54 protein-coding genes and 1 pseudogene (1 of these 55 only partly in view) are annotated in these 55,167 nt (G+C 72.2%); 33 read left to right on the top strand and 22 right to left on the bottom strand.

Annotated features, from left to right (window positions below; translation table 11 throughout):
- The 3 genes from argG to ACLQ2S_RS12320 form a co-directional block, all read left to right on the top strand.
- Positions 1-999, top strand: the 3' portion of a protein-coding gene (argG, locus tag ACLQ2S_RS12330; RefSeq protein WP_309223050.1) for an argininosuccinate synthase. Its footprint begins 450 nt before the window's first position; only the last 999 of its 1,449 coding nucleotides appear in the window; its start codon lies beyond the left edge, outside the window; its stop codon occupies positions 997-999.
- Between the two features lie 39 nt (positions 1,000-1,038).
- The gene (locus ACLQ2S_RS12325) at positions 1,039-1,386 is read left to right on the top strand and encodes a hypothetical protein (RefSeq protein WP_155216794.1); all 348 of its coding nucleotides are present in this window, start codon (positions 1,039-1,041) and stop codon (positions 1,384-1,386) included.
- A 169-nt stretch (positions 1,387-1,555) separates the two neighbouring features.
- Complete coding sequence (locus tag ACLQ2S_RS12320) at positions 1,556-2,857, top strand: S8 family peptidase (protein WP_425701702.1); 1,302 nt, start codon at positions 1,556-1,558, stop codon at positions 2,855-2,857.
- Positions 2,858-2,918: 61 nt separating this feature from the next.
- On the opposite strand, the gene ACLQ2S_RS12315 is transcribed toward ACLQ2S_RS12320, so the two are convergent.
- The 3 genes from ACLQ2S_RS12315 to ACLQ2S_RS12305 are packed head-to-tail and all read right to left on the bottom strand — an operon-like array spanning position 2,919 to position 4,584.
- Positions 2,919-3,908 (bottom strand): NAD(P)-dependent alcohol dehydrogenase, encoded by a 990-nt coding sequence (locus ACLQ2S_RS12315; protein ID WP_309223048.1) that lies wholly within the window; start codon positions 3,906-3,908, stop codon positions 2,919-2,921.
- Positions 3,905-4,129, bottom strand: a complete 225-nt coding sequence (locus ACLQ2S_RS12310) for a helix-turn-helix transcriptional regulator (protein WP_375335320.1) — start codon at positions 4,127-4,129, stop codon at positions 3,905-3,907. Before ACLQ2S_RS12310 ends, ACLQ2S_RS12315 begins: the two co-directional genes overlap by 4 nt.
- The gene (locus ACLQ2S_RS12305) at positions 4,123-4,584 is read right to left on the bottom strand and encodes a hypothetical protein (protein WP_230462443.1); all 462 of its coding nucleotides are present in this window, start codon (positions 4,582-4,584) and stop codon (positions 4,123-4,125) included. The genes ACLQ2S_RS12310 and ACLQ2S_RS12305 overlap by 7 nt, the downstream gene beginning before the upstream one ends.
- Positions 4,585-4,610: 26 nt before the next feature.
- Between ACLQ2S_RS12305 and bla the strand changes: the two genes are divergently transcribed.
- Positions 4,611-5,573, top strand: coding sequence for a class A beta-lactamase (gene bla / locus ACLQ2S_RS12300; protein ID WP_155216790.1), 963 nt, complete (start codon positions 4,611-4,613; stop codon positions 5,571-5,573).
- Between the two features lie 43 nt (positions 5,574-5,616).
- On the opposite strand, the gene ACLQ2S_RS12295 is transcribed toward bla, so the two are convergent.
- The 3 genes from ACLQ2S_RS12295 to ACLQ2S_RS12285 all read right to left on the bottom strand — a co-directional run bounded on the left by ACLQ2S_RS12295 (position 5,617) and on the right by ACLQ2S_RS12285 (position 8,931).
- The gene (locus tag ACLQ2S_RS12295) at positions 5,617-6,702 is read right to left on the bottom strand and encodes a hypothetical protein (protein WP_155216788.1); all 1,086 of its coding nucleotides are present in this window, start codon (positions 6,700-6,702) and stop codon (positions 5,617-5,619) included.
- Positions 6,703-6,787: 85 nt separating this feature from the next.
- Positions 6,788-8,266 (bottom strand): glutamate-cysteine ligase family protein, encoded by a 1,479-nt coding sequence (locus ACLQ2S_RS12290; RefSeq protein ID WP_155216786.1) that lies wholly within the window; start codon positions 8,264-8,266, stop codon positions 6,788-6,790.
- A 125-nt stretch (positions 8,267-8,391) separates the two neighbouring features.
- The gene (locus ACLQ2S_RS12285; RefSeq protein WP_155216785.1) at positions 8,392-8,931 is read right to left on the bottom strand and encodes a hypothetical protein; all 540 of its coding nucleotides are present in this window, start codon (positions 8,929-8,931) and stop codon (positions 8,392-8,394) included.
- Between the two features lie 147 nt (positions 8,932-9,078).
- Here ACLQ2S_RS12285 and ACLQ2S_RS12280 point away from each other — a divergent pair, with 147 nt between their 5' ends.
- From ACLQ2S_RS12280 to ACLQ2S_RS12265, 4 genes are all read left to right on the top strand, one after another.
- Positions 9,079-10,197: a Vms1/Ankzf1 family peptidyl-tRNA hydrolase gene (locus ACLQ2S_RS12280; protein WP_155216783.1), complete on the top strand. Its 1,119-nt coding sequence runs from the start codon at positions 9,079-9,081 to the stop codon at positions 10,195-10,197.
- Complete coding sequence (locus ACLQ2S_RS12275; protein WP_155216781.1) at positions 10,190-11,344, top strand: thiamine pyrophosphate-binding protein; 1,155 nt, start codon at positions 10,190-10,192, stop codon at positions 11,342-11,344. The genes ACLQ2S_RS12280 and ACLQ2S_RS12275 overlap by 8 nt, the downstream gene beginning before the upstream one ends.
- Before the next feature lie 134 nt (positions 11,345-11,478).
- Positions 11,479-12,849, top strand: coding sequence for a hypothetical protein (locus tag ACLQ2S_RS12270; protein ID WP_155216779.1), 1,371 nt, complete (start codon positions 11,479-11,481; stop codon positions 12,847-12,849).
- Positions 12,850-13,067: 218 nt separating this feature from the next.
- Positions 13,068-13,943, top strand: coding sequence for a SigB/SigF/SigG family RNA polymerase sigma factor (locus tag ACLQ2S_RS12265; protein ID WP_155216777.1), 876 nt, complete (start codon positions 13,068-13,070; stop codon positions 13,941-13,943).
- Positions 13,944-13,995: 52 nt separating this feature from the next.
- Here ACLQ2S_RS12265 and ctaD read toward each other — a convergent pair whose 3' ends face one another.
- From ctaD to ACLQ2S_RS12250, 3 genes are all read right to left on the bottom strand, one after another.
- On the bottom strand, positions 13,996-15,996 hold the full coding sequence (ctaD, locus tag ACLQ2S_RS12260; protein WP_155216775.1) for an aa3-type cytochrome oxidase subunit I: 2,001 nt from the start codon (positions 15,994-15,996) through the stop codon (positions 13,996-13,998).
- An 87-nt stretch (positions 15,997-16,083) separates the two neighbouring features.
- Positions 16,084-16,809 carry an ATP-binding protein gene (locus ACLQ2S_RS12255; RefSeq protein WP_155216773.1) on the bottom strand — a complete coding sequence of 242 codons (726 nt, stop codon included), beginning with the start codon at positions 16,807-16,809 and terminating at the stop codon, positions 16,084-16,086.
- An 87-nt stretch (positions 16,810-16,896) separates the two neighbouring features.
- Positions 16,897-17,880: a glucosyl-3-phosphoglycerate synthase gene (locus tag ACLQ2S_RS12250; protein WP_309223058.1), complete on the bottom strand. Its 984-nt coding sequence runs from the start codon at positions 17,878-17,880 to the stop codon at positions 16,897-16,899.
- Positions 17,881-18,121: 241 nt separating this feature from the next.
- Here ACLQ2S_RS12250 and secA2 point away from each other — a divergent pair, with 241 nt between their 5' ends.
- The 3 genes from secA2 (at position 18,122) to ACLQ2S_RS12235 (ending at position 21,925) form a co-directional block, all read left to right on the top strand.
- Complete coding sequence (secA2, locus tag ACLQ2S_RS12245; RefSeq protein WP_425701701.1) at positions 18,122-20,413, top strand: accessory Sec system translocase SecA2; 2,292 nt, start codon at positions 18,122-18,124, stop codon at positions 20,411-20,413.
- Between the two features lie 190 nt (positions 20,414-20,603).
- Positions 20,604-21,344 carry a GAF and ANTAR domain-containing protein gene (locus ACLQ2S_RS12240; protein ID WP_309223047.1) on the top strand — a complete coding sequence of 247 codons (741 nt, stop codon included), beginning with the start codon at positions 20,604-20,606 and terminating at the stop codon, positions 21,342-21,344.
- A gap of 80 nt (positions 21,345-21,424) precedes the next feature.
- On the top strand, positions 21,425-21,925 hold the full coding sequence (locus ACLQ2S_RS12235; protein WP_155216767.1) for a DUF2231 domain-containing protein: 501 nt from the start codon (positions 21,425-21,427) through the stop codon (positions 21,923-21,925).
- On the opposite strand, the gene ACLQ2S_RS12230 is transcribed toward ACLQ2S_RS12235, so the two are convergent.
- Positions 21,922-22,311: an ankyrin repeat domain-containing protein gene (locus ACLQ2S_RS12230; RefSeq protein ID WP_309223046.1), complete on the bottom strand. Its 390-nt coding sequence runs from the start codon at positions 22,309-22,311 to the stop codon at positions 21,922-21,924. The two genes, ACLQ2S_RS12235 and ACLQ2S_RS12230, sit on opposite strands and share 4 nt — an antisense overlap.
- 189 nt (positions 22,312-22,500) lie before the next feature.
- On the opposite strand from ACLQ2S_RS12230, the gene ACLQ2S_RS12225 reads away from it, so the two are divergent.
- The 9 genes from ACLQ2S_RS12225 (at position 22,501) to ACLQ2S_RS12185 (ending at position 28,918) form a co-directional block, all read left to right on the top strand.
- On the top strand, positions 22,501-22,962 hold the full coding sequence (locus tag ACLQ2S_RS12225; RefSeq protein ID WP_425701700.1) for a cysteine dioxygenase: 462 nt from the start codon (positions 22,501-22,503) through the stop codon (positions 22,960-22,962).
- Between the two features lie 62 nt (positions 22,963-23,024).
- Positions 23,025-23,519, top strand: coding sequence for a rhodanese-like domain-containing protein (locus tag ACLQ2S_RS12220; protein WP_155216763.1), 495 nt, complete (start codon positions 23,025-23,027; stop codon positions 23,517-23,519).
- 45 nt (positions 23,520-23,564) lie between these two features.
- Positions 23,565-24,086: a winged helix-turn-helix domain-containing protein gene (locus ACLQ2S_RS12215; RefSeq protein WP_309223045.1), complete on the top strand. Its 522-nt coding sequence runs from the start codon at positions 23,565-23,567 to the stop codon at positions 24,084-24,086.
- A 384-nt stretch (positions 24,087-24,470) separates the two neighbouring features.
- Positions 24,471-25,082 (top strand): winged helix-turn-helix domain-containing protein, encoded by a 612-nt coding sequence (locus tag ACLQ2S_RS12210; protein ID WP_155216761.1) that lies wholly within the window; start codon positions 24,471-24,473, stop codon positions 25,080-25,082.
- Positions 25,083-25,168: 86 nt separating this feature from the next.
- The gene (locus tag ACLQ2S_RS12205; protein ID WP_155216759.1) at positions 25,169-25,810 is read left to right on the top strand and encodes a uridine kinase; all 642 of its coding nucleotides are present in this window, start codon (positions 25,169-25,171) and stop codon (positions 25,808-25,810) included.
- 123 nt (positions 25,811-25,933) lie between these two features.
- Complete coding sequence (locus ACLQ2S_RS12200) at positions 25,934-26,332, top strand: TraR/DksA family transcriptional regulator (RefSeq protein WP_155216757.1); 399 nt, start codon at positions 25,934-25,936, stop codon at positions 26,330-26,332.
- A 474-nt stretch (positions 26,333-26,806) separates the two neighbouring features.
- Positions 26,807-27,235, top strand: coding sequence for a DUF2267 domain-containing protein (locus ACLQ2S_RS12195; protein ID WP_155216755.1), 429 nt, complete (start codon positions 26,807-26,809; stop codon positions 27,233-27,235).
- Positions 27,236-27,415: 180 nt separating this feature from the next.
- A complete protein-coding gene (locus tag ACLQ2S_RS12190) occupies positions 27,416-27,595 on the top strand; it encodes a hypothetical protein (protein WP_425701785.1) in 180 nt (59 codons plus the stop codon).
- 9 nt (positions 27,596-27,604) lie between these two features.
- On the top strand, positions 27,605-28,918 hold the full coding sequence (locus ACLQ2S_RS12185) for a cupin domain-containing protein (RefSeq protein WP_155216753.1): 1,314 nt from the start codon (positions 27,605-27,607) through the stop codon (positions 28,916-28,918).
- Positions 28,919-28,938: 20 nt separating this feature from the next.
- Here the strand turns inward: ACLQ2S_RS12185 and ACLQ2S_RS12180 are convergent, their stop codons facing one another.
- The 5 genes from ACLQ2S_RS12180 to ACLQ2S_RS12160 form a co-directional block, all read right to left on the bottom strand.
- The gene (locus ACLQ2S_RS12180; protein ID WP_155216751.1) at positions 28,939-29,607 is read right to left on the bottom strand and encodes a hypothetical protein; all 669 of its coding nucleotides are present in this window, start codon (positions 29,605-29,607) and stop codon (positions 28,939-28,941) included.
- A complete protein-coding gene (locus ACLQ2S_RS12175) occupies positions 29,604-32,273 on the bottom strand; it encodes an FtsK/SpoIIIE domain-containing protein (protein WP_155216749.1) in 2,670 nt (889 codons plus the stop codon). The genes ACLQ2S_RS12180 and ACLQ2S_RS12175 overlap by 4 nt, the downstream gene beginning before the upstream one ends.
- Positions 32,266-33,300 carry a hypothetical protein gene (locus tag ACLQ2S_RS12170; protein WP_425701699.1) on the bottom strand — a complete coding sequence of 345 codons (1,035 nt, stop codon included), beginning with the start codon at positions 33,298-33,300 and terminating at the stop codon, positions 32,266-32,268. Before ACLQ2S_RS12170 ends, ACLQ2S_RS12175 begins: the two co-directional genes overlap by 8 nt.
- Before the next feature lie 9 nt (positions 33,301-33,309).
- Positions 33,310-33,570 carry a hypothetical protein gene (locus ACLQ2S_RS12165; RefSeq protein WP_309223043.1) on the bottom strand — a complete coding sequence of 87 codons (261 nt, stop codon included), beginning with the start codon at positions 33,568-33,570 and terminating at the stop codon, positions 33,310-33,312.
- 147 nt (positions 33,571-33,717) lie between these two features.
- Complete coding sequence (locus tag ACLQ2S_RS12160; protein WP_155216746.1) at positions 33,718-34,107, bottom strand: hypothetical protein; 390 nt, start codon at positions 34,105-34,107, stop codon at positions 33,718-33,720.
- Between the two features lie 134 nt (positions 34,108-34,241).
- On the opposite strand from ACLQ2S_RS12160, the gene ACLQ2S_RS12155 reads away from it, so the two are divergent.
- From ACLQ2S_RS12155 to ACLQ2S_RS12145, 3 genes are read left to right on the top strand one after another with little or no spacing between them, the layout of a single operon-like run.
- Complete coding sequence (locus ACLQ2S_RS12155) at positions 34,242-36,794, top strand: ATP-dependent Clp protease ATP-binding subunit (protein WP_425701698.1); 2,553 nt, start codon at positions 34,242-34,244, stop codon at positions 36,792-36,794.
- A gap of 14 nt (positions 36,795-36,808) precedes the next feature.
- On the top strand, positions 36,809-36,973 hold the full coding sequence (locus ACLQ2S_RS12150) for a hypothetical protein (RefSeq protein WP_155216743.1): 165 nt from the start codon (positions 36,809-36,811) through the stop codon (positions 36,971-36,973).
- A complete protein-coding gene (locus tag ACLQ2S_RS12145) occupies positions 36,973-37,323 on the top strand; it encodes a DUF3140 domain-containing protein (protein ID WP_155216741.1) in 351 nt (116 codons plus the stop codon). Before ACLQ2S_RS12150 ends, ACLQ2S_RS12145 begins: the two co-directional genes overlap by 1 nt.
- Before the next feature lie 63 nt (positions 37,324-37,386).
- Here ACLQ2S_RS12145 and ACLQ2S_RS12140 read toward each other — a convergent pair whose 3' ends face one another.
- From ACLQ2S_RS12140 to ACLQ2S_RS12130, 3 genes are all read right to left on the bottom strand, one after another.
- Positions 37,387-37,623, bottom strand: a complete 237-nt coding sequence (locus ACLQ2S_RS12140) for a hypothetical protein (RefSeq protein ID WP_155216739.1) — start codon at positions 37,621-37,623, stop codon at positions 37,387-37,389.
- 19 nt (positions 37,624-37,642) lie between these two features.
- A complete protein-coding gene (locus ACLQ2S_RS12135) occupies positions 37,643-38,641 on the bottom strand; it encodes a LysR family transcriptional regulator (RefSeq protein ID WP_155216737.1) in 999 nt (332 codons plus the stop codon).
- 77 nt (positions 38,642-38,718) lie between these two features.
- Complete coding sequence (locus ACLQ2S_RS12130) at positions 38,719-39,318, bottom strand: hemerythrin domain-containing protein (RefSeq protein WP_425701697.1); 600 nt, start codon at positions 39,316-39,318, stop codon at positions 38,719-38,721.
- A gap of 112 nt (positions 39,319-39,430) precedes the next feature.
- On the opposite strand from ACLQ2S_RS12130, the gene ACLQ2S_RS12125 reads away from it, so the two are divergent.
- Both ACLQ2S_RS12125 and ACLQ2S_RS12120 read left to right on the top strand, forming a co-directional pair.
- A complete protein-coding gene (locus ACLQ2S_RS12125; RefSeq protein WP_155216735.1) occupies positions 39,431-40,759 on the top strand; it encodes a M20/M25/M40 family metallo-hydrolase in 1,329 nt (442 codons plus the stop codon).
- An 83-nt stretch (positions 40,760-40,842) separates the two neighbouring features.
- Complete coding sequence (locus ACLQ2S_RS12120; RefSeq protein ID WP_155216733.1) at positions 40,843-41,496, top strand: hypothetical protein; 654 nt, start codon at positions 40,843-40,845, stop codon at positions 41,494-41,496.
- Between the two features lie 118 nt (positions 41,497-41,614).
- Here the strand turns inward: ACLQ2S_RS12120 and ACLQ2S_RS12115 are convergent, their stop codons facing one another.
- On the bottom strand, positions 41,615-41,806 hold the full coding sequence (locus tag ACLQ2S_RS12115; protein WP_093402794.1) for a DUF5703 family protein: 192 nt from the start codon (positions 41,804-41,806) through the stop codon (positions 41,615-41,617).
- A gap of 53 nt (positions 41,807-41,859) precedes the next feature.
- Positions 41,860-42,831 carry an aldo/keto reductase gene (locus ACLQ2S_RS12110; RefSeq protein WP_155216731.1) on the bottom strand — a complete coding sequence of 324 codons (972 nt, stop codon included), beginning with the start codon at positions 42,829-42,831 and terminating at the stop codon, positions 41,860-41,862.
- Positions 42,832-42,998: 167 nt separating this feature from the next.
- Between ACLQ2S_RS12110 and ACLQ2S_RS12105 the strand changes: the two genes are divergently transcribed.
- The 6 genes from ACLQ2S_RS12105 to mshC all read left to right on the top strand — a co-directional run bounded on the left by ACLQ2S_RS12105 (position 42,999) and on the right by mshC (position 48,468).
- On the top strand, positions 42,999-44,051 hold the full coding sequence (locus ACLQ2S_RS12105; RefSeq protein ID WP_309223057.1) for an LLM class F420-dependent oxidoreductase: 1,053 nt from the start codon (positions 42,999-43,001) through the stop codon (positions 44,049-44,051).
- On the top strand, positions 44,048-44,884 hold the full coding sequence (locus tag ACLQ2S_RS12100; protein WP_309223041.1) for an undecaprenyl-diphosphate phosphatase: 837 nt from the start codon (positions 44,048-44,050) through the stop codon (positions 44,882-44,884). Before ACLQ2S_RS12105 ends, ACLQ2S_RS12100 begins: the two co-directional genes overlap by 4 nt.
- Before the next feature lie 87 nt (positions 44,885-44,971).
- On the top strand, positions 44,972-45,685 hold the full coding sequence (locus tag ACLQ2S_RS12095) for an MSMEG_4193 family putative phosphomutase (protein ID WP_425701782.1): 714 nt from the start codon (positions 44,972-44,974) through the stop codon (positions 45,683-45,685).
- A gap of 85 nt (positions 45,686-45,770) precedes the next feature.
- Positions 45,771-46,349: a DUF3090 domain-containing protein gene (locus ACLQ2S_RS12090; protein WP_155216727.1), complete on the top strand. Its 579-nt coding sequence runs from the start codon at positions 45,771-45,773 to the stop codon at positions 46,347-46,349.
- A complete protein-coding gene (locus ACLQ2S_RS12085) occupies positions 46,346-47,164 on the top strand; it encodes an SCO1664 family protein (protein ID WP_309223040.1) in 819 nt (272 codons plus the stop codon). Before ACLQ2S_RS12090 ends, ACLQ2S_RS12085 begins: the two co-directional genes overlap by 4 nt.
- Positions 47,165-47,229: 65 nt before the next feature.
- On the top strand, positions 47,230-48,468 hold the full coding sequence (gene mshC / locus ACLQ2S_RS12080; protein ID WP_155216725.1) for a cysteine--1-D-myo-inosityl 2-amino-2-deoxy-alpha-D-glucopyranoside ligase: 1,239 nt from the start codon (positions 47,230-47,232) through the stop codon (positions 48,466-48,468).
- Positions 48,469-48,700: 232 nt separating this feature from the next.
- Here mshC and ACLQ2S_RS12075 read toward each other — a convergent pair whose 3' ends face one another.
- Entirely contained in the window at positions 48,701-49,492 is a 792-nt protein-coding gene (locus tag ACLQ2S_RS12075; RefSeq protein WP_155216723.1) for a GntR family transcriptional regulator, read from the bottom strand.
- A 132-nt stretch (positions 49,493-49,624) separates the two neighbouring features.
- A complete protein-coding gene (locus tag ACLQ2S_RS12070; protein ID WP_309223039.1) occupies positions 49,625-50,494 on the bottom strand; it encodes a PAC2 family protein in 870 nt (289 codons plus the stop codon).
- A 304-nt stretch (positions 50,495-50,798) separates the two neighbouring features.
- Between ACLQ2S_RS12070 and metH the strand changes: the two genes are divergently transcribed.
- Together metH and ACLQ2S_RS12060 are read left to right on the top strand one after the other, a co-directional pair.
- Entirely contained in the window at positions 50,799-54,302 is a 3,504-nt protein-coding gene (gene metH, locus ACLQ2S_RS12065; protein WP_155217011.1) for a methionine synthase, read from the top strand.
- A 157-nt stretch (positions 54,303-54,459) separates the two neighbouring features.
- Positions 54,460-54,909, top strand: a pseudogene (locus tag ACLQ2S_RS12060) (IS5 family transposase); the annotation flags it as partial.
- Between the last annotated feature and the right edge of the window lie 258 nt (positions 54,910-55,167).

Below are 55,167 nucleotides of genomic sequence, written 5' to 3'. Positions count from 1 at the left end.
CTGCGCATCTACAAGCCGTGGCTCGACACCGACTTCGTCAATGACCTCGGTGGCCGCAAGGAGATGTCGGAGTGGCTGCAGGCGCGGGGCCTGCCGTACCGGGACAGCACCGAGAAGGCGTACTCCACCGACGCCAACATCTGGGGGGCCACCCACGAGGCGAAGACCCTCGAACACCTCGACACCGGCATCGAGACGGTCAACCCGATCATGGGTGTCCGGTTCTGGGATCCGGAGGTGGAGATCCCCACCGAGGACGTGTCGATCGGCTTCGACCAGGGTCGGCCGGTCACCATCAACGGCAAGGAGTTCGGCAGCGCCGTCGACCTGGTGCTGGAGGCCAACGCCATCGGTGGTCGGCACGGGCTGGGCATGTCCGACCAGATCGAGAACCGAATCATCGAGGCCAAGAGCCGGGGCATCTACGAGGCGCCCGGCATGGCGTTGCTGCACGCCGCGTACGAGCGGTTGGTCAACGCCATCCACAACGAGGACACCCTGGCCAACTACCACAACGAGGGCCGTCGGCTCGGTCGGCTGATGTACGAGGGCCGCTGGCTCGACCCGCAGGCGCTGATGTTGCGCGAGTCGCTGCAACGCTGGGTCGGCACGGCGGTGACCGGTGAGGTGACGCTGCGGCTGCGTCGGGGCGAGGACTACTCCATCCTGGACACCACCGGACCGGCCTTCAGCTACCACCCGGACAAGCTGTCGATGGAGCGTACGACCGACTCGGCCTTCGGCCCGGCCGACCGCATCGGTCAGCTCACCATGCGCAACCTGGACATCGCCGACTCGCGGGCCAAGCTGGAGCAGTACGCGCACCTGGGCATGGTCGGCGGTGCTCCGCAGCGGGTGGTCGGTGCCGCCCAGGCGGCCTCGACGGGACTGATCGGCGCGATGCCGGAGGGTGGTGCGGAGGCCATCGCCTCCCGGGGTGTGCCGTCGGCGGAGGACGAGGCGCTCGACCGTGCCGCCATGGAGTTCGGCGTGGACTGACCGGGGCGGTCCACGACGCCGACTAATACACTGACCGCCATGAGCGGGGACGCGGTCGGCCCGGGTGGGTCCGGACGGTTTGCCTCCTGGCTCGGGATCACCGCTGCCGTCGCGATCGCGGCGGCAGCGTGGGTGGGCTACTGGTGGCTGGCGGTGCCCCGCCACGACCTGTGTGCGGCGGTGCTGCCCGCTCCGGCCGGCTGCCGGGCGGCCGACCGGGTGCCCACCGCCACCACGTGGACGGTGGTGGTCGCCGTGATCGCGCTCGCCGCCGCCGGCCTGGCGGTGGTCCGTCCGCGGCGCCGCTGGTGGCCCTTTGCCGTTGCCCTGGTCACTCTCGCCGTGGTGGCGCTGTGCGGCCTGTGGTCGGTGCGCTACGCGACCTGACGGCCCGTGGTCGACGGCCGTGCAGCGGGTAGCATCGTCGTTGATCGATGGCCCCGTCGAGCTGCGGAACAACGGGGACCGCAACGGGGGTCGGTCGGAAGGGCGACACATGCGGTTACCGCAGGTCCATGCATTCCTGAGGGGCACTTCGCGTCGATCGGCCGCGACGGTGACGGCAACGGCGGTGGCGGTCGCGTCGCTGGTCGGCGTCGGCGCACCAGCGGCGGCGGCATCCGCCCCGATCATCGCAGCCGGCGCGCCGAGCGCCGTGCCGGGCAGCTACATCGTGGTGCTCAAGGACAGCGTCGTGCTCAAGGGCAGCGGCGTGCTGGCGCGCGACGGCCGGGTGCCGGCCGGGGCCATGTCCGCACCGGCCCGTCGTACCGCCGCGGACGCGGTGGAGCGGACGGCGCGGTCCCTGGTCGACCGGCACGGCGGGACGGTTCGGCACCGCTACGCGGCGGCCCTGCGTGGCTTCAGCATCGAGGCCGACGAGGCGGCGGCCCGGCGGATCGCCGCCGAACCGTCGGTGGCCTTCGTCGAGCAGAACCGCCGGGTGCGGCTGGCCGACACCACACCGCTCGCCGCGCCACTCACCGCGCCACTCACCGCGCCGTTGGGTACGCAGCCGGACCCGCCGTCGTGGGGCCTCGACCGGGTCGATCAGCGTGACCTGCCGCTGGACGACTCGTTCAGTTATCCGCCCAGCGCCGGCCAGGGGGTGCACGCGTACGTCATCGACTCCGGCATCCGCCTCACCCACGAGGACTTCGGCGGACGGGCCGTCAGCGGCATCGACGTGATCGACGGTGGGTCCGCCGACGACTGCTACGGCCACGGCAGCCACGTCGCCGGCACGCTGGGCGGCGAGACGTACGGGGTGGCCAAGGAGGTCACCCTGGTCGCGGTGCGGGTGTGGGCGTGTGACGCCACCGGCGACATCGCCACCACCACCCAGGCCATCGACTGGGTCACCGCGAACGCGCAGCATCCCGCCGTGGCCAACATGAGCTTCGGCCGGCCCACCTCGGTCAGTCCCGGCGCCTACGAGGCCGCCACCATCGGTTTGATCAACTCGGGGGTGACCGTGGTCGCCTCCGCCGGCAACGACGCCGGTGACGCCTGCTCGAAGACACCGGCCTTCATCCCGGCGGTGCTGACCGTGGGGTCGACCTGGCCGGACGACGGTGCCGCCTGGCTGAGCAACCACGGCCCGTGCGTGGACCTGTTCGCCCCCGGACAGAGCATCGTCTCGGCCGGTCACAGCAGTGACACCGCCGTGGCGACGATGACCGGTACGTCGATGGCCGCGCCGCACGTGGCCGGCGCCGCCGCGCTGATCCTCGCCGAGCACCCGACCTGGACCCCGGCCCAGGTGCACGCCCAGGTGCTGGCCGACGCGACCCCGGACGTGGTCGTCAACACCCGACCCGACACCACCGGGCGGATGCTGTACGTGCCCTCCTCCTGAGCCGAGCCCGGCGGTCCCGCCCGCTGTGTCGGGCGGGACCGTCCAGGTCCGGGTCGGTCACCTAACCGGGTGCGTCGACGGTGATGACGATCTTGCCGATGGGATGTCCGTCGGTGAAGTGGCGCAGCGCGTCGGCCGTCTCCGCGAGCGGGTAGCTGCGCTCGATCGGCGGGGTGAGCGCGCCCGACTCGATCAGGTCGCGCAGCGCTTCGAGGTCCTCGACGCGCTCGCGGGCGCTGACGGCGCGCAGCCGGTGGCCGACGACTGTCGACAGCAGGGGTGCGCCGAGCACCTGGCGGCCGTAGCCCCCGAGCACCGCGCCCCGGGTCCAGTCGCCGCCGACCAGTGCCAGGGTGCCGCGCGGGGCGAGCGCGCGTCGCAGCAGCGACAGCGGGCGGTTGCCGCCGGTGTCGATGACCACGTCGTAGACCGGGCCGTCCCGGTCGATCTCCTCACGGGTGTAGTCGAGCACCTCGTCGGCGCCGAGGGCGCGGACGGCGTCGATCGCCGTGGGATTGCAGACGCCGGTGACACTCGCCCCGTACGCCTTGGCGATCTGCACGGCCTGGGAGCCGACCCCACCGGCCGCGCCGATGACCAGCACCCGGTGACCGGGGCGCACCTGGCCGGTGTCGCGGACCGCGCGCAGCGCCGTCATTCCGGAGATCGGCACGGCGGCGGCCTGCGCGAAGGTCAGGTTCGTCGGCTTTGCGGCCAGCCGCCGTTCGTGGGTGGCGGTGAACTCGGCGTACGACCCGCGCAGGGAGGTGCCGTACACCTCGTCGCCGGGGCGCAAGCGGGTGACCCGGGCACCCACCTCGGTCACCACGCCCGCCACGTCCCGGCCGAGCACCGGCACCCGGGGGCGGCGCAGCCCGGCCGCGAGCCGCACCAGGTAGGGGCGTCCGGTCAGGAAGATCAACACTCCCGGGTCGACACCGGCGGCGCGTACCCGCACCAGCACCTCGTGGTCGCCGACGGTGGGGCGGTCGAGGTCGCGGAGCCGGATTGTGGACGGTGGACCGTAACGGTCGTACGCGATGGCCTTCACGATTCCTCCTCGGGGTACTGGAACACGTCGTCGAGTCGTACGCCGAGCACGTGGGCGATCCGGAAGGCCATCTCCAGTGAGGGGGAGTAGCGGCCCTGCTCGATGGCGATGACGGTCTGTCGGGTCACCCCGAGCCGTTCGGCCAACTCGGCCTGGGTCATCTCGTCGCGGGCGAAACGCAGCGCCCGGATGTTGTTGGTGACGCGCGTCGGCTTCACCACTGCGGCACGCCCTTGCGGTAGACGACGACCTTCGCCAGTGAGCCGACCACCGCCGACAGCACGAAGCAGAGGTAGATCACGTTGGCGATCCAGAACCAGTGCCACTGGGCCATCGCCATCACCATCGCCGACACCGCGCCGATCACCACGAACGCCTGCCCGACGTGGTCGCCGAGTCGCCCGATCTCCCGGTCGCGCACGTCGCTGACCCGCGAGGCGCGCGGGTTCACGACGCCCAGCACGATCTCGACGACGATGCTGGCGGCGATCGCGCCGCCGATCGTCCAGAGCAGCACACCGGCGTACGGCGTCGAGGTCAGCCGCCCGTCGTCGGCCCGGCTCAGGATCACGGCCACGTAGCCGGCGTAGGCGACCGCGCTGACCACGAGCGTGATCCAGGCCCGCTTCTCCTGGTGCGTCATCACCGGCTCCTCGATGTAAAGAATTATTGACATGCCCAGAGTAAAGTTTCTTAGACTCGATGTCTAGAAAGTTTTACATCCCTGCTCGGAGGAGGACCCCAACCGTGGCCCGTACCCGTCACAGCTGTGCCGTCGTGCTCGCCGCCGTACTGGCGCTCGGCCTACCCGCCGGCTGCTCGCCGGGCACCCCGACCACCACGACACCGACGGTCACCGAAGGGTGGTCGTCCGCCGCCCCGATCACCGTCGACTTCGCGCCGCTGGAACGCGAGTTCGACGCCCGCCTCGGCGTGTACGCCGTCGACACCGGCACCGGCCACACCGTCACGCACCGGGCCGACGAGCGCTTCGCGTACGCCTCGACCTTCAAGGCCCTCGCCGCCGCCGCGGTGCTCGCCGCGACTCCGACCGAGGAACTGGACCGGGTCGTCAGCTACTCCCGCGACGACCTGGTCACCTACTCGCCGATCACCGAGCGGCACGTGGACACCGGCCTGTCGCTGCGCGCCATCGCCGACGCGGCGGTGCGCTACAGCGACAACACCGCCGGGAACCTGCTGCTCGATCGACTCGGTGGGCCGGACGGCTTCAAGCAGGTGCTGCGTGACCTCGGCGACGAGGTCACCGAACCGGCGCGATGGGAGACCGACCTCAACGCGTACGTCCCGGGCGACGACCGCGACACCAGCACGCCCCGCGCCCTGGCCACCACGTTGCGGGCGTACGCGGTCGACGACGCCCTCTCCGCGCAGGACCGGGCCGTGCTGGTCGACTGGCTCAAGCGCAACACCACCGGAGACACGACGATCCGGGCCGGCACGCCGGACGGCTGGGAGGTGGGCGACAAGACCGGTACGGCCGCCCACGGGACACGCAACGACATCGCGGTCGTCTGGCCGCCGGAGCGGGCCCCGATCGTGCTGGCCGTGCTCTCCAGCCGGGACCGGCCCGACGCCGACAGCGACGACTCCCTGCTCGCCCGGGCCGCCGAACTCACCCTCGACGCGTTGCGCCGAGGCTGACCGCCGGCCACCGGGTCGACCGGTGGCCGGATCCGGATGCTCGTCAGCGGGCCGACGCGGTGGCGGGACCGGTCAGGTCGAAGTCTGCGGTGACCGGGGCGGGTCCGACCCGTACCGGCCGTGCCCCGGAGACCTCCGCCGCGTTCGGGAACCAGCGGCTCGGCGCGTACGCGCAGTCGCAGCGCAGCAGCACCCGCTGCCCCGGCAGTAGCCGCAGGGTGTAGTCGGAGCCCACGTCGACGGTCCCCACCACGTCGCCGGTGCCCGCGTGGAAGGCGATCACCTGGGAATAGTTCGGCATCTCGTCGACGGTGATGGTGCCGCTGACCACGGTGCCCGCGACCAGCTTCTGGTCGGCGGTGACGGTCGAGCCGGCCCGGACCCGCACCGGACGCGCCTGCCTGCGGTCGGCGACGCCACCGGACCACTGGCTGGCCAGCCCGTAGCCGGTGTAGTAGAGCGGCCAGTGGTACGGCCCGAGGCCGGTGAGCGTGTAGCGGCCGTCGTCGTCGGTCATCGGGCCGTGGTCGCCGTACTTCGGATGGGGGACGACCGGCAGCGGCAGCACGTATCCGGCGGAGACCGGGGTGCCGTCCGCCGCGCGGGTGACCCGACCGGTGACCGTGCCCGGCGGGTCGAACCGGACCGTCGGGGCGGTGACCGTCCGGCCCGGTCGCACCTGGACGGTCGCCGCATGCTCCCGCTGGCCGGTGCCGCCGTGGCGGCCGACCCACTGCACGCCGTGCCGCGCGGTGTCATAGGGGCGGGCCAGCAGGTGGTAACGGCCGGGCGGCACGTCGGTGGCGAGCACCTCGCCTCCGTCGACGTCGGTGCAGCTGAGGTGGCGACCGGCCTGCTCCTCGCCGAGCGCCACGACGGTGAGCCGGTCGCGTTCGGCCGGGACCAGCCACACGCAGCCACGGGCGACGGCTCCGGTGGCCGCGTCCCGCAGCGTGGTCCGTACCTGGCCGGGGGTGGTGGCCGACGGGTGCCGGTGGGCGGAGGAGGTGACAGTGAGGGGCGCGGCGTCGCGCTGAGTGGGACCGGGGCTCGCCGTGGCGGCCTGCGGCAGGCTCACGACCAGCAGGGCGACGGTGAGTGGGACGGCGTGACGTAGTGACCGCGACATCGGCGGGATCCTCTCCACCCGGCGGACGAAATGCCCTCACGGTAGTCGCCGTGCAGGTGTCGTCACGCTTTGTGTCGGGAGGTGGTCAGGGGATCGGCCAGTCGTGGACCGGCCGGTTGCTGTGCATCAGCTCCACGTAGTGCCGCACCACCTCGCGCAGGGCGTCCGGGCGGTCCAGTTGGTCGGCCGACTCCAACCGGTGCAGGGTCGCCACCTGCCAACTGGCCCCGTTACGGCCGGTCAGGCAGCGCTGTTCGATGATGCCGAGCAGCCGGTCCCGCTCGTCGGGCTCGACACCCCACCGGTCCAGACCGTGGTGGGCCAGGGGCAGCAGGCGGCGCAGCACCAACTCGGTCACCGGCAGGTAGCCCAGGCCGGGCCAGAAGACGTGGGCGTCGATGCCGTGCCGGGCGCAGGTGTTGAAGTTCTCCTCGGCGGCGCTGAACGACATCTGCGACCACAGTGGCCGGTCGGCCTCGGCGAGTGCCCGGACCAGCCCGAAGTAGAACGCGCCGTTGGCGACGGTGTCCAGCACCGTCGGCCCGGCCGGCAGGACCCGGTTCTCCACCCGCAGGTGCGGTCGGCCCCGCACCACGTCGTAGACCGGCCGGTTCCACCGGTAGATGGTGCCGTTGTGCAGCCGCAACTCGGCCAGGTGCGGCACTCCTCCGGCGGCGAGCGTCTCGGACGGGTCCTCCGGATCGCAGACCGGCAGCAACGCCGGGAAGAAGCGCACGTTCTCCTCGAACAGGTCGAACACGGAGGTGATCCAACGTTCGCCGAACCAGACCCGGGGGCGTACGCCCTGGGTCTTGATCTCCTCGGGGCGGGTGTCGGTGGCCTGCTGGAACAGCGGAACCCGGGTCTCGCGCCACAACTCACGGCCGAAGAACAGCGGCGAGTTCGCGCCGAGCGCCACCTGGACCCCGGCGATGGCCTGGGCGGCGTTCCAGTAGTCGGCGAACTGCCCGGGGCTGACCTGGAGGTGGAACTGGGTGCTGGTGCACGCCGCCTCCGGCGTGATCGTGTCGACGGTGATCGCCAGCCGCTCCACCCCGTTGACGGCGATCCGCAGGTCCTCTCCCCGGGCCGCGAAGATCTGCTCGTTGAGCAGCGCGTAGCGGGGGTTGGCCGACAGCGTGGCGGCGGTCAGGTGCTCCGGCCGCACCGTGGGCAGGATCCCGATCATCACCAGGTACGCGCCGACCGTACGGGCCTGCTGGTCGGCCGCGTTCAGGCTGGCGCGTACGTGCTCCTCGAACTCGGCGGTGCCGACACCGGTCAGCCGCCGTGGTGCGACATTGATCTCGATGTTGAACTGGCCCAGTTCCGTCTGGAAGCTCGGGTCGGCCACCGCGCGCAACACGTCGGCGTTGCGCATCGCCGGCATCGACTCGGCGTCGACCAGGTTCAGCTCGATCTCCAGCCCGGTCATCGGCCGGTCGACGTCGAACCGGGACTCGCGCAGCATCTCGGCGAAGACGTCGAGACAGCGGCGCACCTTGTCCCGATAGCGTGCCCGATCCTGGCGGCTGAAGGTCTGTACGCCGACTTCCTCGCCCATTGGTCACCACCCTGTCACCGCTGGTACCCGGAACGTCGCACGTCCATGCCACCCCGCGCGGGTCGACGCCCACCGTCGCGGTACCGGTCCCCGCGCGGTGTCGCAGCCCTCGCCGACGCCGCGGCTCAGCTCACCGCAGTGCAGGCGGCCACCGTGGCGATGACCAGCACGCCCAGCACCGCCTGGAGCAACAGCGGCGGCCCCAGGTGCGACCACATGGTGGCGGTACGCGGCCGGAGCAACTGCCCCGTGGTCAGGTTGACGATCCGTTCGATCTTCGGCGCCAGGTCGGGATCACCCTGGTCGCGCAGGGTCAGCTGGACGTGGTCGGCCGGATGCAGTGCGCTCTGCGGCAGGTGCCCGTGCAGCTCCACCTCGTAGAGGCGGCCGTCGGCATCCCGTAGGCGGACCGGGGTGACCAGGTATTCGGGGCCCTTCTTCAGCTCCTTGAAGCTGCGCCGACCGGTGCCGGAGCCCGCCGAGAGCACGGCGCGTACCAGCCGGGCGAGCAGGCCCGCCACCCCGGCAGCCGCCAGCACCAACACCAGCACCGGCTGCCCCACCCGCACCTCCCGGGGATAGCCGTCCATCAGACGCACGATCTGCGCGGTGAGGATCCGCCCGGTGGGGTGCAGGCTGCGCCGGGAGTACGATGTCGCGTCCATGTCACCACCCAGAGTCCACGTGTGCCTACAGATCGTATCGATCCTCGAGGTTGAACGACGTGAATGAAAACTGGTCACGCGATTGCCGGCAGGTGACAAGCCCGACGGGGCGGGTAAGCGGTGGGCCGAGCTGGAAAGGGGTCGAGCATGCAGCTGTCCTTCCTGCGCCCGCTGTACCAGCGTCCAGGCCCGTGGTGCTCGGTCTACCTGGACGCCTCACTGGACACCGAGGACGCGCACGCGGCGCTCGATCTGCGCTGGCGCGGTCTGCAACGGCAACTGGCCGAGCACGGGGCGGACGAGCCGACGCTCGCCGCCATCGACCGGGTCGTCCGAGGGCACGACCCGATGCCCGGCGACTACGGGCTCGCCGTGTTCGGCACCCACGGGCAGGTGGTGCTCTCCGAGTACCTGTCCGCCCCGCCGCGTCGGGACCTGGCCTCCTACGATCCGCTGCCGCACGTGATGCCGCTGCTGGCCCAACGGGGTGAGCAGGTCGCGTGGGTGCGGGTGCTGGCCGACCGCACCGGCGCCGACGCGATGTCGGTCAGCGCCGGTGGGGTGCCGCGCCGGGCGCACGTGACCGGTCGGGAGAGCTACCCGCTGCGTCGGGTCCAGCCCGGTGGCTGGTCCCAGTCGCGCTACCAGCGGGCCGCGATGGAGGCGTGGCATCACAACGCCGGTGACGTCACCGCCGCGACCGTCGAGCTGGCCGAGCGGGTCGGCGCCGAGGTGGTGGTGGTGGCCGGTGACGTCCGCGCCACCGGCATGATCGCCGCCCAGATGCCGGACCGCTGGCAGGACATGGTGGTACGCACCGACGCCGGCTCGCGGGCCGGTGGAGCCGACCAGACGCTGCTGGACGACCTGACCGTGCAGACCATCGCCGAGGTGGCCGACCAGCGGGTGCACGCGGCCCTGGACCGCTTCGGCACGCAGGAGGACGTCGGCATGGGCCTCGACGCCGTGGTGGCCGCGTTGCAGCGCAACCAGGTCGACACCATGCTCATCGTCGACGACCCGTCGGCCGACGGTGAACTCTGGATCGGCCCGGCGGCCACCGACATCGCCACCGATCCGGGTCAACTGCCCACGGTCGCCGAACCGGAGCGGGTCCGGACCGACGCGGCGCTGGTGCGTGCCCTGGTGGGCACCGACGCCGAGTTGACCGTGCTCGGTCCGGACGAGGCGCCGCAACTGGTGGACGGGGTGGGCGCGGTGCTGCGCTACGTCGACCCGGTCACCCCGGGCCGGGGCGGTGCCTGAGCCGAGCATCGCCGACGCGGTCGTCAGCGGGCTGTCGGCCGGGCGGATTCCCCGGGTCTTCGGTCATCCGCAGGCGCCGGTCACGGCACTTGTCGACGCGCTCGACGCCACCGGTGGCGACCCGGAGTTCGTCCCGGCCCGCACTCCGGAGAGTGCCGCGCTGATGGCGGCCGGACACGCCCGCCGCACCGGTGACCCGGGTGTCTGCCTGGCGGCCGGCGGCACGTGCGCCGGTGGACTGCTCGCCGGGCTCGACGCCGCCCGCCGTGCCCACCTGCCGGTGCTCGCGGTCGTCGCCGAGCCGGGTCCGGTCCCGGGTGGCGAGGTGGGTGTCACCACCCGACTGCTCGCCGAGGTGTGCCACGACGTCCGGTTCGCCACCGACCCGGTGCGCGTGCCCCAGGCGATGGACGAGGCGCTGCGTGCCGCCTCGCGCGGTGGCGGCCCGGTGGGCCTGGTGCTGCCGTACCGGCCGGCGGACGGCCGGGCCCGGGTCGGGTCCCCGGGGTTCGCGGCGCGGCTGGTGCTCGACGAGCTGTCCACCCGGTTGCCGCCGACCGCGACGGTGGTCGTCGACGGCACCCTGCGCCTCGCGCACCCCCCGGGGGCACCCGGTGAGGTCGCCGTCGTGGGTCCGGCCGGGCTGCCCGGTGGCGCGTTGCCGTACGCCGTCGCCGTGAAGCTGGCCGCCCCCGACCGGCCGGTGGTCGCCCTGGTCGCCGACGACGGGATGCGCGCGCAGGGCCTGGCGGAGCTGGTCACCGTCGCCCGGCGGCGACCGGCGTGGCCGGACCCGCGCCTGGTGGTGCTGGTCTGCAACAGCCGCTCCGGTCATCCCCGGCACCTGGATCCGGCCCGGTCGGTCACCGACGACGTCCCCTACGCCGGCTGGGCCCGGCTACTCGGCCTGCACGGGGTACGCGTCGACCGGCCGGAGTTGGTCGGCGCGGCCTGGGACGAGGCGCTGAACGCCGACCGGCCGTCCGTGCTGGAGGTGCTGACGGACGCGTTGAGCCACCGCTCCGGCGGCACCATCTGCGACCTTGCTGCCTCGCCGCCGCCGGAGCCATCCCCGATGGTGCTGACCGGTGGTGGGCCGACGATGGCGGGCTGGCCGTTCTTGTCGGGAACGGACAAGATCCCCTGATTGATGCCGTCAGGTGGGCAGATGCCCTGTTTAACCCGCATCGTGGCGGGAAGCCGGGCCGCGTGGTGAGCGATCGAGGCAAGGTGGAGCCGGGGCGCAAGGTGCGCCCGGGACTGACGGCGGCGGGGGCCGGCATGGCCGGCGACCGTGTCGTGGCCGCCGACAGCACCGCCCGCACCCTGGTCGCGGCCACCGCCCGCGCCCTGCGTGGCAGCGACTGCGCCGACCTCGGACACGCCGGGCCGGTGTCCCGGTTCGCCGGCACGCCCGACCCGGTGCGGCGGGCCGCGGCGATCCGCTCCGCCGGCCGGATCGCGCTCACCGCGGGGCAGGCGGCCGAGGTCGACGCCGGCCGGGTCGCCCGCTGGTTCGTCGACCAGTACCCGCGTCGCCGGTATCCCGGGGTGCTGCTGGGCTCCCCGCACGGCGGTGTCGCACACCTGGCGGTGGCGCTGGGCATGCCCTGGCTGCCCGCCGGGTTCGAGATGGTGGCGCACTGGCCGCAGGGCGCGGTGGACCAACCCCGGGCCGCCCTGGACCACGGTGCGGCGCTCGCCGGGCGACTGCTGGCCGGCAACCCCGACCTGCACCTGAGGCAGGTGCACTGCCCGGCCAGCCGGGGCGCGCTGGCCGGGGCGACGGTGGCGTTGACCGGTCGCTGGCAGGCGCTGCCGACGGCGTACCGCAGCTTCCTGGCCGACCGGCTGACCCCCGGCGCGCCGGTGCTGATGCTGCGGGACACCCGGACCTGGCCGGTGGTCGACGCGGCCGACGGCCACAGCTTCCAGCTCGGCTGCCCGGCCAGCGGCCTGACCCCGGTGGACTTCCACCCCGACAGCCACGCGCTGCGGCAGGTGCTGCGCTCGGCCGGCGGCGACAGCACCCGATGGGACCCGCCGGAGATCTCCGCGCCGCCGGCCATCGCCGAACACGGCGTGGAGTCCGGTTTCGACCAGGGCGTACGGGACTGGACCTCGCGGCACGGCCACCCGTTGCACCGCATCCTGGTACCCGCCCCGGAGGCGCTCAGCGCGGCCATCGCCGACCTGTACCGGCGCTGGCTGCGCGCGGCCGGCAAGACCGGTGACCGCCTGGTGGTCGAGTGCGGTCGGCTGCTCGACCCGTGGCAGGTGCTCCGGGCCGGGCTGGTGCCCTACTGGTGCGAGAACGCCACCCGGCGCAGCGTCGAGCAGGTGGAGTGGTGGCTGGCCGGCAGCGAGTCGTTCACCTCGGTCGACGTGCTGCCGGAGCCGCCGGGCGTACGCTCACCGGCGCTGGCGGGTCTGCCGCAGTGGCTGGCGGTGGCCGGGTTCGGGCGGCGGCGACGGGCCCTGGACCGCGCCTCGGCGCGCGGCTACCCGGTCACCTCGGTACCCACCCGACGGGCCACCGAGGTGCTCCGCGCCCAGCCGTACGACCTGCCCAACCCGGCCCCGCTCGGGACCGCCGAGGCGCTCGCCGCACTGCGCGACAGCGGTCGGCACCACGGCCTGCTGATCTGTTGAGACCCAGCTGGCGAAACATCCTCGCGAACCCGTGATCCCGTGATTGAGTACCTACGGAGCGGGAACACCGCCGGCTGCGACGGGCTGATCACCTAGCGCGGCGTGGCGCCGTCACCCGCTGGCATCCCAGTACGTAACCCACTCACAGGCCCGTGCGTGCCCACGCGCGTGCCCGGTGTCGGTGAATCCGGGCGGGGTCCTTCCCGAGGGAGGCGCGGATGTTCGGACAGACCACCACAACCACACCACCACCCACCGATCGGGGGCTGGAGGATCTCGACGCGGCGGCGCTGGCGTACGCGGCGCGCATCGAGGGCCTGCCGCCGGAGCGTCGCCAGGAGGCACGCGACGACCTGGTCCGGTTCGCGTTGCCGTTCGCGGGCCGGTTGGCCCGCCGTTACCGGGGGCGCGGGGAACCGCTGGAGGATCTGGAACAGGTGGCCCGTCTGGGGCTGGTCAACGCGGTCGACCGGTACGACCCGGAACGCGGCTCGTTCACCGCGTACGCGGCGATCACCATCGTGGGTGAGATCAAGCGGCATTTCCGGGATCGCACCTGGGGTGTGCACGTGCCCCGTCGACTGCGTGACCTGATCCTCGAGGTGGGGCAGGCGACGGCGGCGCTGACCAGCGAGCTGTCCCGGGCGCCGACCGTGGCCGAGCTGTCGAAGCGGCTGGAGACGCCGGAGGCGGAGATCCTCGCCGCGTTGGAGTCGGCCGCCGGCTACAGCCCGGCATCGCTCAACGCGCCCGTCGGCGGGGAGAGTTCGGCGGAGTTCGGCGACCTCGTCGGCGAGTCGGACTTCGCGTTGGAGTCCGTCGACGACCGGGTGACCGTCAGTGGCCTGCTGCACCGGCTGCCCTGGCGGGAGCGGCGGATCCTGGCCATGCGGTTCTACGGCAACCAGACCCAGGCCGAGATCGCCGCCCGGTTCGGTATCTCCCAGATGCATGTGTCGCGGTTGCTGTCCCGGGCGCTGACCTGGCTGCGCCAGGCGATGCTCGCCGACGCGCCGCCACCCTGGCAGAACGGTCCCGCCGAGTCCGAGGCGGTCAACCCGTCGCGCGCCACGGCCCCGGTGCGGGGTCGTTGAGCGGATCGCCGGGGCGGTACCGACAGGTGCCGCCCCGACGCGTGTCCGTCGGTCAGTTCTCCGGCGTGTCCCCGGGGCCACGCGGATGCCGCCACCGGTCGGAGGACTCCTCGCGCTGCGCGTCCAGCGGGTTTCCCTCCGGCTCGTCGGTCCCCTCGAAGCTGGGCCGGCGTACCTCCTCGGGTTCCGGCACCTCCACCGGCCGGGCGCCGGACTGCGGTGCCGGTTGGTACGCGACCGCCTCCCGCGCGCCGTGCGCGCCCTCGGCGCTCGGTGACTCCGGCACGTGCGTCTCCCGGTGGATCTCGTCGCGGAAGTCCTGCGGCGGCCGGGTGGTCCGCTGTGGCAGGTCGCGGCCCAGGTCGGAGACGAGTTCGCCGTACTTGGCGTCGAACGCGGGACGCTCCGAGCGGATCCGGGGCATCCGGTCGAAGTTGCGCAGCGGCGGCGGGCAGGTGGTGGCCCACTCCAGGGAGTTGCCGAAGCCCCAGGGGTCGTCCACCGTCACCTCGGCGCCGTAGCGCCAGGACTTCCAGGCGTTGTAGATGAAGAACAGGGTGGACGCCCCCAGCACGAAGGAGAAGATGCTGGAGACCGTGTTCATCGTGGTGAACCCGTCGGTCGGCAGATAGTCGGCGTACCGCCGGGGGAAACCCTTGCTGCCCAGCCAGTGGTGCACCAGAAAGGTGCCGTGGAAGCCGATGAACATGCTCCAGAAGTGCAGCTTGCCGAGCCGTTCGTCGAGCAGCCGCCCGGTCATCTTCGGCCACCAGAAGTAGAAGCCGGCGAAGAGCGCGAAGACCACCGTGCCGAAGACCACGTAGTGGAAGTGGGCCACCACGAAGTAACTGTCGTGGGTGTGCCAGTCGGCCGGGGGACTGGCCAGTAGCACCCCGGTGAGCCCACCGAGCAGGAAGGTCACCAGGAAACCGATGGAGAACAGCATCGGCGTCTCGAAGGTGAGCTGGCCCTTCCACATGCTGCCGATCCAGTTGAAGAACTTCACGCCGGTCGGCACCGCGATCAGGTAGCTGAGGATGCTGAAGAACGGCAGCAGCACCTGGCCGGTGGTGAACATGTGGTGCGCCCACACCGTCATCGACAGCACGGTGATGGTGACGGTGGCCAGCACCAGACCGGTGTAGCCGAAGATCGGTTTGCGGGAGAAGACCGGAATGACCTCGGTGATGATGCCGAAGAACGGCAGCGCGATGATGTAGACCTCGGGGTGGCCGAAGAACCAGAACAGGTGTTGCCAGAGCATCGGCCCGCCGGTGTCGGGGTTGAACACCTGCGCGTCGAGCAGCCGGTCGGCGCTCAACGCCAGCAGCGCGGCGGCCAGCAGCGGGAAGACCAGGATCACCAGCACGCTGGTGAAGAGCATGTTCCAGGTGAAGATCGGCATCCGGAACATGGTCATGCCCGGCGCGCGCAGGGTCAGGATCGTGGTGATCAGGTTGACCGCGCCGAGGATGGTGCCCAGACCGGAGACCACCAGCCCGATCACCCACAGGTTCGCGCCCACGCCGGGGGAGTGCTCGCTGGTGCTCAGCGGGGTGTACGCGGTCCAGCCGAAGTCGGCCGAGCCGCCCGGGGTCAGGAACCCGCTGACCACCATCAACCCGCCGAACAGGTAGAGCCAGTAGGCGAGCGCGTTGAGCCGGGGGAACGACACGTCCGGCGCGCCGATCTGGATCGGCACGATGTAGTTGGCGAAGCCGAACGCCGCCGGAGTGGCGAACAGCAGCAGCATCACCGCGCCGTGCGAGGTGAACAGCTGGTTGTACTGCTCGGCGGCGAGGAACTGCAGACCCGGCCGGGCCAACTCGGCCCGGATCAGCATGGCCTCGATCCCGGCGAGCAGGAAGAAGCCGAACGAGGTCAGCAGGTAGAGCAGACCGATCTGCTTGTGGTCCGTGGTCGCCAGGAACCTGACCAGCTTGCCGCCCGGCAGCGGCCGGCGCAGCGGTCCGGGATAACCGCCGAACCGGGCCGGCGCGAGAATGGCCGGCCCCCGGTCCTGTCCGGGTTCGGTGGATACCCGCTTGGGCATGAGCGCTCACCCCGCTGACGACGGATAGGGACAGGCGTGGCTACCCACCCCGTCGACCATGTAACCAGGCGAGAGGGCTAATTTCGGTCAATTCGCCGGTAGTGTGGCCCAGACGGCCTTTCCGTCGCCGGCCGGGGCGCTGCCCCAGCGGTCGGCCAGCTCGCGTACCAGCAGCAGCCCTCGGCCACCCTCGTCGCGCTGCCCGGCCTTGCTCGGCCGGACCACGGCGCTGCTGCTGTCGACCACGGCCAGGTGCAGCCAGGGTCGGTGCAGGGTCACCGTCACCTGCATCGGGGTGCCGGCGTGCCGGACCACGTTGCCGACCAGTTCACTGAGCACCACCGAGGCCGGGCCGACCGCCTCGGGCAGGTTCCACCGGGCACACGCGTCGGTCACCAGCTCCCGGGCCCGCCGGCAGGCCGTCGCCACCGGATCCAGGCGCAGCCGCAGACGGGTCACGGCGGAGGCGTCGGCCACCCGGCTCGCCTCGTCGCAGCTGTCCCGCACCGCCAGCACCCGGCAGGCCGTCGAGTCGGCCAGCAGCGCGGCGGCGTCCGGGTGCGGCGCGCAGAGCACCAGCGGCACGACCGGCCATCCTGCGGCGCGGCGCGCGACGGCCGCGAAGACGGACACCGCCAGGTGGTCCCGCACGGCGAGCCCGGTCAGGTCGACCACCAACGCGTCCGGCTGCCGGTCCAGGCACTCCTCCAGGAACGCGTACGCCTGGCGCATCGAGGTGATGTCGAGGGTGCCGGTGAGGCGCACGACGGCGGGTGCTCCGTCGTGTACCTGGCAGGTGATCCGGCTCGCCATCTCCGCCCTCGTCTCGGCGCTGTCCGCAGAGCCAGGCAGGTACCCGGCGGTTGACCGGGCGAAACGCCGCGACCGGGGCGGCCTGCGTCACGCCGCGGCGACCCGACGGCGTGGCAGTTGGTGCCGCAGCTGCGCCAGTGGGGGCCGTTCCTCCACAGCGACGTCGCTGACCACGATCTCCCGGTCCAGGTTCGGCAGCGCCTCGGAACCGCCCCGACGGAACTGGGTGAGCAGGGCGGTGGGCAGCATGTCCGGGTTCGCCCAGCCTCGGCGCTGCAACCGGGACCAGGCGGTGAGCATGATCTGGGCGGCCATCCGGCCCAGCGCGGCGGTGTCCTGGTGCCGGTGCTTGCGCTCGCCGAGATCCACCTGGGCCAGCGCGTCCAACCCGACGAGTTCGAGCAGGTCGATCAGCATGGCGGTCTCGACGCCGTAGCCGGAGACGAACGGCACCCGCGCCAGCACCTCCCGGCGGCCGGCGTACTCACCGGCGAGCGGCTGGACGAACCCGGCCAGTTCCGGCCAGAACAGGTTCAGCATCGGCCGGGCCATCAGCTCCGTGACCCGGCCACCGCCGTCGGCCTCCACGCCGCCGGTGCTCACCAGGGGCCGGTGGTAGAAGCCCTTGACGAAATCGACCGACGGGTCGGTCAGCAGCGGGCCGAGCAGCCCGGTGACGAAGTGCGGTCGGAACTCGCGCAGGTCGGCGTCGACGAAGGCCACCACGTCGCCCTCCGCCGCCGCCAGACCCGCCCAGAGCGCGTCGCCCTTGCCGGTCAGCTGGGGCAACCCCCGGGTCATCACGTCCTGGCTGACGACCTCGGCACCGGCGGCCCGGGCCACCGCCGCGGTGCGGTCGGTGGACCGCGAGTCGACCACGATCAACTCGTCGACCAGGGACACCCGGTCCATCAGGTGTTCGCGGATGGTGGCCACGATCGCTCCGACGGTGGCCTCCTCGTTGCGCGCCGGCAGCACCACGCTGACCCGGCTGTCTCCCTTGGCCCGCAGCAGGCGTCGGGTCGGCCAGTCGGCCGCCGAGGTGGTTCGGTAGGTGGCCCAGGCCTCCACCACCGGCGAGACCAGAGATTCGTCGTTGCGCACAGGCACCCCCTCGTCTGCGGGAAGACCGGGAGTCGACTTTCCCAGCACCCCGCACGCTAACCGGATCGCTCTCCAGCTTGATCAGCACCGTGCGCCGTCCCCGTTCCCGTCCGATGAACCTTTGATTGCGTTCGATCGACCTCCCGCGATGTCGGAACGGGGCGGGTGGGACGTTCAAGATCGCCCCGGTCGCGTACCGTTGCGGCTCATGGGTGTGTCGCAACGCTTGAAGACCAGGTTCCGCCGGTTCCTCCAACGCCCGGGGACGACGGTCGATCTGGCCCCGCTGGAGAAGCTGCTGCCGGTCATCGAGGCCCGCGAGGAGGAGATCTCGGCGTTCGACGACGCCGAACTCACCGAGGCGGCGGCCACGGCGACGAGCTACGAGGAGATCTGCGCGCTCGGCCGCGAGGCCGCCCGTCGAGGCATCGACCAGCGTCCGTACGACGTCCAGCTGTTGGGTGCCATGTCGCTGCTGTCCGGCAAGGTCGCCGAGATGGCCACCGGTGAGGGCAAGACGCTCACCGCCGCGATCGCCGCGTACGGGCACGTCCGGCTCGGCAACGGGCCGGTGCACGTGCTGACCGTGAACGACTACCTGGCTCGCCGCGACGCCCAGTGGATGGAGCCGATCTACACCCTGCTCGGGCTCACCGTCGGCTGGGTCAACGAGGCGTCCACCCCGGTCGAGCGGCGTGCCGCGTACGCCTGCGACGTCACCTACGTCTCGGTCAGCGAGGCCGGTTTCGACTTCCTCCGCGATCAGCTCGTCACCGACATCGAGGACCGGGTGCAGCGCCCGCTGCGTACGGCGATCGTCGACGAGGCCGACTCCATCCTCATCGACGAGGCCCGGGTGCCGATGGTCCTGGCCGGCTCGGTCCCCGGCGAGCAGGACCCGGTGCACACCGCCGCCGCGCTCGTCCGTGGCCTGCGCAAGGGCCGGCACTACACGGTGGCCGAGGACGGCCGCAGTGTCGCCTTCACCTCCGCCGGCCTGGCCGCCGTGGAGGCCAAGCTCGGCATCGACCTGTACGACGAGGAGAACGTCGAGCAGCTCTCGGCGGTCAACGTGGCGTTGCACGCGCACGCCCTGCTGCACCGGGACGTGGACTACATCGTCCGGGACGGCACCGTCGAACTGATCGACGAGATGCGGGGGCGGGTCGCCCAGCGGCGCCGCTGGCCCGACGGGCTCCAGGCGGCCGTGGAGGCCAAGGAGGGGCTCGACGCCACCGCCGAGGGCGAGGTGCTCGGCACCATCGCCGTGCAGGCGTACGTCGGGCTCTACCCGATCGTCTGCGGCATGACCGCCACCGCGGTGCTCGTCGGCGACCAGCTGCGGGAGTTCTTCGGCCTGGAGGTCGCGGTGATCCCGCCGAACACCCCGTGCGTGCGGGTCGACGAGCCGGACCGCATCTACGCCACCCGGGCGGAGAAGGAGGAGGCGCTGATCGACGAGATCCAGCGCTGCCACAGCGTCGGGCGTCCGGTGCTGGTCGGCACGCTGGACGTCAAGGAGTCCGAGCAGCTGGCCGCCGGGCTCAACACCGCCGGGGTGCCGTGCGTGGTGCTCAACGCCAAGAACGACGACGAGGAAGCGGCGATCATCGCCGAGGCCGGCGCGTTCGGCGCGGTCACCGTCTCCACCCAGATGGCGGGCCGGGGCGTGGACATCCGCCTCGGCGGCAGCGACCAGTCCGACCGGGATCGGGTGGCCGAACTGGGTGGTCTCTACGTGATCGGCAGCGGTCGACACGACAGCCGTCGCGTCGACGACCAGCTGCGCGGCCGGGCCGGTCGTCAGGGTGACCCGGGTGGGTCGGTCTTCTTCGTCAGCCTGGAGGACGACCTCGTCGTCCGGCACGCCGGTGACTCGGTGCCGCCGTCGCCCCGGATGAACGCCGACGGTCTGGTCACCGATCCGCAGGTGGACTACGCCGTCGAGCACGCCCAGCGGGTCGCGGAAGGGGTCAACCACGAGATCCACCGCAACACCTGGCGCTACAGCGTGGTGATCGAGCAGCAGCGCAAGGCCCTCGCCGAGCGGCGGGAGCGGCTGCTCACCAGCGACGTCGCGGCGCTGATGCTGCTGGACAAGATGCCGGAGAAGGCCGGCGAGATGGACGAGGACCTGCTGGCCCGGGTGGCCCGGTCGATCGCCCTCTACCACCTCGACCGGCTCTGGGCCTCGCACCTGGCCGAGTTGTCGGAGGTCCGCGAGGGCGTGCACCTGCGGGCCCTGGGCCGGCTCGATCCGCTGGACGAGTTCCACCGGGCGGCGGTTCCGGCGTTCACCGAACTGGTGCCGGCGATCGAGGCGCGGACGCTGGAGACCTTCGCCGAGACCGAGTTCGACGAGGACTGGGAGCCCGACTCGACGGAACTGGTCCGGCCCAGCGCCACCTGGACGTACCTGGTGCACGACAACCCGTTCGGTTCCGAGCTGGACCGGTTGATCGCCTCCGTCGGCCGCCGCCTCGGCGGGGGTTCTCGCTGAGGTCGTCCGGTCCGGTCCACCCCTCCTGGCGGCACCCGTACGCTGGGAGGGGCCCCGATTTGCGCCGTTTCGGCCGTTGTCGTCGGGGTAGTAGCGCGATCGTGATGTCGAGGACGGCTACCTGTGTGCGGGCCGAGCCGAGGAGGAGACGGGTGACGACGCTGACCGGGCGTACCGGAGCCGCAGGCCGGTGAACCTGGAGACGACCGCACCGCTGGGGGAGACGCTCGGCGTGCTGGAGACGGCTGCCCTGCTCCGGGAGTTGACCGCCGGGCTGATCGCCGTCGACGACTTCGACGCGGCGCTGTCCGCGCTGGTCCGGATCACCCGGGACGCCCTCGCGGGGGTCACCTGGTGCGGGTTCACCGCCCTGCGGGCCGGTGAGCCGGCGGGCGTGGCCGCCTCCGATCCCCGGCTGGGCGGGCTGGACGACCTGCGGTACGGCCCGGACACCCCGGCGATGGACGCGATCCGTCGCCGGGAGATGGTCGGCGCGGAGGAGTTGGATGCGGAACCGCGCTGGCCGGACTGGACGACCCGGGCCCGCGAACTGGGCGTACGCGGGGTGATCTCCGCGCCCGTGGACATCGACGACCAGGTCATCGGCGCGGTCAACCTGTACGCCGCCGAGTCCGACGCGCTGACTCCCGGGCACCAGTTGACCGCGATGCTGCTGGCCGAGCACGCCGGTCTGCTGCTGGCGGCCGTACGCGGCCGGGAGAAGCGGGCCGCCCTGATCGTGCAGCAGGACACCGTGCTGCTCAACGACGGCGTGATCGGCCAGGCCGTCGGCGTCATCATGACCCAGCGCGGCTGCCCGGCCGAGGAGGCCCTCGAGGTGCTGCGCAGCGCGGCGGCGTCGTTGTCCATCCCGTTGCGGGAGGTGGCGGAGCGGCTGGTCAGCACGGTCTCCCGACCCCGGGACAACTGATCGGGGCGTGTCGTTTCGCCCGGCTGGCACCCGGGTAGCACCCTGGGCTGATGGACTGAGCCGATCCCAGGGGGACTACGATGCAGAGCCGGCTAAGGGTGCAGGGGCACCCCATCCAACCGATGTTGGTGACCTTTCCGTACGGGCTCTTCGTCTGTGCCGTCATCTTCGACCTCGCCGACGTGGTCGGTGGTCCGGCCTTCCTCGGCGAGGTCGGCTACTGGACGGCGGTGGCCGCTCTGGTGGCGGCGGCGTTGACGGCGGTGGCCGGGATGGTCGACCTGTGGGACGTGCCGCCGGACCGTACCCGCCGCACGGCGATCAGCTTCAACGTCGTCAACGCGGCGATGGCCGGGTTGTTCCTGCTCTCCTGCCTGGTCCGGGCGGACGCGACGAACCGTGGCGTCACCCCGGCGCTGCTGGTCGTCGAACTGCTCGCTCTCGCCGTCGGCGGGGTGGGCGTACACCTCGGCGCGCGGCTGATGCGTCACTTCGAGGCCGGCCGTCGCGAGTCGGCGAGCGTCGACATCGTACGCGGCCTCGACGGTCCCACCGTCGAGGTGGTGCGGCCCCGCCCTTAGGGCCGCAGCAGCGCGAGCATCTCGGGCAGGTCGAAGAACTCGGCGGTGGCGACCGCGGACGGATCGCCGCCGTCGGGGTCGGCGCCGGCGTCGAGCAGCGCGCGGACCGCCTCGGCGTTCTTGCGGAACACCGCCGCGGCCAACGCTGTCTGTCCCCGGTCGTTGGCCCGGCCGTGATCGGCGCCCCGTTGCAGCAGTGCGCGCACCGTCTCCGGGTGGGCGTGGTAGGCCGCCAGGATCAGCAGGGTGTCGCCCTTGTGGTTGGTCAGGTTGACCGGTAGCCCCGCGTCGACGTACCCGGCGAGTTCCGCGGTCGCGCCGTCGCGCGCCAGGTCGAACATCCGGTGCGCGAATTCCAGGGTCTCGGCGTCGAGTTCGTCGCTCACCGGTTCAGGTTAGTCGGCTCCACCGCGCCGCCACCGGCCGCCAGCCGATCGGCGGGCTTGCCGACCCGCCCACGTCCGGGTGAACGATTCGGCCGCGTCGTCCCGGATCGTAGGAATGCCTACTAAACCTATAGGGTTTACCTTCTAAGCTGGTCGAGACAATCCGCCGACGACCGTCGCGAGGACCACATGCCTTCCGAAACCGTCACCGAACCGGACCTGTTCGCCGTCGCCCGTCGCTGGGCCGCCGATCCCGCGAGTTGGCCGGTGCCGGTGTGCTTCGATCCCGTCAGCCGGTGGTACGCCCGGTTGGCGGTCCACGACGACCACGAGGTGTGGGCGCTGAGTTGGCTACCCGGTCAGGGCACCGACCTGCACGACCACGGCGGCTCCTCCGGTGCCTTCCTGGTGGTTTCGGGAACCCTCACCGAGGAGACCGTCAGCGGTGGCCGGTTGCGCCCGCACCTGCTCGCCGCCGGCTCCGGCCGCCGGTTCGGCCCCCGGCACCTGCACATGGTGACCAACAAGCACGCCGAGCCGGCGGTGAGCGTCCACGTCTACGGTCCGGCGCTGCGCCGGATGGTCCGCTACCACCTCGAGCAGGGCCGGCTGCTGGTCGCCGAGGTGGCCGAGGCCGGCGTGGCATGGTGAGACGCCGACCGGTCACCCCGCCCGCCTTCGGTACCGATGATCTTTCCTGGAAGGAACCGCCGATGTCACAGGCCGATCCCGTCGCCGGCTGTCCGGTGCCGGTGCCACCTGCGGGCTCGCGGGGGATCGACGAGATCCTCGCCGCCGCCCGCGCCCGGCTCGACCGCCTCGACCCCGAACAGGCGCATCTGGCGTACCGGACCGGTGCCCTGCTGGTCGACATCCGTCCCGCGGCGCAACGGGCCGCACACGGCACCGTGCCGGGCGTGCTGGCCATCGAGCGCAACGTCCTGGAGTGGCGGCTGGACCCCCGGTGTCCGGCCCGGCTGCCGCAGGCGGTCGGCTACGACCTGTCCGTGGTGGTCCTCTGCCAGGAGGGCTACACCTCGTCACTGGCCGCCGCCTCGCTCCAGGATCTCGGGCTGCACCGGGCAACCGACGTGGTCGGCGGATTCGCCGCCTGGCAGATAGCCGGCCTGCCGGTGCTCGGACCCACCGCGCCACCCGCAACGTCCACTCTCGCGCCCCCGGCGACCGCCGGCCGGGCGTACCACTGAACCGCCACGCCCCACCCGGCGTTGCGGTAGTCCCAGGAGGTCACCGTGTCCGTCGTCGCTCTCGGCCCGCGCCAGCACCCGCCCCGTCACACCAGCCGGACCCGGTTGGCGCGACCGCGTACCCGGCCGACCCTGACCATCACCGTCGACCTCGCGTCCGGCCAGGTGAGCCCACGCCTGAACCGGCTGTTCGAGCTCCTCGGGGAGATCGTCGAGTCGGGTGAAGCACGACTGTCCCGCTCCGACGCTCCGGCCCCCGCCGCGACCGACCCGAACCTGGTCCGGATCCTCACCGGCCCGCGTGCCGTACTCCAGGGTGACCGGACGATCCCGCTGACCCGAATCGAGTACGACCTGCTGCTGTTCCTGGCCGAGCGGCCACGACGGGTGTTCACCCGGCTGCAGCTGCTGCATTCGGTCTGGGGCTACGACCACGCGGTGGCCCGCACCGTCGATGTGCACGTCCGTCGACTCCGCGCCAAGCTGGGCGGCACCTCGCTGCTGACCACCGTCCACGGTGTCGGCTACCGCCTCGCCGACGACGCGCAGGTGATCGTCGAACGCTGAAACCCGGACGGGGCGGGCACCCGCGCGCACACTCACGCAGACCCCCGCGACGACTCGCGGGGACGCCTCGTGAGTCGGCGCGGGTGTCCCGTTCGCGTGACGGCCTTGTCATGGGAGCGCGAACAGTCGACGTCACGCCGGGTGCGCGCATCTCGCCCGGGATGTCCAAAACGGCATCGGCCACCCCCCGTATCAGGTCAACTTGGCGACTCTGCTGTAATCATCTGGCCTCGTACGCAGAGCGAGCGGACGGCTCCGATGTGTCGGTCAATTGTCACATTCATGCAACGCAGTCGCCCCTTGACCCTCGCACAGGCGCCGGGAAGCATCGATAGAGCGGCGTCCCGGGGCCGTGGGGAAAGCCCGGACCAGCCAAGGAGGACCATGTCGGTCAGCCCCGCTTCGTCGCGCGCCGGATGGCATACGTCCCAACCCGCGGTGCCCGGTCGGCCTCCCGGCGGTCAGCGTCGTCCCGCCAACACCGTCGCCCCGGTGCTCACGGTGACCCTCTCCATACCCCTGGCGTGTGAGGAGTCGCTGACGCCGGCCGCGCGTCGGCTGCTCGACGCGGCGCGGGAGATGCTGGAGCGCGGCGAAGGCACCATCACCACCGTCAGCCCGGTCGTGCCGGAGCGTCGCGGTGAGAGCGTTCCGGCGGGTCGTACGCCGTCCCGGCAGCTCGCGCCCGCCATTCCCACCCTGCACATCCTGGCCTCCTCCCGGTCGGTGCTGCGTGACGGCGAGCCGTTGCCACTGACCCGGCTGGAGTTCGACCTCCTGCTGCATCTGGTCGCGAACCCCCGCCGGGTCTTCACCCGCCTCCAGTTGCTCAACGCGGTCTGGGGGTACGAGCACGCCGGTGTCCGTACCGTCGACGTGCACGTGCGCCGGCTGCGCGGCAAGGTCGGGGTGGACGTCCCGCTGGTCACCACCGTGTACGGCGTCGGCTACCGGTTGTCCGACGACGCCCGGGTCACCCTCGACCGCGCCGGCTGACCGGTTGTCGGATCGGGCGGGTGCCGGAGCCGGCCCACCCGGCCGGGACGGGCACGGCGGTGTCGACCAACGGGCACCATGGTCGGATGCGTGTGCGTCCCATCTCGCCGCCGCTGCTGATCACCGAGTTGGCCGAGCGGCTCGCCGGTGAGGTGTCGAGCGGGCGGCTGCGGGTCGCGGTGGACGCAGCCCCGGCTGCCCGCCCCGACCAGCTGGCCGAAGCCCTGGTCGATCCACTTCGTGCCCTCGGCCACCCGGTGCTGCACGTACGCGCCGACGACTTCCTGCGCCCCGCCTCGCTGCGCCTGGAACGCGGCCGGACCAATCCGGACGCGTACTACGAGGGCTGGGTCGACGAGGCCGGACTGCGCCGGGAGGTGCTGGACCCGGCAGGGCCGGGCGGATCCGGCCGGGTGTTGCCGTCGCTCTGGGACGCCCGGACGGACCGGGCCAGCCGGGCCGCGTACGTCGATCTGCCGCCCGGCGGGGTGGTGCTGGTCAGCGGCGCGTTCCTGCTCGGCGGCGGACTGGCCTTCGACGTCGTCGTACACCTGGAGATGTCACCTGCGGCGCTGCGCCGACGCACCGACCCTGACCTGGCCTGGACCCTGCCCGCGTTCGACAGGTACGCCGCCGAGGTCGCGCCCGCCGGCTTCGCCGACGTGCTGGTCCGGGTCGACGACCCGCGTCGCCCAGCGCTCGTGGAATCCGTCGACGACCCGGTTTGAGCCCCACCCCCTTGGGGTAAACGCGGTGCTCACAGCGCCCGGGTGACGACAACCTGGGCGGTATGACCGGGTGCGGAGCGTCCCGCCCGCGCAGACCATATGGCCCAGGAAAGGCAGGCAGCGATGCTCGTCCATGACACGGTCGGCACCAGCCGGTCCCAGGCGGAGATCGACCAGATCCGGCTCTCCCTGCAGGCCCGCCACGACGAGCTGACCGAGGAGTACCAGCAGGCGGTGCAGCAGAGTCAGGTGCTGCGGCTCGTCGAGGTCGGCGACACCGCCGGCGACGACCAGGCCGACAGCGGCACCAAGACGGCCGAGCGGGATACCGCGCAGTCCCTGCTGCGGACCATTCTGGACCGTCGGGCCCAGTACGAACACGCCCTGGCCCGGCTGGCGGAGGGTACCTACGGCTTCTGCGAGGGCTGCGCCGCGCCGATCCCGGTCGAACGGCTGGAGATCTTCCCGTCGGCCACCACCTGCGTCACCTGCAAGCAGACCCGCGAGCGGCGGGCGGCCTGACCCGAGATCCTCGCCGGTCGGTCCGGGACGCGACGGACCCCACCCATCCTGGTGGGCACCGCGTCCCGGACCGACCGGAGCGCGCGTTGCCCCGACGGCTCGGCCGCGCCCCGGCCGAGCCGTCATCCACGCCCGGCCCGACGCGAACCGGCCTGACGCGAAGCGGCCGGGCGGGTTTCACCCGGGCGGGGTGAGGACCGCTCACCCGGTCGACGCCGAGCATGGTGGCAGAGGCGCGGTGCTTCTTTGATGGTCCGCGCGGAGCGGCACCACGGAGGTGGTTGACGATGACTGCTGGGCAGGTAGCGCGGCGACGAGGGAGCGCGGTGCTGCACGTCGTCGGAGCGTCCATGCAGTCTCGCCGGGCGCCGCGGATCGGATGGGCCAGTCCCATCCGGCGTCGGCGTGGCCCGGTGGGTCCGCCGCGACGTCACGACGATCGACGGTGGCAAACCGACCAGTGGGGGTGGACAGATGGCTGAGCAGTTCCAGTCCGCGATCGAGTCCTCGATGGACAAGACCAACCTGATTCTGAAAGACATCGAACAGGCGTACGGATGGTCGAAGGAGCAGCGCAACCAGTCGTACGCGGCGTTGCGTACCGTGTTGCACCTGCTGCGTGACCGGATGCCGATAGAGGAGAGCGTCGAGTTCTCCGCGCAGTTGCCGATCGTGTTGCGCGGCGTCTACTTCGACGGCTGGCAGCCGCAGAACGTCCCGATCAAGCTCAACCGGGACGACTTCCTCTACGAGGTCCGGCAGGGCTTCCCGTACGACGTGAAGGGCGGCCCGCAGCGGGTGGTCCAGGTGGTCCTGGACAGCCTGCGCCGGCACGTGACCCAGGGCCAGTGGGACGAGGTCAAGGACACCATGCCCAACGACCTCGCCCGGATCATGCCCTGACCCGGCACCTCACGACCCGCCCGCCGATGCCCGGACGGAACGGTGAACCGGTCATGCCGGACTGTTCGGGCAATTACCGTGGAACCTGGTGTGGTTAGAGAAGATCGGCAGCGGGGTACCACCCGCGGCAGGACGCACCCGACCAACGGCGGCGGGGGCGGGTCAATCCGAGGGAGCACGATGCCACTCAACGACGATGACATGCAGACCACCAGCGGCGGCGGGGCGGAGGGCCCGGCCGACGGTGGTGCCACTCCGGGTCAGCACGACGGCGGCGCTGACGGCAGTGCCGAAGGCCCGGCCGACGGTGGTGCGACCCCGGGTCAGCACGACGGCGGCGCCGACGGCGCCGCGCGGTAACGGGCCGCCATGACGCGTCTCGACCCGCCGGGCGGCCACGGCCGCCCGGCGGTTCCGTCTCCGTCCGCGAACGTGCCCGTCCGCGACGAGCCCGCCGAGCGGGAATCGGCTGTTGCCGCCCTGGCCCGCTGCGTCAGCGTGGAGGCGGAGAAGTTCGCCGCCGCGCACTGGGGGCGTACTCCGCTGCTCTCCCGCGCGGCCGAGCTGCCCAACCCGGCCGGCTTCACCGACCTGCTCAGCCCCGCCGACGCCGACGAACTGCTCAGCCGGCGTGGCCTGCGTACCCCCTTCCTGCGGGTGGCCAAGGACGGCCAGGTGCTGCCGGCGGGCCGGTACACCGGCGGTGGCGGTGCCGGCGCCGAGATCGACGACCAGGTTCTCGACGAGAAGGTCCTCCAGCTGTACGCCGACGGCGCCACCCTGGTCCTGCAAGGGTTGCACCGCACCTGGCCGGCGCTGATCGACTTCACCCGGGACCTGAGTCTGGCCGTCGGCCAGCCGTTGCAGGTCAACGCCTATCTGACCCCTCCGGACAGCCAGGGCTTCGCCACCCACTACGACACCCACGACGTCTTCGTGCTCCAGGTCGACGGCCGCAAACACTGGCGGATCCACCCGCCGGTGCTGCCCGACCCGCTGGAGCGGCAGCCGTGGGGCGGCCGGGCCGACGAGGTCGCCGCGACCGCGCAGGGCCCGGCCGCGCTCGACGTGGTGCTGGAACCGGGCGACGCGCTCTACCTGCCCCGGGGGTGGCTGCACAGCGCCCAGGCCCAGGAGTCCAGCTCACTGCACCTGACCGTCGGCATCCGGGCGCTGACCCGGTACGCGCTGGTCGAGGAACTGCTTGCGTTGGCCGCCGAGGATCAGCGGCTGCGGGCGACCCTGCCGTTCGGCACTGACGTGGCCGACCCGGACGCCATCGAACCGGAGTTGACCGAGACGGTCGAGGCACTACGGGAGTGGCTGCTGCGAGCCGACCCGGCGGCGGTGGCCGCCCGACTGCGTCGGCGGGCCTGGTCGGCGTCGCGACCGGCACCGATCCGCCCGATGGCCCAGGCCGCCGCGATCACCGCGCTGACCGCCGACAGCGTCGTCACGGCCCGTCCGGGGCTGCGCTGGCAGCTCGTCGCCGAGGGGGCGCGGGTGACGCTACGCCTGTTCGACCGGACCATCAGCCTCCCCGCGCAGTGCGAGCCCGCGGTGCGGGCCCTGCTCGCCGGTCAGGCGATCCGCGTCGGTGACCTCCCCGGCCTCGACAGCGACGCCGACCGCCGTACCCTCACCCGTCGTCTGCTGCGCGAGGCCGCCCTGGTCCCCGCCTGAGCAAACCCTGCCCCTGCCCTTCAGGGCAGGGGCAGGGTCAACAGGAGGAGAGTGGTGGTCAACCCGGCGATCACCACGATGAGGACGGGACGTGGGCTCAGCACGGCGTGCTGGCGATCGGCGATCACACGGGCCGGGATCAGGCCCAGCACCGGCCCGAGCAGCGTCACCACCAGGGCCAACACCGGCAGGCCGACGGCCAGGTCACCGTCGTCGCGTGCGCCGAGGGCGCGCACGAGCGCGCCCAGCGCGTACGCCACCATCGCGCCGAGGACCCCGCACAACGCCAGCAGCGGGTTGACGTTGCCCGGCAGTTCGCCGGGTTGCCGGGTGCGGCGCAGCAGATCGCGTACCCCCTCCAGCAGCACGGCCGGATCACCGGTGGCCTCCGGGGCGGGAGTCGGGGGTGCCCCGGCACGTCGCCCGCCGCCGCCCAGCCGGGAGTTCAACTCCTGCCAGAGCACTGCCGCCTCGGCCTCCACCCGCTCCTGGGCCTGGCGGGCGGCGAGCAGTTCCCGCTCGGCCCGGTTCACCTCGTCGGCGGACTCGGCCACCGCCCGGTCCGCCGCCGCGCACTGCTGCTCGTACCACTGCTGCGCCTCGGCGCGCTGCTCCCGCACCCGGGCCGTCAACTCGGCGAGCCGCCGGAGCTGGGCGTGGTAGGTCTGGCTGGTGGCCGGTTCGTTCATCGGGCCGGTCCGTAGGGGATGATGGTCTGCCCGGTCCGGTGCACCGCCCGGTCGAAGAAGAGCCCCCGCCACGGGCGGGGATACCAGTCCGGTCCCGTGTTGCCCGGGTACAGCGACGGGCCGAGTTCTCCACCGTGGGTGTCCAACGCCACCCAGGCACCGATCTGATCGGTGCGGGCGCCGGTGCCGCCCAGGTCGGCGCGCATCCGGGCCACCCCGCGCCACCAGGCCAGCACGTGGGTGCGCCGCTCCGGCCCGTCGTGCAGGATCCGGCGCAGGTTCTCCAGCCCGGTGGCCCGTCCGGTGCGGGCGGCGAGGGTTCCGGCTGCCGCGTCGACGGCGAACAGCAGCAGGTAGTGGGGTGCTCCGGTGCCGCCGGGCGCACCCAGGGCGTCGGCCGTCTCGGCCATCAACTCGGCCACGGTCTCCTCGTCGTACCAGGCGGCGTCGTCGGCGAGATCCTCGTAGAGGGCCCGGGCCGCCGGGTCGGCGTCCGGGTCCAGGCAGGCGATCGAGAAGCGGGCGCTGCCGGGACGGTGCTGGCGGGCCAGCGAGCGGGCCGCCGCGTCCAGCACCGCGCACGCCTCGTCGACCCGGGTGCCCAGGACGGCCAGGTTGCGGCCCGGGGCCCGGGGCAGGCGCAGCGCCGCGGAACGGGCCTGCACGTCGATGATCTCGCCGAGCAGGGCGACCGGTCCTCGGGGCGTACCGACCTCCGGGGCCCGCAGCGCCCGGAAGTCCGGCGCGTCGGCCAGCCGGGGAATCGCGTCGCCGTCGAAGAGTCGGGCGGGGGACGCCTCGGCCGGACGCATCCGCCACAGCCGGTGCTGAAGCTCGCTCCAGGTCTCCCAGTCTCCGGCCGACGGGATCCGGGCCACCTCGTTGCCCTCGGTCAGGCCCGACTCGGCGTTGACCACCGCGTGGAACTTGGGCAGCGACTGGGCGGCGTCGTTGCGTTCGGCGAGGATGCGCAGCGCCTTCGGCAACGCGATCCGCAAGGTGAACTGGGCGACCAGCGCGGGGCGGCCCCACAGCGCCTCGATGCCGCGTACGTCCTGCGAGGCCAGCACCAGATGGATGCCCTGCGAGCGGCCCCGGCGGGCCAGGTCCTCCAGCAGGTCGGCCGCCTCGCGGGCGACCGCGTCGCGGCCGGCCAGCAACATCTGGAACTCGTCGACCACCGCGACGATGCGTGGCCAGTGCCCGGTCGGATCCACCGCCCGCAGCTCGGCCAGCTTGGTGACCTCGTGTTTCTTGGCCGCGTCCGCCCGTCGACGCAGTTCCTCGGTGAGGAACCGCAGCAGCGCCAGGCCGAACTCCCGGTCGGTGTTGACGTTGATGCCGACCAGCCGCATGTGCGGCAGCCAACTCGGATCCCGCCGCCCCTGCGCGAACCGGGCGAAGGACACCCCCTCCTTGAAGTCCAGCAGGTAGAACTCCAGCTCGGCGGGGGAGTAGCGGGCCGCGAGAGAGCCGATCCACGCGAAGATCAGGTTCGTCTTCCCGGTGCCCGAAGGCCCCCCGATCAACGCGTGTGGTGGATAGTCGCCGAGGGTGAGCAGCACCGGTCGACCGTCCGGACCCTCACCGATCGGCGCGGTCAGCCCGGTCGCCGAGTCCTCCCGCCACATCTGGTCGGGCGGCGGCAGCAGGTCGGTGAACGGGGTGGGCGCCGGCCCGGCGCTGACCACCGAGGCGATGCCCCGGCAGGTCTCGGTGACCAGGGCGGCCGGCGGGGGCGGATCGAGCCGCACCGGCAGGTGGCCGATCCAGGCGTCGTCGGCGGTCACCGTCACCCGGGTCACCGACGGTTCGTCGGGTATCGGCACACCCCGCACGATCACGTGTACGCCGCAGGCGGCCCCGGCCCGCACCACCCGGTCGAGCTGGCCGCGTTCGTGCCGGGACAGCTCCTCGCCGCCGAGCAGCACGGCGACCCGCCACGGCTCCGGGCGACGTCCCGTCGCGGCGGCCAGGTCACGCAACGAGGCGTGCTCGCCGGCCAGCACGGTCTCGTTGATCCGGCGGATCTGCTCCACCAGGTCGTCGAGCAGTCGGCCCAGGCCACCGGGGCCGACGAAGGTGAGCAACCCGGCCGGGCCCAGCGGGGCGAATCCGGCCAGCCCGCCACCGAGCCGGTCCGGGTCGTAGCCGACGAGTCGTACCGTGCCCGGCGCGGCTCGACCCAGGCTGCGCAACAGCAGCGCGGAAACCACCGCCGCGCACCCGTCGGCGTCACCGTCGAGCGCCACATGCCCGGCGTCGAGCAGCGCCACCAGCGCCGGCACCGGATCGGTGCCGGCCAGCCGGACGGTCCCGATCCGCGCCGCGCCGGGCGGTTCGGCGCGCTCGGCCGGGCTGGGACGCCACTCGGGCCAGTCCGCCGAACCCGCGCCGGGTGCCTCCCGGGCCGCCGCCTCGGCCGCCTCCCGGGCCAGCACCGCCAACCGTGCCGCGTGCCGGGAGTCGATCTCGGCGAGGCGACGGTCGCGTTCGGCGCCGACCCGCTCCGGTACGGCGGCGGCGGCCCGACGTATCCGCACCGCCCGTTCGCGGGCGGCGGTCAGTGCCACCTGGGCGGCGGTCGACCGTTCCCGGGACGCGCCGAGTGCCTCGGCGAGCAGTTCCCGGACCCGGGTGACCAGCTGGCTGCGCCGGTCAGCCATTGATCCCGCGCCTCGGCCGGCCGACGGGTCCGTCCCCGGCCGCGGGCCGGGTCGGTGTCCCGGCCCACGGTGTCGCGTGACCGCCTCCGGAACCGGTCGACCCGGTCGGACGCTCAGGCTTCGGCGCGTCGCCGTGCCCGGCCGGTCGGCCACCGGACGCTCCGCCTGCGGCGGCCCGGTCGGCCTCGGTCGGCAGGTCCCGTCCGAGACGGTCGAGCAGGACGCCGGTGAGCACCCCGGCGGTGACCGCCGGGTCGGCGGCGTGCGGCTGTTCGCCCTCGCCACGGCGTGGGGGCGGCATCCGGCAGACCCGGCTGAGCAGGGTGTCCAACACCGGCGGCGGCAGGCCGGGCAGCAGGTCGCGGATCCGGCCGTCCAGTTCGCGGTGCAACCGGGGCAGGTCGTCACCGCGCGGCGGATGACCGAGCAGCTCGCTGGCGAGGTGGCGCAGCAGCGGTGGGGCCACGGCGGCCAATCCGAGGCCGACGTCGGCGTGTGCGCCGCGCAGGTCGCGGTGCAGCCGGTCACGGTCACCGGCCCGGACGCCGCGTACCACCCGGCGCAACAGCTCCTGGGAGTCGGCGATGCGCTCGTCGGGCTGCTCCGCCGGGCCCTCCCGTCCACCGGTCAGCTCGGCCACCCGCACCGACCACCAGCGGCGCAGCCGCACCTCGCCGGGCGGCTCGGGTGCGGCGGCCACCGGCTCGGCCGCTCCGGGCGCGTCGTGGACCGGCTTGCGCTGCGGCTGCCCGGCGGCCGGCGGCGCACCGTCGGGAGCCAGCCCGATCGCGGCCAGGTACGCGGTCAGTTGCTCCTGGGCCAGCCGCAGCGCGTAGCCGGCGGTCTCCGCGTGCTCGGTGGCGGCGGACAGCTCCGGCACCCCCATCGGGTTGGCCGACTCCTGACGCACCCAGCGCAGCCGTTCACTGGCCAGCGCGAACTTCTCCAGCGCCTGCCCCAACAGCCCCAGCGGCAGTTCCTCGGCGGCGGCGCGGACCTGTGCGCCGACCTCCTCGACGATGGACACGCCCGGCCCCTACAGCGTCGAGACGTACTGCTGGGCCTGCTCGACCGCGACGAGCGTCGCGGCGAGGCATTCCTCCAGCTCCTGGGCGGCCTGGGTCAGCGACGCCTGGGCCGCCTCGACCGTGGTGTGGCCGCTGCCCTCCAGGGCTCCGGCGAGTGTCTGCTGCGCCTCGGCGAGTTTCTCGCCGGCGGCCTGCACGGCGCTCTGGCCGTCACCGATCTGCTGGAGTGCGACATCGATGGCTGCCTTGAGCTCGGCGACGCTCGCCACGCGGAACCTCCTGGGGGCGGGGAGGACTCCATTAGAGCCTATGCCGGTAGGGGACAGTACAACTGCCCTGTCAGTGTTCCTGCCCCGTTGACCGGTTGTCGACACAAGACGCCCCCGGTCCGATTCGTGGGACCGGTGGGCGGATGATCACTCACCGCCACCGCTGGTCAGCCACCGGGGTCCGTACACCTCGGCCCCGTGTGCGGTGACCCGCTCCCGCAGCTCGCGGTCGGCGGTCACCACCACCCGGCGCCGGGGCCCGGCGTGGGCCACCAGATCGACCACGGCGTCGTCGCCGGAACCGGCGGCGGACACCACCCGTACCCCCTCGACGCCCGGCACGTCGCGGGCCGCGCCCTCCACCACCAGCACCACCTCGACCGGTGGTGGCAGGTCCGGCGGCAGACCTCGGTCGCCCACCGGGACGAGCGTGTCCCGCAGCCGGGCGGTGGCCCCGGGCCGGTCGCGCCACCATCCGTTCGGGCGTGATCCGACCACGTTGGCGGCGTCCACGATCAGCAGCGGTGTCGGTTCCATCGGTCAACCCTGCCATCGGTGCGGGTGACCTGCCGGGTCGCCGCGCCGAGCCCGGTGCCGGGTGGTGGCGTTTGTCCGGCCGAGGGCTGGGTAGCCCGTGCCGACCGGCTCGCGCCCGACCGCGGAGGACAGACATGATGGGACCCGGTGACTTCGGCTCCGACCCGTGGGACGAGTTCCTGGCGCGGTACTTCGGTCGGGGCGAGGGTGGGCGACGCCCCGCGCACCGGGTCGACATCACCCGGCTGATGACCGCCGACGCCCGGGAGATGCTGGCCGACGCGGCGCGGCGGGCCGCCCAGAAGCAGAGCAACGACCTGGACACCGACCACCTGCTCTGGGCGGCGTTGCAGCGCGAGCCGCTGCGGGACCTGGTCCGTCGGGCGGGCGCGGACCCGGACACCCTGGTCAACGCCCTGGGTGGCCGGGGCAACGGCGCGCCGCAGGGCGAGGTCCCGCCGAACCTGTCGCTGACCCCGGCGGCCAAGCGGGCGTTGCTCGACGCACACCAGCTGTCCCGGGCGATGGGCGCCAACTACATCGGGCCCGAGCACATCCTGATGGCCCTGCCGTTGAACCCCGAGTCGCCCGCCGGCCGGATGCTCGCCGCCGGCCGGATCCAGCCGGAGTCCCTCCAGGCCGCCAACGCCGAACGCGGTCAGGCCGGTGGCCCCCGCCCCGACCGGGGCACGCCGACGCTCGACCAGTACGGCCAGGACCTCACCGAGCTGGCCCACAACGACCAGATCGACCCGGTGATCGGGCGGGCCGACGAGATCGAGCAGGCGGTGGAGATCCTGTCCCGGCGTACCAAGAACAACCCGGTGCTCATCGGTGAGGCGGGCGTCGGCAAGACCGCGATCGTGGAGGGTCTGGCGGAGCGGATCTGCGACGGGGACGTGCCGCAGACGTTGCTCGGCAAGCGGGTGATCCAGCTGGACCTGGCCGGACTGGTCGCCGGCACCCGTTACCGGGGCGACTTCGAGGAACGGCTGAAGAAGGTGATCGACGAGATCCGGACCCACCGGGAGGAGCTGATCATCTTCCTGGACGAGATCCACACCCTGGTCGGCGCGGGCGGCGCGGGCAGCGAGGGCGGCATGGACGCGTCCAACATGCTCAAACCGGCGTTGGCCCGTGGCGAACTGCGGGTGATCGGCGCGACGACCCTCGACGAGTACCGGCGCACCATCGAGAAGGACGCCGCGTTGGCCCGCCGGTTCCAGCCGGTGTTCGTACCCGAGCCGGCCGTCGAGGACACCGTGGCCATCCTGCGTGGACTGCGGGACCGCTACGAGGCGCACCACCAGGTGCGCTTCACCGACGAGGCGCTGGTGGCCGCCGCGGAGCTGTCCGACCGCTACGTCACCGACCGCTTCCTCCCCGACAAGGCGATCGACCTGATCGACCAGGCGGGCGCCCGGGTCCGGCTGCGTACCCGCACCCCCGACGCCGACGTGCGGGACCTGGAACAACAGCTTGAGGAGGTACGCCGGGACAAGGAGCAGGCGGTCGCCGACGAACAGTACGAACGCGCCTCCGCGCTGCGTGACCGGGTCACCGAGCTGGAACAGCAGGTGCAGCGGGCCCGGGGCGACGACGGCAGCGGCAGCCAGGTGCCGCAGGTCGGGCCGGAGGAGATCGCCGAGGTGGTGTCCCGGGCCACCGGCATCCCGGCCAGCCAGCTCACCGAGGAGGAACGGGACCGGCTGCTGCGGCTGGAGGGTCAGCTGCACGAGAAGGTCGTCGGGCAGGACGACGCGGTCACCGCGGTCGCCGAGGCGGTCCGTCGCTCCCGGACCGGCCTGGCCGACCCGAACCGCCCGATGGGCAGCTTCCTGTTCCTCGGCCCCACCGGCGTCGGCAAGACCGAACTGGCCCGCGCGTTGGCCGAGGCGCTGTTCGGCGAGGCCGACCGGATGGTCCGGGTGGACATGAGCGAGTTCCAGGAACGACACACGGTCAGTCGGCTGGTCGGCGCTCCGCCCGGCTACGTCGGCTACGAGGAGGCCGGTCAGCTCACCGAGGCGGTCCGTCGCCGCCCGTACGCGGTGGTGCTGCTCGACGAGATCGAGAAGGCCCACACGGACGTGTTCAACATCCTGTTGCAGGTGCTCGACGACGGCCGGCTGACCGACAGCCAGGGCCGGACGGTCAACTTCAAGAACACCGTGCTGATCATGACGAGCAACATCGGCTCCGAGCTGATCACCGGCTTGCAGCGGGCGGTCGGCTTCGGCGCCGGCGAACCGGGCGGCGCGCAGGAGAGCGACGAACTGCGGGAACGGCTGATGCGGCGGTTGCAGGAGAACTTCCGGCCCGAGTTCCTCAACCGCATCGACGAGGTGATCATCTTCCGTCGGCTGGAGGCCGAACAGCTGCGCCAGATCACCGAGTTGCTGCTGGAGGAGACCCGTCGTCGGCTGCACGCGCAGGACATCGAGGTGGACTTCACCACCGCCAGCATCGACTGGCTCGCCGAGCACGGCTACCAGCCGGAGTTCGGTGCCCGACCGCTGCGCCGGGTGATCCAGCGGGAGGTCGACAACCAGCTGTCCCGGATGCTGCTGGAGCAGCAGGTCTCACCCGGTCAGCGGGTCACCGTCGACGCCCGGGACGGCCGACTGGCCTTCGACGTGTCGGCCGACCGGGGCCACGCCAGGGCGACGACCTCGCATCCCCGCTGACCGAAGGGGTACCGATGACCGAACCGGACGAGGCCCGCGAGCAGGAACGGACCGAGGCGATCCTGGCGCCACCGACGGCCAACCCTGCCCGGGTGCAGGTGCCGCCGGAGGGGCTGGGCGGGCAGACCGACGAGGGGCGCCCGGAGGAGTCCGGGCCGCCGCTGGCAGAGGAGGGCTGATGGTACGCGAGCAGCGACTCGACCCAGAGGTGGAGGTGCTCTGGGAGGACTTCCACGCCGAGGTCAACGTGCCGTCCGAGCAGCTGCGACAGTGGCTGCTGACCCGGGGCTCCGGTGAGCAGGCGTTCGGCCCCGACCCGGATCTGAACCTGCCGGAGCCGGGTCGACAGATCCTCGCCGTGCTGCGCAAACGCAAGGTCGACCTGACCCCGGAGGACATCGACGTCATGCGTGACGCCGTCGAGCGGATCCGGTCGCTGACCGCCGCCAAGCCCGATCGGGGCAACGCCGACGACGAGTGGCGGCACAGCCTGCTCGACCTGGGTCACGACGTGCTCGTCGAACGCTGACCCGCCACGGTCGTCCCCGGCGCCGCCGCCTCGCGCCGGGGACGACCGCCTGTGCGCTCGGCGCTACTCGGCTTCGAGACTGGCGATGGCCAACCCGGCGGCGTCGGCGGCGGCCTGCCGGTCGGCACGGGTCTGCTCCTCGCGGGTGAGCAGACTGGCGTACTCGGCCAGGTCGGCGGGACCGGGCACCTCGGGCAACCGGCGCAGGAACGCCTCGGACTCCCGGACGGCGGCGGTGTGCGCGGCGGCGGCCTGACGAAGCAGTTCCCGCTCGTCGGCGGTGGGGTAGAGGTCGGTCATACCGGCCGCTTACCCGGGCTCAGGCGCTTCGCACCCAGGGAGCCGCCACCACGGGCGCCGGACGGCGTACCCCGAACGCCGGGTTGCGCAGCAGCCACGCCAGGTACGCCGGATGCGGCGCGAGCGCGTCGGTGTACGCGACCAGGGCGGTCTCCAGCACCAGGTCGGCCGTCCGGGCGGCGGCCGACTCGGGATGCCAGCCCAGCATCAGTCGCCAGCGCAGCGGCGTGCCGGCCAGCCGGCGGGTCACCAGGCCGGAGACCGGTCGGAAGGTGGCCTGGCACAGCGCCACCGCCTCACCGGCGTCCACCAGGTCGATGCAGCTGCGCACGTCGGCCTCGTACACCTTGCGCGGGGTGAACCCGGACCGCGCGCAGGCCGCGGCGAAGCAGTCGCCGAAGCAACCGTCCCCCGGTGCCGCCACCCACTGCTCGTGCCGCAGGTCGGCCAGGTCCACCTCGTCGCGCCCGGACAACGGGTGGGTCTCCGGCAGCAGCACCATCACCGGGTCGACGGCGACCTCCCGCCAGCTCAGCCCGTAGTCCGCCGACGGTGTCGAGTCACCGCACACCCCGGTCAGCGCGTAGTCCAGCCGCCCACCGGCGACCAACTGGGCCAGCTCGTCGACCGACCAGGAGGCGTGCGTGCTGATCTGTGCCTGCGGTTGCTCGGCGGCCAACCGGTGCACCAGCCGACCCAGGATCGGGCTGTTCACGCCGCCGAACCGGTACCGCCGGGGCGCGTCGCCCGCCCCGGCCAGCCGGGCCGCCTCGTCCTGTAGACCCTTCATCGCCGGCAGCAGCACCCGGGCCCGCGCGAGCACCAACTCGCCGAGAGCGGTCGGCCGCGCGCCACGTCGGTCCCGCTCGAACAGCGGCCCGCCGAGGGTGCGTTCGATCCGCTGGAGCTGGGCGGTCAGCGCCGGCTGGGCCAGGCCGAGCGTCGAGGCCGCCTTGGTCACGCTCCCCGTCTCCGCGATGGCGCAGACCACTCTCAAGTGGCGCAACTCCAGATTCATAGCGTGAAGGTAGGGCCACGGAGCAGCCTGCGGTAGTGCCCGGACGTATCAACGACCATGAACGTGGCGTGGGTAACTCATCGAGGTGGTGGCTCGGTCAGCTCGTCCAACCGCGTGTGTCGACCGGAGAGTACGTCCCGAACCTTGTCGATCAACCCGACCGCCGGCTCGACGATCCGGTTCCACGGCGCGTGGTGCGGGATCGCCGGGTGCGGGCGGGTCGGTGCCGCCTCCTCGGCGATCTCCAGCCGGTTGCCGAGCCGGACCAGCTCCTCCTCGGTGGCGGACGCGCAGAGCCGCTGCACCAGCGGGTCGACCGCACGGGCGTGCGCCTCGATCCGGGCGGCGACGTCGGTCAGTCCGTCGTCGGTCAGCCCCCGCAGGGCCCGCAGCAACTCGACGTCACCGGCCACCACCTCGTCGACCAGAGGTTTCGCGCCCTCGACGGCGTGCCGGACGGCGGGCAGCAGGTACTGCTCCTCCCCGGACAGGTGCCGCGACAGGGCGGCGACCAGCACATCGCGACCGTACCTCGGGTCCGGTCCGGGCTCGGTCAGCCGTCGGGCCAACTCCAGCAGCTGCCGGTGCTCCTCGGCGACGAGGTCCGCGATGCTGCGCCCGGCGGGCTGGTACTCGTCCCCGGGGGTGGGCGGCAGCGGCGGCAGGTGGACGGACATGGTCGCCTCCTGGGCGTACGGCGCAGCGGCAGGGTGACGTTGACGGGGTCGGGCAGGCGCGGCAGTACCCGTGGCCACCCGAACCGAAACGTCGGGCTGATATGAAAGCACGATGACGAGCGACGCCCACGCCGCACTCCCCGCACCGACCGACGAGGTCGTCGAGCTGTGCCGGGACCTGCTGCGCATCGACACCACGAACACCGGCGACAACGCCACCAGCGCCGGCGAGCGCGGCGCGGCCGAGTACGTCGCGGAGAAGCTCACCGACGTCGGCATCACCCCGGTCGTCCACGAGTCCGCGCCCGGCCGGGCCAACGTGGTGGCCCGGATACCCGGCACCGACCCCAACCGGGGCGCGTTGCTGGTGCACGGGCACCTGGACGTCGTGCCGGCCGACGCCGACGAGTGGTCGGTGCACCCGTTCTCCGGTGAGCTGCGCGACGGCTACCTCTGGGGGCGCGGCGCCATCGACATGAAGGACTTCGACGCCATGGTCCTCGCGGTGGTGCGCGACTGGCAGCGCACCGGGGTACGCCCGCCACGGGACATCGTACTCGCGTTCACCGCGGACGAGGAGGCGGGCAGCGAGTACGGCGCGCACTTCCTGACCACCCGACACCCGGACCTCTTCGACGGCTGCACCGAGGCCATCGGCGAGGTCGGCGGGTTCTCGTACACGGTGGACGCGGATCGGCGGCTCTACCTCATCGAGACCGCCCAGAAGGGCATCGACTGGCTGCGGCTGCACGCCCGGGGCCGTCCGGGGCACGGCTCGATGATGCACGACGACAACGCCGTCACCGCGCTGGCCGAGGCGGTGGCCCGGATCGGCCGGCACCGCTTCCCGGTGGTGGTCACCGACACCGTACGAGCCTTCCTGGAGGAGGTCTCCGAGGTGCTCGGCATCGAGCTGGACCCGGACGACCCGGAGGCGGCCATCGCCAAGCTCGGCCCGATCGCCAACATCATCGGCGCCACCATCCGCAACACCGCCAATCCGACCCGGCTCGCCGCCGGCTACAAGGACAACGTCATCCCCGGCCGGGCCAGCGCCACCATCGACTGCCGCAGCCTGCCCGGCCAGTCGCAGCTGCTGGAGCAGCAGCTGCGTGAGCTGATCGGCCCGGACATCGCCATCGAGTACATCCAGCGGCAACCGGCGCTGGAGACCACCTTCGACGGTGAACTGGTCGCGGCGATGTCCGCCGCACTACGGGCCGAGGACCCGGGAGCCCGTCCGGTGCCCTACATGCTCTCCGGTGGCACCGACGCGAAGGCGTTCTCGCAGCTGGGCATCCGCTGCTTCGGGTTCGCCCCACTGCGGCTGCCGGCCGACCTGAACTTCTCGGCGCTGTTCCACGGCATCGACGAGCGCGTCCCGGTGGACGGACTACAGTTCGGCGTGCGGGTTCTCGACCGGTTCCTGCGTACCTGTTGACCGGCGTCCGGTCGGACGCCGGATCTACTGTTTCGCGTCCGTGGACGCGACATCCTGGATTCTTCGTGAAGGGGACGCCTCACATGACCGACCAGCACGCTGAGCTGGACGCCGCCCTCGAGCGCGTGATCGAAGCGGCCCGTCACCATCTCGCCGCCGTCCGGGCCGCGCAGGGCCGGATCGACGACGACGACGTCTGGCAGGCGTACGTCGCGCTGAACAACGCGTCGTTCGCCTACGACGAGCAACTCATGGACGCCTTCGGCGAGGTCACCCCGTGGGACGTCGACTCCATCGACCCGGACGAGGCCGACCAGCGGTTCGGCGGTGGCGAGGGGCCCGAGCCGACCGACCCGCACCCGCAGGTGATCTCCGTACGGCAGCGTCGTGACTACCGGGTGCCGAGCGTCTCCGCGCTGATCCGGGTCGCCGAGGCGGCCCGCCGGGAGGGCGTACCCGGCGACGAGGAGGTGCCGCCGGTGGAGGGTGTCGGCGAGGCGGTGCTGGAACTGCTGCAGAGCGGCGACGGGTCACTCGGCGCGCTCGACGTGCCGGAACTGGAGCCGCTCGACGGTGTGGTGATGGTCAGCGAGGTCGGCACCCCGGTCGACCTGGAGTCCTTCGCCGACGACGACCCGGTGGGTCCGTTCCAGCCGGGCCCCGACGACCGGCTGGTCGGTCGCCTCGACGAGCACCCGTTCCTGGAACTCGACGACGAGCACGACCACGTGCACTGACCGGGTGACGGTACGCCGACCGGGGCCGGCTCGACCGCTCCCGGTCGGCGCCCGGCCGTGGTTCCGGTCCGACCGGCCCGGCGGCTGAGTCCCGGCACGACCGGCGCGGCGGCGGGGCTCAGTACGACAGGCCCGGCTGCGGCTGGTTGACCCGTCGACGGCGCAGCATCACCTGCCGCGTGCCGTCCCGGAACAGCCGCACCCGGGCCAGTTCCCAACCGGAGTACTCGGCCTGGATCGCCAGCTGCGCCGCGGCGGTCAACCGGTCGACGTTCGGCGGCAACCGCAGCGGCGCGTATTCGTAGTCCATGGGCCTATGCTGCCCAGCGGCGAGCCCCGGCGCCACCCTTCGCCGGGTGACGCTCAACCATCGCGTTCCGGATAGCCGACCTCCAGCGCGGAGACGTCGTCCAGCGCCGTGGTGATCTCGTCGGGCAGGGTCATCCGTTCCACCTGGAGCGCCCCGAGCAGCTGCCCCGAGGTGCGCGCGCCGAGAATCGGCGCGGTCACCCCCGGCCGGTCCCGGATCCAGGCCAGCGCCACCTCCAGCGGGGAGACACCGAGGCCGCCCGCCGCCGTGGCCACCGCCTCCACGATGCTGGAGCAGCGCGGCTCCAGGTAGGTGGCGACGAACCGCTCGAAATGCGGCGATACCGCCCGGGAGTCCGCCGGGCGGCCGTGGCGGTACTTGCCGGTGAGCACCCCCCGACCCAACGGCGACCAGGGCAACACACCCAGCCCGAGCGCCTCGCAGGCGGGCAGCACCTCCCGCTCCACCCCCCGCTCCAGCAACGAGTACTCCACCTGCGCGGCCACCACCGGCGCCCGGCCCGGCCAGGCCGCCTGCCAGGCCGCCGCCCGAGCGGTCTGCCAGCCGGAGAAGTTCGACACCCCGACGTACCGCACCCGACCACTGGCCACCGCGTGGTCCAGTGCCGCGAGAGTCTCCTCCAGCGGGGTCTGCGGGTCGTAGCCGTGCACCTGGAACAGGTCGACGTAATCGGTGCCCAGGCGCCGCAGTGAGGCGTCCAGGGTGCGCAACAGGTGCCCCCGGGAGCCGTCCCGGCGGCGGCCGCCACCCGGCCGGAGCCCGGCCTTCGTCGCGATCAACAGCTCCTCGCGGGGCACCAGGGTGCCCAGCAGTGAGCCGATCACCGACTCGGCGTCGCCGTCGCCGTACACGTCGGCGGTGTCGATCAGGTTGCCACCGGCGTCCAGGTAACTCTTCAGTTGCGCGGCCGCGTCGTCGGCGTCGGTGTCGCGGCCCCACGTCATGGTGCCGAGCGCGAGCCGGGAAACCGCCAGCCCGCTTCGGCCGAGCGGTCGCTGCTGCATGGGTGAACCTTATTTCGAACAGGGCCGGACCGATATCCTCGCTCCCGTCAAGTCTGCCCGCCGGTTCGTGTTCATGCTCGTCCGGGTCGGAGACTCGGGTGAGCCGGTGATCGTCCCTGCCACCGACATTGCGTAACCTGATGCGACTGCGGATGGGGGAGGACTTCGTGCGACTCGGGCTTAACCTCGGATACCAGACAGCCTGGAGCACCCCGGCGAATCACCTGGCCATGGCCCAGGAGGCCGACCGGCTCGGCTACTCGGTGGTGTGGGCGGCGGAGGCGTACGGCTCGGACTCGCCGAGCATGCTCTCCTGGATGGCCGGGCAGACCGAGCGGATCGACATCGGCAGCGCGGTGATGCAGATCCCGGCTCGGACGCCCGCGATGACCGCGATGACCGCGGCGACCATCGACTCGCTCTCCGGCGGCCGGTTCCGGCTCGGCCTGGGCGTCTCCGGCCCGCAGGTCTCCGAGGGCTGGCACGGTGTGCGGTTCGGCAAGCCGCTGGCCCGCACCCGGGAGTACGTGGACATCGTGAAGCTGGCGGTGGCCCGCAAGGAGGTCGCCTACGACGGCGAGTTCTACCAGCTCCCGCTGCCCGACGGTCCCGGTAAGGCGCTGCGGCTGGGCTTCCACCCGCCGCGCGAGCACATCCCGATCTACCTCGCGGCGGTCGGTCCGAAGAACCTGGAACTGGCCGGTGAGATCGCCGACGGCTGGCTGGCCGTCTTCTACGCCCCCGAGTTCGCCGAGGAGCAGCTCGCCGCGGTCCGCGCCGGCCGGGCCAAGGTCGGCAAGGAGCTGGCCGGCTTCGACGTGGTGCCGTCGGTGCCGGTCGTGGTCGGCGACGACCTGGACTCCTGCGCCGAGCTGGTCCGCTGGTACGCGGCGCTGTACGTCGGTGGCATGGGCAGCCGTAAGCAGAACTTCTACAACCAGTTGGCCACCCGGATGGGCTACGGTGACGCGGCCCGCGAGGTGCAGGAGCTCTACCTGGCCAAGCGGCAGCGCGACGCGGCGGCAGCCGTGCCGATGGAGTTCATCGACCGGACGTCGCTGCTCGGCCCGAAGGAGCGCATCGCCGACCGGCTGCGCGAGTACGCCGAGGCCGGGGTCACCACCCTGTCGGTGAACCTCTTCGCCGCCGACCGTGACACCGGCGTGCAGACCCTGCGGACCGTCGCCGAGGCGCTGGACCTCTCGGGAGTCGGGGAGTGACCTGGATCGAAGCCATCGTCCTGGGCATCGTCCAGGGCCTGACCGAGTTCCTCCCGGTCAGCTCGTCGGGGCACCTGCGGATCACCTCGGCGATCTTCTTCGAGCGGGACGCCGGCGCGTCCTTCACCGCGGTCACCCAGCTGGGCACCGAGGCTGCGGTCCTGCTGTACTTCGCCAAGGACATCTGGCGGATCGGCCGCACCTGGGTGGTGGGCATCTGGGACAAGTCCGTCCGTTCCAGCCTGGACTACCGCATGGGCTGGTACGTGATCGTCGGTTCGATCCCGATCGGCGCGCTCGGTTTCCTGTTCAAGGACCAGATCCGGGAGACCGCCCGCAACCTGTGGGTGGTGGCCACCACCCTGATCGTGTTCGCCTTCGTGCTGGCGTTCGCCGAGTACTGGGGTCGGCAGACCCGGACCCTGCGGGACTTCCGGATGCGCGACGGTGTGGTGATGGGTTTCGCCCAGTCGCTGGCGCTCATCCCCGGCGTGTCCCGCTCCGGGGCCACCCTCAGCTTCGGCCTGTTCCTGAACCTCACCCGGGAGACGGCGGCCCGCTACTCGTTCCTGCTGGCCATTCCGGCGGTGGTGATGTCCGGGGTGTTCAGCCTGGGCGACGTCTTCGAACCGGCGGCACCCGGCACGTCGGTGCCGACGGTCGCGCAGATGGTCGTGGCCACGCTCATCGCGTTCGGGGTCGGCTACGCGGCCATCGCCTGGCTGCTGCGCTACGTCGCGCACCACACCCTGTACGTCTTCGTGCTGTACCGGGTCGCGGTCGGCACCCTCGTACTGGCCCTGCTGCTGACCGGCACCATCAGCGCCACCTGAGCGTACGGGTGCGGCCGGTACCGCCGGGAGTTGGGCGCGGCGGGCCTCGCCGCGACACCGCCGACGGTGGTGAACCACCGCACTAGGGTGGTGCGGGTGGCGACACTTCTGCTCCTACGGCACGGCCGGACCACCGCGAACGCCGACGGTGGTCTGGCCGGTCGGCAGCCCGTCGAACTGGACGAGACCGGCCGCACCCAGGCCACCGCGGTCGGTGAGCGGTTGCGCACGGTGCCGCTGGCGGCCGTGGTGACCAGCCCGCTGATCCGCTGCCGGCAGACCCTGGAGCTGGCCCTGCCCCAGGTCACGCCGGTGGTGGACGACGGTCTGATCGAGTGCGGGTACGGCAGCTGGGAGGGGCAGCCGCTGAAGAAGCTGGCCAAGGAGCCGCTCTGGCCGGTGGTGCAGCAGCACCCCAGCGCGGCGGTCTTCCCCGACGGGGAGGCGATGGCGCAGATGGCGGCCCGCGCGGTCGCGGCGGTACGCGCCTGGGACGCCCGGCTGACCGCCGAGCACGGCCCCGAGGCGGTCTGGCTGGCGTGCAGCCACGGTGACGTGATCAAGGCCATCGTCGCCGACGCCCTCGGCGTACACCTGGATCTCTTCCAGCGGATCGTGGTGGACCCGGCGTCGGTGACCGCGATCCGCTACACCCCCCTGCGTCCCTTCCTGATCCGGCTCAACGACGTCGGCGGTGACCTGACCGGCCTGGTGCCGCCGCCCGGTAAACGGCGACGGCGAGCCGGCCGGTCGACGGACTCGGACGCCGCGGTAGGTGGCGGCGCGGGAGCGTCCCGGTGAGCCGCCGGACGCCCGCGCCGTCGGGCGTCGCGATTCGGGTCGGTGGGGTACTCGCTGTGTGGGGCCGCCGGATAGGGTCGAGGGTATGACCCACCAGGTGCACGCCTTCGAACCGCCGGAGCGGTTCGTCGCCGGGACCGTCGGGCCGCCGGGGGAGCGCACGTTCTTCCTCCAGGCGCGCGGCGGTGGCCGGCTGGTCAGCGTCGCGCTGGAGAAGGTCCAGGTCTCCCTGCTCGCCGAGAAGCTGGAGGAACTGCTCACCGAGGCCCAGCGTCGGTTCGGTGTGGAGCTGCCGGACGCCACCGTCCCGGTCGGTGACAACGACCCGTTGGAGACCCCGGTCGACGAGGAGTTCCGGGTCGGCACCCTGGGCCTGGCCTTCGACGCGGACACCGCGACCGTGGTGATCGAGGCGATCGCCGTCGGCGAGGCGGAGACCGAGATCGAGCTCGGCGAGGCGGAAGAGGACGACGAGCCCGACGACGTCGAGCCCGACGAGGATCTCGACCGGCTCCGGGTCCGGCTGACCCCCGAGGCGACCCGCGCGTTCATCGAGCGGGCCCGGCGCGTGGTCAACGCGGGTCGTCCGCCCTGCCCGCTGTGCGGCCAGCCCCTCGACCCCGCCGGCCACCTCTGCCCCCGGAACAACGGCTACCACCGGTGACCTCGTCCGGTGTGGCTCCCCGACGCGACGGGGGTGCCGCGCTGCGCCTGCTGCGCGACGGTGAGTTGACCGTCGAAGGGCGGCTCGTCGACGCGTCGAACACCACCCTGCGTGGGGTGTTGACGCTGGACGGGATGTCGGCGCGGTGCGTGTACAAGCCGGTGCGCGGGGAGCGACCGCTGTGGGACTTCCCGGACGGCACGCTGGCCGGTCGGGAGGTGGCCGCCTACCTGGTCTCCGAGGCCACCGGGTGGGAGCTGGTGCCGCCGACGGTGCTGCGGGACGGGCCGTTCGGTCCCGGCTCCTGCCAGCTCTGGATCGACCAGCCGCCCGACGCCGAGCCGCTGGTCGGGTTCGTGCCGGCCGACGCGCTGCCGCCCCGCTGGTTCCCGATCGCGGCGGCCCGCGACGACGACGGCACCGCGTACGCCCTCGGCCACGCCGACGACCCACGGCTGGCCCGGCTCGCGGTGCTCGACGCGGTGATCAACAACGCGGACCGCAAGGGCGGCCATGTCCTGTGTGGCCCCGACGACCGGATCTACGGGGTCGACCACGGGGTGAGCTTCCACGTCGAGGAGAAGCTGCGGACGGTGCTCTGGGGTTGGGCCGGCCGACCGCTGCCGGACGACGCGGTAGACATGCTCGGCCGCCTGTCCGGTCAGCTCGCCGGCGGCCTCGGTGACGAGCTGACCGAGCACCTCACCCTCGGTGAGATCGCCGAGCTGGCCGCCCGGGTCGACCGACTGTGCGCCAGCTGTCGCTTCCCGCAGCCGTCACCGGACTGGCCGGCGGTGCCCTGGCCGCCGATCTGACGCTGTCGCGTTGATCACTTGCGGGGCCGGGTGACGTCGCCCAACGGCTGGTTAGGCTGGCGGACATGGAGTCATGGGTGGGGCATGAGGTGCCGCGGCTGCCGGGCAGGAGCGAGCCGCTGAGGTTGTTCGACTCGGCACGGCAGAGCGTGCGACCGAGCGAGCCGGACGGCACCGCCACCATGTACGTCTGTGGCATCACCCCGTACGACGCCACCCACCTCGGTCACGCCGCCACCATGATCACCTTTGACCTGGTGCAGCGGATGTGGCGCGACGCCGGCCACGAGGTCCGGTACGTGCAGAACGTCACCGACATCGACGACCCGCTGCTGGAACGGGCCGAACGTGACCGCGAGGACTGGAAGGTCCTGGCGATGCGGGAGACGGCGCTGTTCCGGGAGGACATGGAGACGCTGCGGATCATCCCGCCGGCCCACTACGTCGGCGCGGTGGAGTCGATCCCGGACATCGCCGAGAAAGTGCTGGTGCTGCTCAAGGACGGTGCCGCGTACCGCCTCGACGACGGCACCGGCGACGTCTACTTCGACATCTCGGCCGCACCGAACTTCGGCTACGAGTCCAACCTCTCCCGGGCGGAGATGCTGGAGATCTTCCCCGAGCGCGGCGGCGACCCGGACCGCGCCGGCAAGCGCGACCCGCTGGACCCGCTGCTGTGGCGCGGCGCCCGCGACGACGAACCGTCCTGGCCCGGCGGTGACCTCGGCCCCGGGCGACCGGGTTGGCACATCGAGTGCGCGGTGATCGCCCTCGGGCTGCTCGGCGCCACCATCGACGTGCAGGGCGGCGGCAACGACCTGCTCTTCCCGCACCACGAGTGCTCCGCCGCGCACGCCGAGCGGCTGACCGGTGTGGCGCCCTTCGCCAGCCACTACGTGCACGCCGGCATGATCGGGCTGGACGGCGAGAAGATGTCCAAGTCCCGGGGCAACCTGGTCTTCGTGTCCCGACTGCGGGCCGACCGGGTCGATCCGATGGCGGTGCGGCTGGCGTTGCTCTCCGGCCACTACCGCGCCGACCGGACCTGGACCGACGACCTGCTCACCGCCGCCGAGCACCGGCTGGACCGCTGGCGGCGGGCCGCCGCCGCCACCGCCGGGCCGTCCGGGTCGGCGTTCCTGGCCGGCGTACGCGAACGACTCGCCGACGATCTGGACACGCCGGGCGCCCTGCGGCTCGTCGACGCCTGGGCCGAGCAGACCCTCGCCGGAGCCGACGAGGACCCGGCCGCCCCACGCCTGTTCGCCGAAACCCTAGACGCCCTCCTCGGCATCCGCCTCTAACCCGCGCTCCCGCGCGCCGCGCTCCCGCGCGCCGCGCTCCCGCGCGCCGCGCTCCCGCGCGCCGCGCTCCCGCGCGCCCTCGCGCTGCCGGGCGAGTGAGGCAGCAACATCCCCGAAGTTGCTGCCTCAGAGCTGGGTCGAGGCAGCAACATCCCCGATACTGCTGCCTCGCTGCCTCGCTGCCTCGCTGCCTCGCTGCCTCGCTGCCTCGCTGCCTCGCCGTCAGGCGGGGTCAGCCGAGGATCAGGCCGGGGTCGGGGTCGGGGGATCGGGTGGGGGCGGGGATCTGGTACTCCTCGGTGAGGGTGGTGACCGGACCTGGCCAGGTGGCCTGGGCCACCTCGATCGGTTTGCGCTGCGGGTCGTACGCCACGTGCAGCAGATGCAGCACCGGGGTGTCCGGTCGGATCTGCAGGGTCTCGGACTCCTCGCGGCTGGGCTGGCGGGCGGTGATCGTGTCGGTGGCGGTCGCGTACCGCCGACCGATGGCCTCCTCGGCCTCCTGGTAGAGCGGGCGGCCGAACGCCTCGGCGCGTTCCAGTGTGGTGCCGGCGGTCTCGGCGGGCAGGAACCAGGAGGCGCCCACCTCCACCGGTGAGTCCTCGGTGCGGACGAGGTGGCGGCGGCAGAGCAGTTCGGTGCCGTCGGGTACCCCGAACGCGTCGGCCACCTCGGGCGGCGCGGGGGAGCGTCCGACGGAGACGAGCTGTTGGCGATAGCGGGCCGCCAGGTCGGTGTGGTAGCCGCGGAAGCCGCCGTAGCGTCCTCGGGAGAGCCGGTTGAGCCGTCGCCGGGTGCCGCGTACGTACGTACCGGAACCGGGTTTGGTGATCAGGACACCTTCGACCCGCAGCTGGTCGACGGCGCGTTGCACGGTCTGCTTGGCGACGCCGAACATCTCGGCGATGGCCGGGATGGACGGCAGCCGTTCGCCCGGTGCCCAGTCGCCCCGACGGATCTGGCTCTTCAGCTGCGCGGCGATCTGGCGGTGCGGGAACTCGGCCGCGCCCGGATTGATCTGCATCCCCGACCTCCTCATTTCAGCTAGGTTCCTAGGATGCCCTACGCGGGGTGAGCCCCGCCACCCGACCCACACACGTCGAGGCCCCCGGACAACTCGCGTTCGGGGGCCTCGACGGCTAAAGGTGGGGGAGGGCTACCAGGAACCGGCGGTGGGGCCGGCCGACCCGCCTCGGCGGCGTAGGTACTTCTCGAACTCCTGGGCGATCTCGTCCCCGGTCAACGGGGTGATGCCCGCGTCACCGACGCGTTCCTCCAACTCGCGTACGTACTCGCCCAGCTCGGCGTCCTGCTCGGCGGCGCTGCGTACCCGCTGCTCCCACTCGGCGGCCTCCTCGGCCAGATCGGCCATGGGAACCGGCAGGTCGAGCACCTCCTCCACCCGGTGCAGCAGGGCGAGGGTGGCCTTCGGGCAGGGCGGGTTGTTGGCGTAGTGCGGCACGTGGACCCAGAACGACACGGCGTCGACCTCGGCGCGGGTGCAGGCGTCGTGCAGGACGCCGACGATCCCGGTCGGCCCGTCGTAACGGGTCGGGGTGAGCTGGTAGCGGCGCGCGGCGTCGGCGTCGGAGGCGCTACCGCTGATCGGCAGCGGCCGGGTGTACGGCACGTCGGCCAGCAGCGCGCCGAGCAGCACCACCCGTTCGACCTCGAGGCTGTGGCAGATTTCGAGCACCTGCTCGCAGAAGGTGCGCCACCGCATGCTCGGCTCGATGCCCCGGATCAGCACCACGTCCCGCTCGGTGCCCGCGGGGCTGGCGACCGTGAACCGGGTGGTGGGCCACTCCACCCGACGGGTGGCGCCGTCGGACATGGCGATGGTCGGCCGGCTGACCTGGAAGTCGTAGAAGTCCTCCGGGTCCAACTCGGTGACGGGCCGGGCCTGCCACACCTGCTCCAGGTGCTCGACCGCCGCGGTGGAGGCGTCCGCCGCGTCGTTCCAGCCCTCGAAGGCGCAGATGGCGACCGGGGACCGCAGCACCGGCAGCCCGTCGAACTCGGTCACGCCGTCACCTCCTGCTCGTCACCGGCGGGCCGGGGCACGGGCCCGGTCGTCCGCCGACGGTGCGTGGTGGTGTCGCTGTAGTCCTTCACGACCGTCAGCCTACGTGCCGTGCCCGGACCCGGCCCGTCGGCCGCGCCGGATGGGCCGGTGCTCGGCACACGTGTCGGGGCCGACCGATGACCACGATGTGGACCATTGCCCACCAAACCGGGCAACGTGATCCCGATGACACAATGTGGGATCGGACGGTACGCCGGGGTGCGGCTCCACGTGACCGCACTAACCTGAGGTCGTGCGGAATTCGTTGCTCGACGCGCTGGCAGACCGGATCCTCGTCACCGACGGGGCGATGGGCACCATGTTGCAGGCCGCGGACCTGACCCTGGACGACTTCGACGGTCTCGAGGGGTGCAACGAGATCCTCAACGTCACCCGGCCAGACGTCGTACGCGGGGTGCACGAGGCGTACCTGGCGGCGGGCGCCGACTGCGTGGAGACGAACACCTTCGGCGCCAACCTGCCGAACCTCGCCGAGTACGACATCGCCGACCGGATCTGGGAGCTGTCCGAGGTGGGGGCGCGGCTGGCCCGGGAGGCCGCCGACGCGTACTCGACTCCGGAGCGGCCCCGCTGGGTGCTCGGCTCGATCGGTCCGGGCACGAAGCTGCCGACCCTCGGCCATGCCTCGTACGCCAGCCTGCGCGACGCGTACCAGCAGAACGCCGGTGGACTGATCGCCGGTGGCGCGGACGCGCTGATCATCGAAACCTGCCAGGACCTGCTCCAGGTGAAGGCGGCGGTGATCGGGTCCAAGCGGGCGATGGCCGAGGCCGGTCGCACCGTACCGATCATCTGTCACGTGGCCGTCGAGACCACCGGCACCATGCTGCTGGGCAGCGAGATCGGCGCGGCGCTGACCGCCATCGAGCCGCTCGGGGTGGATCTGATCGGCCTCAACTGTTCGACCGGCCCGGCCGAGATGGGCGAGCACCTGCGCTACCTGTCGCAGCACTCCCGCATCCCGGTGTCGGTGATGCCCAACGCCGGGCTGCCGGTGCTCACCCCCGACGGGGCGTACTTCCCGCTGGGCCCCGAGGAGATGGCCGACGCGCTGGAGCGCTTCGTGGCCGACTACGGCGTCGCGTTGGTCGGCGGCTGCTGCGGCACGACGCCCGAGCACATCCGGGTGCTCGCCGAGCGGCTGCGCGACGTGCGGCCGGTGGCCCGCGAGCCGCGTACCGAACCGGGGGTCTCCTCGATCTACCACCACGTGCCGTTCGCCCAGGACGCCAGCGTGCTGATGGTGGGGGAGCGGACCAACGCCAACGGCTCCAAGGCGTTCCGGGAGGCGATGCTCGCCGCCGACTGGCAGTCCTGCGTCGAGATCGCCCGTGGTCAGGCCCGCGACGGCTCGCACCTGCTGGATCTCTGCGTCGACTACGTCGGGCGCGACGGCACCACCGACATGCGTGAGCTGGCCGGTCGGTTCGCCACCGCCTCCACGCTGCCGATCATGCTGGACTCGACCGAGCCGGCGGTGATCGAGGCCGGTTTGGAGATGCTCGGTGGCCGCTGTGTGGTCAACTCGGTCAACTTCGAGGACGGCGACGGCCCGGAGTCCCGCTACGGGCGGGTGATGCCGGTGATCGTGGAGCACGGCGCGGCGGTCGTGGTGATGTGCATCGACGAGCAGGGGCAGGCCCGCACCGCCGCGGACAAGGTCCGCATCGCCTCCCGGATCGTCGAGGACCTGACCGGGCGCTGGGGCATGCGGCTGCCGGACATCATGGTCGACACGCTGACCTTCCCGATCTCCACCGGTCAGGAGGAGACCCGCCGCGACGGTCTGGAGACCATCGAGGCGATCCGGGAGATCGCCCGGCGCTATCCCGGGATCAACTTCACCCTGGGCATCTCCAACGTCTCGTTCGGGCTCAATCCCGCCGCCCGGCAGGTGCTCAACTCGGTCTTCCTGCACGAGTGCGTGCAGGCCGGGCTCACCTCGGCGATCGTGCACGCCAGCAAGATCCTGCCGATGTCGAAGATCCCCGACGAGCAGCGCGAGGTCGCGCTCGACCTGGTCTACGACCGCCGCCGCGAGGGGTACGACCCGTTGCAGCGGTTCATCGAGTTGTACGAAGGGGTGGACGCGGCCTCGGCGCGCGCCAGCCGAGCCGAGGAGTTGGCGGCCCTGCCGCTGAACGAGCGGCTCAAGCGGCGGATCATCGACGGTGAGCGCAACGGCCTGGAGGCCGACCTCGACGCGGCGATGGCCGCCGGCACCGCGCCGCTGCTCATCATCAACGACATCCTGCTGGACGGGATGAAGGTCGTCGGTGAGCTGTTCGGCTCCGGTCAGATGCAGCTGCCGTTCGTGTTGCAGTCGGCCGAGGTGATGAAGACCGCGGTGGCGTACCTCGAACCGCACATGGAGAAGGCCGACGACGGCGGCAAGGGCCGCATCGTGCTCGCCACCGTCAAGGGCGATGTGCACGACATCGGCAAGAACCTGGTCGACATCATCCTGTCCAACAACGGCTACGAGGTGGTGAACATCGGCATCAAGCAGCCGATCTCCGCCATCCTCGACGCCGCCGAGCAGCACCGCGCCGACGCCATCGGCATGTCGGGTCTGCTGGTCAAGAGCACCGTCATCATGAAGGAGAACCTGGTCGAGATGGCGTCGCGCGGGGTCGCGGAGCGCTGGCCGGTCCTGCTGGGTGGTGCGGCGCTGACCCGGGCGTACGTCGAGGACGACCTGCGGTCGATGTTCCCCGGCCAGGTGCACTACGCCCGTGACGCCTTCGAGGGGTTGTCCCTGATGGACCGGGTGATGGCCGCCAAGCGCGGCGGTGCCCCGGTGGTGGACGCCGAGCGGGAGGCGGCGCTCGCGGCCCGCCGGGCCCGCCGGGAGCGGCAGCGCGCGGTGGTCGCCGAGTCGCTGCCGGAGCTCAGTGACGCCTCGGTACGCTCCGACGTCGCGGCCGACGTGCCGGTGCCGACCGCGCCGTTTTACGGCACCCGGGTGGTCAAGGGGGTGCCGCTGGCCGACTACGCGGCCCTGCTGGACGAGCGGGCCACCTTCATGGGCCAGTGGGGTCTGCGGGGTGCGCGCGGCGGCAAGGGCCCGTCGTACGAGGAGCTGGTGGAGACCGAGGGGCGGCCGAGGCTGCGCTACTGGCTGGACCGGCTCATCGCCGACCAGGTGTTGGAGGCGGCCGTGGTGTACGGCTACTTCCCGGCCTACTCCGAGGGCAACGACCTGGTGGTGCTGGACGAGAACGGGCACGCCGAGCGGGCCCGGTTCACCTTCCCCCGGCAGCGGCAGGAGCGGCGGCTGTGCCTGGCCGACTTCTTCCGCCCGCGCGGTGAGGACCTGGACGTGGTCGCGTTGCAGCTGGTCACCGTGGGCCAGCCGGTCAGCGAGTACGCGGCGAAGCTGTTCGCCCGCAACGAGTACCGCGACTATCTGGAGGTGCACGGCCTGTCGGTGCAGCTCACCGAGGCCCTCGCCGAGTACTGGCACAAGCGGATCCGCGCCGAGCTGCGGCTGCCCGACGGGCGTACCGTCGCCGACGACGACCCGGCCGACCTGGCCGGTCTGCTGCGCACCGACTACCGGGGCTGCCGGTACGCGTTCGGCTACCCGGCCTGCCCGGACCTGGAGGACCGGGCGAAGATCGTGGAGTTGCTCGGTGCGGAGCGCATCGGCGTGCAACTGTCGGAGGAGTTCCAGCTGATGCCGGAGCAGGCCACCGACGCCATCGTCGTCCACCACCCCGAAGCCAGCTACTTCAACGCCAAGTGACCGCCGAGGTGCCGTAAACGGGTTTCCTGCCGTACTAAGGCGTGTTTCAGAAGTCGTGGTCGGCCGGTAAAGGTCACGGCGTGGCGGTGATCGACAACTGAAGAGGTCTCCGGTATCTGGTTCTGCGACCAAGCAAGAACTTCATACCGGAGACCTCGTGTCCAGCGTAGCGGTGACGAGGCGGCATGACCTGACCGACAGGCAGTGGGCTGTTCTGGCCCCGCTGTTGCCTGCCGCGCCAACGACGGGTCGTCCGCCGAAGTGGGAGAAGCGGCAGCTCATCGACGGGATCAGGTGGCGGATCCGGATCGGGTCGCCGTGGCGTGACGTCCCGGCCGAGTACGGACCCTGGCAGACGGTCTACGGTCTGTTCCGTCGCTGGCAGCGCGACGGAACCTGGGACAGGATCCTGGCCGCGTCACAGGCCACCGCAGATGCGCAAGGCCGGATCACCTGGACGGTGAGCGTGGACTCCATGACCAGCCGCGCACACCAACACGCCGCCGGCGCCCGCACCGACGGCCACCTGCAGAAGGAGCCACCCGGCGGTGTGCACGACGAGCCCGCCGATCACGGGCTCGGACGATCTCGTGGCGGTCTGACCACTAACTTGATCTTTAACCTGGGGTCGGTTTGTATCGACCCTGGCTGATCATGGCCGCAGCCCTTGGTTGATCATTCTTCTTGTCGAGGGAAGAAGATCAGGGCCAAGGGCTGCGGGATGATCAGTGTGCATGACACCGGGCGCGCAGGCGCGGTGGGGGACCTCGGGATGTTCCGTACGGAGCTGCATCGGTGTCTGACTGCCAGGGCTGATGCGTTGTTCGAGTTGGCTGATGCGGTGTTGTGTGCGGACGGGCCGGTA

Source organism: Micromonospora sp. DT48, assembly GCF_049844495.1.
Taxonomy (GTDB): Bacteria; Actinomycetota; Actinomycetes; order Mycobacteriales; family Micromonosporaceae; genus Micromonospora.
The sequence above is the reverse complement of the archived record's forward strand: the minus strand, read 5'-3'. Positions and strand labels throughout refer to the sequence as shown.

Bases quoted from the DNA above. Each gene is read 5' to 3' on its own strand.
- bla (WP_155216790.1), top strand. From the start codon at position 4,611: ATGTCTAGAAAGTTTTACATCCCTGCTCGGAGGAGGACCCCAACCGTG.
- ACLQ2S_RS12120 (WP_155216733.1), top strand. From the start codon at position 40,843: ATGACCGACCAGCACGCTGAGCTGGACGCCGCCCTCGAGCGCGTGATC.
- ACLQ2S_RS12140 (WP_155216739.1), bottom strand. From the start codon at position 37,623: ATGACCGACCTCTACCCCACCGCCGACGAGCGGGAACTGCTTCGTCAG.
- ACLQ2S_RS12090 (WP_155216727.1), top strand. From the start codon at position 45,771: ATGACCCACCAGGTGCACGCCTTCGAACCGCCGGAGCGGTTCGTCGCC.
- ACLQ2S_RS12265 (WP_155216777.1), top strand. From the start codon at position 13,068: ATGTTCGGACAGACCACCACAACCACACCACCACCCACCGATCGGGGG.
- ACLQ2S_RS12190 (WP_425701785.1), top strand. From the start codon at position 27,416: ATGCCACTCAACGACGATGACATGCAGACCACCAGCGGCGGCGGGGCG.
- ACLQ2S_RS12110 (WP_155216731.1), bottom strand. From the start codon at position 42,831: ATGCAGCAGCGACCGCTCGGCCGAAGCGGGCTGGCGGTTTCCCGGCTC.
- ctaD (WP_155216775.1), bottom strand. From the start codon at position 15,996: ATGCCCAAGCGGGTATCCACCGAACCCGGACAGGACCGGGGGCCGGCC.
- ACLQ2S_RS12325 (WP_155216794.1), top strand. From the start codon at position 1,039: ATGAGCGGGGACGCGGTCGGCCCGGGTGGGTCCGGACGGTTTGCCTCC.
- ACLQ2S_RS12150 (WP_155216743.1), top strand. From the start codon at position 36,809: ATGACCGAACCGGACGAGGCCCGCGAGCAGGAACGGACCGAGGCGATC.
- ACLQ2S_RS12200 (WP_155216757.1), top strand. From the start codon at position 25,934: ATGCTCGTCCATGACACGGTCGGCACCAGCCGGTCCCAGGCGGAGATC.
- ACLQ2S_RS12235 (WP_155216767.1), top strand. From the start codon at position 21,425: ATGCAGAGCCGGCTAAGGGTGCAGGGGCACCCCATCCAACCGATGTTG.
- ACLQ2S_RS12290 (WP_155216786.1), bottom strand. From the start codon at position 8,266: ATGGGCGAGGAAGTCGGCGTACAGACCTTCAGCCGCCAGGATCGGGCA.
- ACLQ2S_RS12185 (WP_155216753.1), top strand. From the start codon at position 27,605: ATGACGCGTCTCGACCCGCCGGGCGGCCACGGCCGCCCGGCGGTTCCG.
- ACLQ2S_RS12305 (WP_230462443.1), bottom strand. From the start codon at position 4,584: ATGTCAATAATTCTTTACATCGAGGAGCCGGTGATGACGCACCAGGAG.
- ACLQ2S_RS12130 (WP_425701697.1), bottom strand. From the start codon at position 39,318: ATGTCCGTCCACCTGCCGCCGCTGCCGCCCACCCCCGGGGACGAGTAC.
- mshC (WP_155216725.1), top strand. From the start codon at position 47,230: ATGGAGTCATGGGTGGGGCATGAGGTGCCGCGGCTGCCGGGCAGGAGC.
- ACLQ2S_RS12270 (WP_155216779.1), top strand. From the start codon at position 11,479: ATGGCCGGCGACCGTGTCGTGGCCGCCGACAGCACCGCCCGCACCCTG.
- ACLQ2S_RS12210 (WP_155216761.1), top strand. From the start codon at position 24,471: ATGTCGGTCAGCCCCGCTTCGTCGCGCGCCGGATGGCATACGTCCCAA.
- ACLQ2S_RS12075 (WP_155216723.1), bottom strand. From the start codon at position 49,492: ATGCAGATCAATCCGGGCGCGGCCGAGTTCCCGCACCGCCAGATCGCC.
- ACLQ2S_RS12220 (WP_155216763.1), top strand. From the start codon at position 23,025: ATGTCACAGGCCGATCCCGTCGCCGGCTGTCCGGTGCCGGTGCCACCT.
- ACLQ2S_RS12160 (WP_155216746.1), bottom strand. From the start codon at position 34,107: ATGGAACCGACACCGCTGCTGATCGTGGACGCCGCCAACGTGGTCGGA.
- ACLQ2S_RS12285 (WP_155216785.1), bottom strand. From the start codon at position 8,931: ATGGACGCGACATCGTACTCCCGGCGCAGCCTGCACCCCACCGGGCGG.
- ACLQ2S_RS12255 (WP_155216773.1), bottom strand. From the start codon at position 16,809: ATGGCGAGCCGGATCACCTGCCAGGTACACGACGGAGCACCCGCCGTC.
- ACLQ2S_RS12280 (WP_155216783.1), top strand. From the start codon at position 9,079: ATGCAGCTGTCCTTCCTGCGCCCGCTGTACCAGCGTCCAGGCCCGTGG.
- secA2 (WP_425701701.1), top strand. From the start codon at position 18,122: ATGGGTGTGTCGCAACGCTTGAAGACCAGGTTCCGCCGGTTCCTCCAA.
- ACLQ2S_RS12115 (WP_093402794.1), bottom strand. From the start codon at position 41,806: ATGGACTACGAATACGCGCCGCTGCGGTTGCCGCCGAACGTCGACCGG.
- ACLQ2S_RS12175 (WP_155216749.1), bottom strand. From the start codon at position 32,273: ATGGCTGACCGGCGCAGCCAGCTGGTCACCCGGGTCCGGGAACTGCTC.
- ACLQ2S_RS12155 (WP_425701698.1), top strand. From the start codon at position 34,242: ATGATGGGACCCGGTGACTTCGGCTCCGACCCGTGGGACGAGTTCCTG.
- ACLQ2S_RS12205 (WP_155216759.1), top strand. From the start codon at position 25,169: ATGCGTGTGCGTCCCATCTCGCCGCCGCTGCTGATCACCGAGTTGGCC.
- ACLQ2S_RS12225 (WP_425701700.1), top strand. From the start codon at position 22,501: ATGCCTTCCGAAACCGTCACCGAACCGGACCTGTTCGCCGTCGCCCGT.
- ACLQ2S_RS12195 (WP_155216755.1), top strand. From the start codon at position 26,807: ATGGCTGAGCAGTTCCAGTCCGCGATCGAGTCCTCGATGGACAAGACC.
- ACLQ2S_RS12145 (WP_155216741.1), top strand. From the start codon at position 36,973: ATGGTACGCGAGCAGCGACTCGACCCAGAGGTGGAGGTGCTCTGGGAG.
- ACLQ2S_RS12125 (WP_155216735.1), top strand. From the start codon at position 39,431: ATGACGAGCGACGCCCACGCCGCACTCCCCGCACCGACCGACGAGGTC.
- ACLQ2S_RS12295 (WP_155216788.1), bottom strand. From the start codon at position 6,702: ATGTCGCGGTCACTACGTCACGCCGTCCCACTCACCGTCGCCCTGCTG.
- ACLQ2S_RS12135 (WP_155216737.1), bottom strand. From the start codon at position 38,641: ATGAATCTGGAGTTGCGCCACTTGAGAGTGGTCTGCGCCATCGCGGAG.
- ACLQ2S_RS12180 (WP_155216751.1), bottom strand. From the start codon at position 29,607: ATGAACGAACCGGCCACCAGCCAGACCTACCACGCCCAGCTCCGGCGG.